The sequence below is a fragment of the Parabacteroides bouchesdurhonensis genome (assembly GCF_900186615.1).
In the GTDB taxonomy this organism is placed as follows: domain Bacteria; phylum Bacteroidota; class Bacteroidia; order Bacteroidales; family Tannerellaceae; genus Parabacteroides; species Parabacteroides bouchesdurhonensis.
Map to the genome: position 1 here is coordinate 2,327,109 of NZ_LT896588.1, position 57,671 is coordinate 2,384,779.

Annotated in this window: 50 protein-coding genes and 2 tRNA genes (2 of these 52 cut by a window edge); 23 read left to right on the plus strand and 29 right to left on the minus strand. The window is 37.9% G+C overall.

The genetic code is table 11. From position 1 onward, the window contains the following. From C1721_RS10065 to C1721_RS10095, 7 genes are all read left to right on the plus strand, one after another. On the plus strand, positions 1 to 127 hold the 3' end of the coding sequence (locus C1721_RS10065; RefSeq protein ID WP_102409398.1) for a CDP-alcohol phosphatidyltransferase family protein. It extends 758 nt beyond the left edge of the window; 127 of the gene's 885 nt are visible here — the last part of the coding sequence; its start codon lies off the left edge, out of view; the stop codon is at positions 125 to 127. Position 128: 1 nt separating this feature from the next. Next, the gene (locus tag C1721_RS10070; protein WP_102408221.1) at positions 129 to 956 is read left to right on the plus strand and encodes a lysophospholipid acyltransferase family protein; all 828 of its coding nucleotides are present in this window, start codon (positions 129 to 131) and stop codon (positions 954 to 956) included. A 100-nt stretch (positions 957 to 1,056) separates the two neighbouring features. Beyond that, positions 1,057 to 2,247, plus strand: a complete 1,191-nt coding sequence (locus tag C1721_RS10075) for a sigma-54 interaction domain-containing protein (RefSeq protein ID WP_102408222.1) — start codon at positions 1,057 to 1,059, stop codon at positions 2,245 to 2,247. A gap of 1 nt (position 2,248) precedes the next feature. Continuing rightward, positions 2,249 to 2,761 carry an LptE family protein gene (locus C1721_RS10080; protein ID WP_102408223.1) on the plus strand — a complete coding sequence of 171 codons (513 nt, stop codon included), beginning with the start codon at positions 2,249 to 2,251 and terminating at the stop codon, positions 2,759 to 2,761. Positions 2,762 to 2,790: 29 nt separating this feature from the next. After that, the gene (locus C1721_RS10085) at positions 2,791 to 3,531 is read left to right on the plus strand and encodes a hypothetical protein (RefSeq protein WP_234347410.1); all 741 of its coding nucleotides are present in this window, start codon (positions 2,791 to 2,793) and stop codon (positions 3,529 to 3,531) included. Positions 3,532 to 3,535: 4 nt separating this feature from the next. Further along, the gene (gene secG, locus C1721_RS10090; RefSeq protein WP_102408225.1) at positions 3,536 to 3,901 is read left to right on the plus strand and encodes a preprotein translocase subunit SecG; all 366 of its coding nucleotides are present in this window, start codon (positions 3,536 to 3,538) and stop codon (positions 3,899 to 3,901) included. A 189-nt stretch (positions 3,902 to 4,090) separates the two neighbouring features. Next, complete coding sequence (locus C1721_RS10095; protein ID WP_102409400.1) at positions 4,091 to 4,396, plus strand: DUF4491 family protein; 306 nt, start codon at positions 4,091 to 4,093, stop codon at positions 4,394 to 4,396. A 103-nt stretch (positions 4,397 to 4,499) separates the two neighbouring features. On the opposite strand, the gene C1721_RS10100 is transcribed toward C1721_RS10095, so the two are convergent. Continuing rightward, positions 4,500 to 5,423 carry a helix-turn-helix domain-containing protein gene (locus C1721_RS10100; protein ID WP_102409402.1) on the minus strand — a complete coding sequence of 308 codons (924 nt, stop codon included), beginning with the start codon at positions 5,421 to 5,423 and terminating at the stop codon, positions 4,500 to 4,502. Between the two features lie 204 nt (positions 5,424 to 5,627). On the opposite strand from C1721_RS10100, the gene C1721_RS10105 reads away from it, so the two are divergent. Continuing rightward, positions 5,628 to 8,096, plus strand: a complete 2,469-nt coding sequence (locus C1721_RS10105) for a TonB-dependent receptor (RefSeq protein ID WP_159063574.1) — start codon at positions 5,628 to 5,630, stop codon at positions 8,094 to 8,096. Between the two features lie 251 nt (positions 8,097 to 8,347). Here C1721_RS10105 and C1721_RS10110 read toward each other — a convergent pair whose 3' ends face one another. The 5 genes from C1721_RS10110 to C1721_RS10130 all read right to left on the minus strand — a co-directional run bounded on the left by C1721_RS10110 (position 8,348) and on the right by C1721_RS10130 (position 10,244). Beyond that, positions 8,348 to 8,668 carry a hypothetical protein gene (locus C1721_RS10110; RefSeq protein ID WP_102408227.1) on the minus strand — a complete coding sequence of 107 codons (321 nt, stop codon included), beginning with the start codon at positions 8,666 to 8,668 and terminating at the stop codon, positions 8,348 to 8,350. Positions 8,669 to 8,778: 110 nt separating this feature from the next. Next, positions 8,779 to 8,851, minus strand: a tRNA-Gly gene (locus tag C1721_RS10115). Between the two features lie 18 nt (positions 8,852 to 8,869). After that, positions 8,870 to 8,952, minus strand: a tRNA-Tyr gene (locus tag C1721_RS10120). 30 nt (positions 8,953 to 8,982) lie between these two features. After that, positions 8,983 to 9,477 carry a 6,7-dimethyl-8-ribityllumazine synthase gene (ribH, locus tag C1721_RS10125; RefSeq protein WP_102408228.1) on the minus strand — a complete coding sequence of 165 codons (495 nt, stop codon included), beginning with the start codon at positions 9,475 to 9,477 and terminating at the stop codon, positions 8,983 to 8,985. A 77-nt stretch (positions 9,478 to 9,554) separates the two neighbouring features. Then, positions 9,555 to 10,244, minus strand: a complete 690-nt coding sequence (locus C1721_RS10130; RefSeq protein WP_102408229.1) for a tetratricopeptide repeat protein — start codon at positions 10,242 to 10,244, stop codon at positions 9,555 to 9,557. A 148-nt stretch (positions 10,245 to 10,392) separates the two neighbouring features. On the opposite strand from C1721_RS10130, the gene recF reads away from it, so the two are divergent. Both recF and C1721_RS10140 read left to right on the plus strand, forming a co-directional pair. Next, entirely contained in the window at positions 10,393 to 11,490 is a 1,098-nt protein-coding gene (gene recF, locus C1721_RS10135) for a DNA replication/repair protein RecF (protein ID WP_102408230.1), read from the plus strand. A gap of 3 nt (positions 11,491 to 11,493) precedes the next feature. Further along, a complete protein-coding gene (locus tag C1721_RS10140; protein WP_102408231.1) occupies positions 11,494 to 11,787 on the plus strand; it encodes a DciA family protein in 294 nt (97 codons plus the stop codon). Positions 11,788 to 11,797: 10 nt separating this feature from the next. On the opposite strand, the gene C1721_RS10145 is transcribed toward C1721_RS10140, so the two are convergent. The 4 genes from C1721_RS10145 to C1721_RS10160 all read right to left on the minus strand — a co-directional run bounded on the left by C1721_RS10145 (position 11,798) and on the right by C1721_RS10160 (position 16,599). After that, entirely contained in the window at positions 11,798 to 12,313 is a 516-nt protein-coding gene (locus C1721_RS10145) for a 5-formyltetrahydrofolate cyclo-ligase (protein WP_234347632.1), read from the minus strand. After that, the gene (locus C1721_RS10150) at positions 12,270 to 13,985 is read right to left on the minus strand and encodes a S41 family peptidase (protein WP_102408233.1); all 1,716 of its coding nucleotides are present in this window, start codon (positions 13,983 to 13,985) and stop codon (positions 12,270 to 12,272) included. The genes C1721_RS10145 and C1721_RS10150 overlap by 44 nt, the downstream gene beginning before the upstream one ends. Before the next feature lie 11 nt (positions 13,986 to 13,996). Beyond that, positions 13,997 to 14,431, minus strand: coding sequence for a dCMP deaminase family protein (locus C1721_RS10155; RefSeq protein ID WP_102408234.1), 435 nt, complete (start codon positions 14,429 to 14,431; stop codon positions 13,997 to 13,999). 116 nt (positions 14,432 to 14,547) lie between these two features. Then, positions 14,548 to 16,599 carry a M3 family metallopeptidase gene (locus tag C1721_RS10160; protein WP_102408235.1) on the minus strand — a complete coding sequence of 684 codons (2,052 nt, stop codon included), beginning with the start codon at positions 16,597 to 16,599 and terminating at the stop codon, positions 14,548 to 14,550. Between the two features lie 509 nt (positions 16,600 to 17,108). Between C1721_RS10160 and C1721_RS10165 the strand changes: the two genes are divergently transcribed. Genes C1721_RS10165 through C1721_RS10175 form a run of 3 tightly spaced genes read left to right on the plus strand, consistent with a single transcriptional unit; the run spans position 17,109 to position 21,665 of the window. Beyond that, positions 17,109 to 19,043 (plus strand): glycogen debranching enzyme N-terminal domain-containing protein, encoded by a 1,935-nt coding sequence (locus tag C1721_RS10165; RefSeq protein WP_102408236.1) that lies wholly within the window; start codon positions 17,109 to 17,111, stop codon positions 19,041 to 19,043. A 15-nt stretch (positions 19,044 to 19,058) separates the two neighbouring features. Next, entirely contained in the window at positions 19,059 to 20,324 is a 1,266-nt protein-coding gene (locus tag C1721_RS10170) for a glycosyltransferase (protein ID WP_102408237.1), read from the plus strand. 36 nt (positions 20,325 to 20,360) lie between these two features. Further along, positions 20,361 to 21,665, plus strand: coding sequence for a glycoside hydrolase family 57 protein (locus C1721_RS10175; protein ID WP_102408238.1), 1,305 nt, complete (start codon positions 20,361 to 20,363; stop codon positions 21,663 to 21,665). 72 nt (positions 21,666 to 21,737) lie between these two features. Here C1721_RS10175 and C1721_RS10180 read toward each other — a convergent pair whose 3' ends face one another. Next, positions 21,738 to 23,114 (minus strand): DUF4270 domain-containing protein, encoded by a 1,377-nt coding sequence (locus tag C1721_RS10180; protein ID WP_102408239.1) that lies wholly within the window; start codon positions 23,112 to 23,114, stop codon positions 21,738 to 21,740. An 11-nt stretch (positions 23,115 to 23,125) separates the two neighbouring features. Next, complete coding sequence (locus C1721_RS10185) at positions 23,126 to 23,950, minus strand: glycogen/starch synthase (RefSeq protein WP_102408240.1); 825 nt, start codon at positions 23,948 to 23,950, stop codon at positions 23,126 to 23,128. A 99-nt stretch (positions 23,951 to 24,049) separates the two neighbouring features. On the opposite strand from C1721_RS10185, the gene panC reads away from it, so the two are divergent. The 6 genes from panC to gcvT all read left to right on the plus strand — a co-directional run bounded on the left by panC (position 24,050) and on the right by gcvT (position 30,900). Beyond that, a complete protein-coding gene (panC, locus tag C1721_RS10190) occupies positions 24,050 to 24,892 on the plus strand; it encodes a pantoate--beta-alanine ligase (RefSeq protein WP_102408241.1) in 843 nt (280 codons plus the stop codon). Between the two features lie 95 nt (positions 24,893 to 24,987). Then, positions 24,988 to 25,338 (plus strand): aspartate 1-decarboxylase, encoded by a 351-nt coding sequence (panD, locus tag C1721_RS10195; protein ID WP_102408242.1) that lies wholly within the window; start codon positions 24,988 to 24,990, stop codon positions 25,336 to 25,338. A 110-nt stretch (positions 25,339 to 25,448) separates the two neighbouring features. Further along, complete coding sequence (locus C1721_RS10200; RefSeq protein ID WP_102408243.1) at positions 25,449 to 26,771, plus strand: MATE family efflux transporter; 1,323 nt, start codon at positions 25,449 to 25,451, stop codon at positions 26,769 to 26,771. 342 nt (positions 26,772 to 27,113) lie between these two features. Beyond that, entirely contained in the window at positions 27,114 to 28,517 is a 1,404-nt protein-coding gene (locus C1721_RS10205) for an amidophosphoribosyltransferase (RefSeq protein ID WP_102408244.1), read from the plus strand. A 63-nt stretch (positions 28,518 to 28,580) separates the two neighbouring features. Further along, positions 28,581 to 29,801: a peptidase T gene (gene pepT / locus C1721_RS10210; protein WP_102408245.1), complete on the plus strand. Its 1,221-nt coding sequence runs from the start codon at positions 28,581 to 28,583 to the stop codon at positions 29,799 to 29,801. 13 nt (positions 29,802 to 29,814) lie between these two features. Then, positions 29,815 to 30,900, plus strand: a complete 1,086-nt coding sequence (gene gcvT / locus C1721_RS10215; protein WP_102408246.1) for a glycine cleavage system aminomethyltransferase GcvT — start codon at positions 29,815 to 29,817, stop codon at positions 30,898 to 30,900. Positions 30,901 to 30,992: 92 nt separating this feature from the next. On the opposite strand, the gene C1721_RS10220 is transcribed toward gcvT, so the two are convergent. Then, on the minus strand, positions 30,993 to 31,583 hold the full coding sequence (locus C1721_RS10220) for a DUF4251 domain-containing protein (RefSeq protein WP_102408247.1): 591 nt from the start codon (positions 31,581 to 31,583) through the stop codon (positions 30,993 to 30,995). A 102-nt stretch (positions 31,584 to 31,685) separates the two neighbouring features. On the opposite strand from C1721_RS10220, the gene C1721_RS10225 reads away from it, so the two are divergent. The 3 genes from C1721_RS10225 (at position 31,686) to C1721_RS10235 (ending at position 34,096) form a co-directional block, all read left to right on the plus strand. Beyond that, the gene (locus C1721_RS10225) at positions 31,686 to 32,399 is read left to right on the plus strand and encodes a 2-phosphosulfolactate phosphatase (RefSeq protein ID WP_102408248.1); all 714 of its coding nucleotides are present in this window, start codon (positions 31,686 to 31,688) and stop codon (positions 32,397 to 32,399) included. A gap of 6 nt (positions 32,400 to 32,405) precedes the next feature. Further along, a complete protein-coding gene (locus C1721_RS10230) occupies positions 32,406 to 33,434 on the plus strand; it encodes a Gfo/Idh/MocA family protein (RefSeq protein WP_102408249.1) in 1,029 nt (342 codons plus the stop codon). A gap of 83 nt (positions 33,435 to 33,517) precedes the next feature. Next, positions 33,518 to 34,096: an RNA polymerase sigma-70 factor gene (locus tag C1721_RS10235; RefSeq protein ID WP_102408250.1), complete on the plus strand. Its 579-nt coding sequence runs from the start codon at positions 33,518 to 33,520 to the stop codon at positions 34,094 to 34,096. 2 nt (positions 34,097 to 34,098) lie between these two features. Here C1721_RS10235 and C1721_RS10240 read toward each other — a convergent pair whose 3' ends face one another. From C1721_RS10240 to C1721_RS10270, 7 genes are all read right to left on the minus strand, one after another. Beyond that, on the minus strand, positions 34,099 to 35,358 hold the full coding sequence (locus C1721_RS10240; RefSeq protein ID WP_102409404.1) for a family 10 glycosylhydrolase: 1,260 nt from the start codon (positions 35,356 to 35,358) through the stop codon (positions 34,099 to 34,101). Between the two features lie 69 nt (positions 35,359 to 35,427). Further along, complete coding sequence (locus C1721_RS10245; protein WP_102408251.1) at positions 35,428 to 36,801, minus strand: BT_3987 domain-containing protein; 1,374 nt, start codon at positions 36,799 to 36,801, stop codon at positions 35,428 to 35,430. A gap of 37 nt (positions 36,802 to 36,838) precedes the next feature. Next, the gene (locus C1721_RS10250; protein ID WP_102408252.1) at positions 36,839 to 38,707 is read right to left on the minus strand and encodes a RagB/SusD family nutrient uptake outer membrane protein; all 1,869 of its coding nucleotides are present in this window, start codon (positions 38,705 to 38,707) and stop codon (positions 36,839 to 36,841) included. A 6-nt stretch (positions 38,708 to 38,713) separates the two neighbouring features. Further along, positions 38,714 to 41,941, minus strand: a complete 3,228-nt coding sequence (locus C1721_RS10255; protein ID WP_234347411.1) for a TonB-dependent receptor — start codon at positions 41,939 to 41,941, stop codon at positions 38,714 to 38,716. Between the two features lie 278 nt (positions 41,942 to 42,219). Further along, on the minus strand, positions 42,220 to 43,401 hold the full coding sequence (locus tag C1721_RS10260; RefSeq protein ID WP_102408254.1) for a FecR family protein: 1,182 nt from the start codon (positions 43,399 to 43,401) through the stop codon (positions 42,220 to 42,222). Between the two features lie 184 nt (positions 43,402 to 43,585). Beyond that, positions 43,586 to 45,121: a hypothetical protein gene (locus C1721_RS10265; protein WP_102408255.1), complete on the minus strand. Its 1,536-nt coding sequence runs from the start codon at positions 45,119 to 45,121 to the stop codon at positions 43,586 to 43,588. 47 nt (positions 45,122 to 45,168) lie between these two features. Further along, positions 45,169 to 47,997 carry a TonB-dependent receptor gene (locus tag C1721_RS10270; protein ID WP_102408256.1) on the minus strand — a complete coding sequence of 943 codons (2,829 nt, stop codon included), beginning with the start codon at positions 47,995 to 47,997 and terminating at the stop codon, positions 45,169 to 45,171. Positions 47,998 to 48,212: 215 nt separating this feature from the next. Here C1721_RS10270 and C1721_RS10275 point away from each other — a divergent pair, with 215 nt between their 5' ends. After that, positions 48,213 to 48,689, plus strand: a complete 477-nt coding sequence (locus C1721_RS10275) for a toxin-antitoxin system YwqK family antitoxin (RefSeq protein ID WP_102408257.1) — start codon at positions 48,213 to 48,215, stop codon at positions 48,687 to 48,689. A 26-nt stretch (positions 48,690 to 48,715) separates the two neighbouring features. Here C1721_RS10275 and C1721_RS10280 read toward each other — a convergent pair whose 3' ends face one another. The 9 genes from C1721_RS10280 to C1721_RS10320 all read right to left on the minus strand — a co-directional run. Continuing rightward, complete coding sequence (locus C1721_RS10280) at positions 48,716 to 49,147, minus strand: RNA-binding S4 domain-containing protein (RefSeq protein ID WP_102408258.1); 432 nt, start codon at positions 49,145 to 49,147, stop codon at positions 48,716 to 48,718. Positions 49,148 to 49,151: 4 nt separating this feature from the next. Beyond that, the gene (pth, locus tag C1721_RS10285; protein WP_102408259.1) at positions 49,152 to 49,715 is read right to left on the minus strand and encodes an aminoacyl-tRNA hydrolase; all 564 of its coding nucleotides are present in this window, start codon (positions 49,713 to 49,715) and stop codon (positions 49,152 to 49,154) included. A gap of 104 nt (positions 49,716 to 49,819) precedes the next feature. After that, positions 49,820 to 50,410: a 50S ribosomal protein L25/general stress protein Ctc gene (locus C1721_RS10290; protein WP_102408260.1), complete on the minus strand. Its 591-nt coding sequence runs from the start codon at positions 50,408 to 50,410 to the stop codon at positions 49,820 to 49,822. A 118-nt stretch (positions 50,411 to 50,528) separates the two neighbouring features. Further along, a complete protein-coding gene (locus C1721_RS10295; RefSeq protein WP_102408261.1) occupies positions 50,529 to 51,329 on the minus strand; it encodes an SDR family NAD(P)-dependent oxidoreductase in 801 nt (266 codons plus the stop codon). Then, entirely contained in the window at positions 51,329 to 52,552 is a 1,224-nt protein-coding gene (locus C1721_RS10300) for an NADH:flavin oxidoreductase (protein ID WP_102408262.1), read from the minus strand. The genes C1721_RS10295 and C1721_RS10300 overlap by 1 nt, the downstream gene beginning before the upstream one ends. A 17-nt stretch (positions 52,553 to 52,569) precedes the next feature. Continuing rightward, the gene (locus C1721_RS10305) at positions 52,570 to 53,298 is read right to left on the minus strand and encodes a response regulator transcription factor (protein WP_102409405.1); all 729 of its coding nucleotides are present in this window, start codon (positions 53,296 to 53,298) and stop codon (positions 52,570 to 52,572) included. Between the two features lie 11 nt (positions 53,299 to 53,309). Continuing rightward, the gene (locus tag C1721_RS10310) at positions 53,310 to 53,603 is read right to left on the minus strand and encodes a PG0541 family transporter-associated protein (RefSeq protein WP_102408263.1); all 294 of its coding nucleotides are present in this window, start codon (positions 53,601 to 53,603) and stop codon (positions 53,310 to 53,312) included. 87 nt (positions 53,604 to 53,690) lie between these two features. Beyond that, on the minus strand, positions 53,691 to 56,810 hold the full coding sequence (locus C1721_RS10315; protein WP_102408264.1) for an efflux RND transporter permease subunit: 3,120 nt from the start codon (positions 56,808 to 56,810) through the stop codon (positions 53,691 to 53,693). 11 nt (positions 56,811 to 56,821) lie between these two features. Continuing rightward, positions 56,822 to 57,671: the 3' portion of an efflux RND transporter periplasmic adaptor subunit gene (locus tag C1721_RS10320; protein ID WP_102408265.1), read on the minus strand. It continues 170 nt past the right edge of the window; the window shows 850 of its 1,020 coding nt (coding positions 171-1,020); its start codon lies off the right edge, out of view; it ends in the stop codon at positions 56,822 to 56,824.

Consider the following 57,671-nt stretch of genomic DNA (forward strand, 5'->3'; position numbering starts at 1 on the left):
TGTTATGTTTATTATTGTGCTGACAGGGCAGGTTTGGGCATATTATTTGTATGAAATTATAGTGTTGAATATTGTTTTAGCTATTGCAATGAAAAAACACGAAAAGATATGTGCACGTTATTTGTAATATGAAGAAAAGTGTAGTTGATATATATGATCTACAAGAAATGGCCCCTTTCTTTAAAGGACGTATCGGAACCTTTATAGGAAAGCTGGTTATTAAATTATTGTGTGTAGATAAAGTCAATCAAGTTCATGCAAATAACTATAAATACAGAGGGGCGGAGTTTACATCGGCTTTATTAAATGATCCCTTGATTGATCTTAAATATAATCTGCATAATGCGGATATTCTTGACACTCTCCCGGAAGGTGCGTTTTGTACGGTATCAAACCATCCCATTGGTTCTTTAGACGGTATTATTTTGATTGATATATTTGCCTCCCGCCGTCCGGATTTTAAAGTAATGGTGAATGGTATCCTTTCTAAAATAGGAGCGATGGAGGATAATTTCATTTCGGTCGTTCCAGATTCGAATAAGACGGGGACTAACCTTTCTAATATCAATGGAGTGCGTTTGTCTTTAATGCGCTTAAAAGATGGTCATCCCATGGGATTTTTCCCTGCAGGAGCTATTTCTTTTTATAATAATACGGCAAAACGTATTCAGGATCTGCCTTGGACGCATAGCGTTATACGTTTGATACGAAAATCAAAAGTTCCTGTATATCCTGTTTATTTTGATTTTCTGAATACAAAATTCTTCTATTGGTTAGGGAAAATTGATTGGAGAATCAGAACTCTCCGTATCCCTGCGGAAGCATTCAATAAAAGAGGTAGAACAGTGGATGTTTATATCGGCCAGCCTATATCTCCTGAAGAGATAAATGATATTGCAGATGATAAAGACTTGGCTGAATTTTTATATAATCGCACTTATGGTGCTAAAAAATGAGAAACGACTGTTAGATTCTGCTTCCAGTCATGGAAGTTTGAATTAAGATTTGTAATTTTGGCAGATAAACTGAAATAATTACAGATACTGGATCAATATGATGTTGAAAATAGATGTGCAACAGATAAAACAGCGTTTCGGGATTATTGGTAATAGTCCGGCTTTGAATCGGGCTATTGATGTCGCTTTACAAGTCGCTCCAACGGATTTGTCCGTTTTGATTACGGGAGAAAGTGGCGTTGGTAAAGAAACTTTTCCACAAATTATACATCAGAACAGTCCGCGTAAGCATGGACAATACATAGCTGTAAACTGCGGAGCTATTCCAGAGGGCACAATCGATTCCGAATTATTTGGGCATGAGAAAGGCTCTTTTACCGGAGCGCTGGCTGATCGTAAGGGGTATTTTGAAGTTGCTGACGAAGGAACTATTTTCCTGGATGAAGTTGGTGAATTACCTACTCCTACACAAGCTCGTTTACTACGTGTTTTGGAAACAGGAGAATTCATAAAGGTAGGTTCTTCTAAAGTCCAAAAGACGAATGTACGTATTGTTGCCGCTACAAATGTGAATTTGACACAAGCTGTAGCTGAGGGTAAATTCCGAGAAGATTTGTATTACCGCCTGAGTACTGTTCCTATCCAGATACCGCCACTTCGCGAACGGGCAGAAGATATTCTTTTGTTGTTCCGTAAGTTTGCCGGAGATTGTGCGGAGAAATATAGGATGCCTCCAATCCGTTTAAATGAAGATGCCCGCCAATTATTAATAACATATCGTTGGCCGGGAAATGTGCGTGAGTTGAAGAATGTAACAGAACGTATTTCTGTCATTGAAGAGAGCCGTGATATTACTGCAGATGTATTGCGTCTTTACCTCCCGAATCTTGATATAGAGAAATATCCTGTGCTGGTAAAGCAAGATAATGATCAAAAGTTTTTTAATAGCGAACGGGAAATTCTTTATCAGGTACTTTTTGACATGAAGAAAGATGTCAACGACTTAAAGAAGTTGGTACATGATATAATGGGTGGAAATATACAGATGCCGGTGTCTGAAGATTCCAGTTATGCTCATCCTTTACGTTCGGTTCATCAGGTACATCACCCATCTATCCAAGAAGCGGAGGATGTAGAGGAAGAGGAATCTCTTTCTTTGGAAGATGTTGAAAAGGAAATGATTCGTAAAGCATTGGAAAGACATAATGGTCGCCGTAAGAATGCCGCTGCCGATTTAAAAATATCAGAACGTACCCTGTATCGAAAAATAAAGGAATATAATCTTGAATAATATGTTGAATAAAAAAGTAATAGTGTTTTTTTGTATACTGTGCGTTGTGGTTACGGCATGCTCTATTTCGTATAAATTTAATGGAGCATCTATTGACTATACTAAAATAAAAACGATTTCAATTAAAGATTTCCCAAATCAGGCAGCTTTGGTATATCCCCCCTTGTCTCAAGTGTTTACGGAGGCCTTGAAAGATATATATATTCGTCAAACTCGTTTACAGTTGGTTCGAAGTAATGGAGATTTGGATTTAGAAGGTGAAATCACAGGCTACGAACTGACTCCGATGGCAGTAAAAGAAGATGCGTACGCTTCTCAAACTCGTTTGACTATTACAGTGCGCGTCCGTTATTCTAACCGCGTTACTCCGGATGAGGATTTTGAACAAACATTCTCTGCATACCGGGAATTTGACAGTAACGAGATGTTGCAGAATGTACAAGATTCTTTATGTAAGGAAATAGTGGAAGAATTAGTTGATCAGATTTATAATGCAACTGTAGCCAATTGGTAAATATGGATGCTGTCGAATTATACCGTTTCATGAACGATCCAACGTTGCTTTCAAATGAAACTTTACCTGTTTTGAAGCAGATTGTGGATGAATATCCTTATTTTCATACGGCAAGAACTCTTTATTTGAAAAATCTTGCTTTATTGGATGATATGTGCTTGGAATCGGAATTGAAAAAGATGGCAATTAATATTCCTGATCGCAAAAAACTGTTTATGTTGCTGGAAGGTGAACATTACAGATTACAGATTATGCAATCTACAGCAAAAAAAGCATTAGATCAGGAGGATTCATTTTCCTTAATAGATGCTTTTTTATTCTCGGATGTCAATAAAGATCGTCAGGATGCTGAATCATCCATACTATTTCAGCCGTCAGCGTCTTCCGACTATATTTACTGGTCTCTTTCGAAAGAGGAAGAAAAACAGGATGTGGCAGAGCCCGAAGTCCGGTTGCAACACCAAAATCTGATAGACTCTTTTATTGAAAGTGAAGAACAGCGTGTTTCTGTTCGTGGATTGAATATTGAACCTTCGGAGGAAATATTAACGTTTCCTACTCAAGTTGAAGAAACAGAAGATACACACCTTAAATCTCTGGAAGACTCTTATTTTACGGAAACTTTAGCTCATATTTATGTTAAACAGAAGCGATATGAAAAAGCGTTACAAATAATTAAAAACTTAAACTTGAAATATCCAGAAAAAAATGTTTACTTTGCAGACCAAATTAGATTTCTGGAAAAATTGATTATTAACACTAAAAAATAAAAAGATGTATGTATTTATTTCTATTTTAATCCTGATCGCCGCAATACTATTGATATTAATTGTATTGGTACAAAACTCTAAAGGAGGAGGTTTGGCTTCAGGGTTCTCTTCTTCTAACCAAATTATGGGGGTACGAAAAACCACCGATTTTCTTGAAAAAGCAACATGGAGTTTAGCCGGTGCAGTAATCGTTTTAAGTATTGTAATTACAGCATTTATTCCCAGAGCTGAACGTTCTAATCAATCGGAAATTAAACAGCAAATTGAGAACGCTGTAACTATTGACCCGAATACTGTCGCTCCTAACTTTGGAACGGCTCAACAACCTGCAACAACAGGTGAAGCTCCTGCTGAACAACCTGCAGAATAAGTATTCGTTAATAATATAAATTGAAAGCTGTCCTATAATTGGGACAGCTTTTTTTGTATTGACTCGTATCCATTGTGGACATAATGTGTTGTTTTTGATATACGGATAGAAAGAATCTATTATCTTATTCAATAATATCTTGTATCTTTGATTTTACAAATAGAATCTATATCCTAAAAACAGATGAATATGGAACATATTAACTTTGATGGTTTATTGATAGGTATTGCTACATTTCTGATTATCGGCTTATTTCATCCGATAGTTGTGAAAGCGGAATATTATTGGGGTACAAAATGCTGGTGGATATTCCTTGTATTAGGCGTTGCAGGAACTATTGCTTCTTTATTTATAGAGAGTGTATTCCTTTCCGCTATTTTTGGTGTTTTTGCATTTTCTTCTTTTTGGACTATAAAGGAAGTCTTTGAACAAGAAGAACGTGTTTTAAAAGGATGGTTTCCTAAAAACCCCAAGAGAAAGTATCCGAATAAATAAATCAGAGGTTATAACACCTTTCATCTATATTTTAAAGGATGAGTAAACCAATCCAGATGGTTTCTACAGACTCTGTAAAAGAGTTAACCGGAAATACTTGTAATTAGTTGGCAAAGTCTGTATCCTTTAACTCCAGGATATATGCTTTTCCACGGTCTGTTGTTATTTTTAAATTACTGTTGTCTTCTATGAGAGGGCGAAGCCTTCTCATTAAGGTATTCAGCGTCTCGTCGGCATTGACCTTGCCTGGCCATAAAGCTTCACAAATGTCTGTTCGGTTAAGTATATGAGTTGGAGATTGAAAAAACATTTCCATAACAGAATGTTGCATAGGAGTGAGTTTTAATTTCTCCATGCTTTCTTTATAAAAGGAAGAAGTCTCTTGGGAAAATGTAAGATTTCCATATACAATAGACTTCTCCGTACAAACTACTTGCATTAAATGGTTATATCTACGGAGGTAAATGGAAATTATTCCTGATATTAAAGCTAATGCTAGAAAAATACTTGGCAAAGTCTTATGGGTTAATGATAGTATTGTGCAGAATGAACAGCTTACGTAGCCTTGGAATGACAAGCCTATATCTTTATATACGGGATCCGGACTGCTAATATTGGCAGCTACCCACATAATAGTATCACTGGTAAGATAGTTGTCAAATTGTTTTTTGTCACTGAACGCTTGAGTAGAAACGGATTTTTTTTCATTCTTATTTGTGATTTGCATAATAATGCCCGCTTCTTTTTTTAATTTATCGAATCTCAATGCATAGGAAAGGTCTTTGTTCTGGCTTTCAATAGCAAGAGGGCTTCCCCAAAGTGCTGATAACTTAGAGTAGGTTTGCAGGCTGTCACGGCTCAACCATTGATCTGAGTTTTGCATGATTGTGTATTGAAGAGCCTGATTTAAATCAGAGATAATCGCCTTCTTCGTTTCTGCATAATTATGGAAACCAAAACTAAATGATAGCAGAACCAATATAAAAGTGGCAAAGATGGATATGTTTGCTGCGTTTTGTCTTTTCATCGTTTTGTAATTAGAGGAATTCAAAGGTAGAAAATTATTCAAATGTGTCATGTTTATTCCAAAGAAAATATCTCGAAAGCCTTTATATGACACTGTTGTCATGCAAATGTCACATAAATGACGGGTAGTTGTTGCGATATTATTTGTGATATCCTTTTTAATGCAGTTTACTTTTGTTGGCAAATGATAAAAGTAGACATGAATATGAAGAAGTTAATTTGTTGCTTATTGTTTGGCTGTCTATTGAGTAATATATCAATGAAAGCACAAAATATCTCCTATGAAGTGAAAGGGCAAGTGGTCGATTCCTTGACTTTTGAACCGGAAGTATATGTAACAATCCGTTTATTTAAATTGCCGGATAATCAAAAGGAGGTGACTGTCTTCGTATCGGATGATAAAGGCTTTTTTAATTCCAAATTAAAATCTTCCGGAGAATATAGGCTTACAATAACCAGTGTTGGCAAAGAAACGATTGTAAAAGATTTTGAATTGAATCAAAAAGACTGTACGAAAGACTTTGGCCGATTATTGATGAAAGACGATGTGAAACAATTGTCGGAAATAAACGTTTTTGCCGCTAAACCGTTAGTAAAAGCAGAGGTGGACAAGACGGTTTATAGTATAGAAGACGACCCTGATTCGGAAACAAATACAATCCTGGAAATGCTTCGGAAAGTCCCTTTCGTTACAGTAGATGGTGATGATAATATAAAAGTGAATAACAGTTCCAGCTTTAAAATATATATGAACGGAAAACCGTCCAGTATGATGACTAATGATCCTAAAGAGGTTTTACGGAGTATTCCTGCCAATACAATCCGTAAAATAGAAATAATAACCGAGCCGGGAGCACGCTATGATGCCGAAGGAGTTAGCGGTATCTTGAATATCATAACGAAAGGGGCCGAATTTGAGGGATACAGTGCGAATATAGGAGGTACTTATATGAATCGGTATTGGAATGGATCTGGTTTCTTTACCATGCAATATGGAAAATTATCCCTCTCGGCCAATTATTCATATGGGCAGTATGAGGTAGAATCGGAAGCAGACTATTACCGCCATCAGTTAAATAGGCCAGATGAGGAATATTTGCATAATCAATATAGTTATGATCAAAAAAATCCGATGCATTATGCTGCTTTGGAAAGCAGCTATGAATTAGATTCCTTGAATTTATTTACACTGTCCGGGTCCTTGAATTATGGATACAGCAATTCGGAGCAAAGCGGTTCAAATACGATGACGAATTCTGAAGGACAACTTGCTTATTCTTATAATCAAGATGCTACTACGAAATACAATTGGGGATCTAATTCTTTGAAAGCTGATTACCAACACATGTTCAAAAGGAATAAAGAGGAAATGCTTACCTTTTCATATCAGTTTGATTATCGTCCTGATGATAGAGATTATTTATCCCATATATTTGACAGGAACGGAAACTCTCCTTCATTACAATATTTATATAATTATAATTACCAATTCCGGAATGCCCATAAAGAGGAACATACTTTGCAACTGGATTATGTCAATCCTTTTTCGCCGGAACATTCAATTGAAGGAGGTTTGAAGTATATCCGCAGAAACAATAATAGCTATTCCACTTTTGAAATGAAAGAAAATGAAGAGGACGAATGGCAGCCTTCGGAACTTCAACCCGTATTAGATTACAGACATATTCAAAATATATTTGCAGCTTATTGTGGTTATACGTATAAAAAGAACCGGTTTGGCCTAAATACCGGCTTACGCATGGAGCAAACCTGGCAAAATGTTAAATATAGAAAGGGAGACGGTGAGAATTTTGATTACCAAGCTACGGATTGGGTCCCATCATTGTCTGCATCTTATAAATTGAATGATCGCGATCAATTGAAATTGTCTTATAATCTTCGTATCCGCAGACCGGATATTAGTTATCTGAATCCTTATGTGTCAGTAACCGGGTCAAGTATGAGTTATGGGAATCCGGAATTAACATCCGAGAAGCATAATAGGATTACATTATCTTTCAGCCATTTTTCTTCAAAGCTAAATGTACAGGCTACGGCTCTATACACTTTAGGGAGAAATGAAATAGGGCAGTACCAGTTTGTTGATGAACAAGGAATGTTTCATTCTACTTATGAAAATATGGTGAATGTACAGGGAGGGGGAATGAATGGATACATCGGCTATAATCCAGCTCCTAACACATCCGTATCTGTGAATGGGATGCTTTATTATTTGGATTTAAGAGTAAAAAAAGGAGTGCCGGATATTCTGAACGGACTTAAAAACTCGGGATTTAGCGGCTCTGTATATCTAAACTTTTCACAACGGTTTAAATATGGATGGCGTTTTGTGGCCCTTGGTGGCTATGGTAAACCGGAAGTCTCTATAGGCGTCGAATCTTTCAAGTTTCATTATTATGGAATGAGCCTTGTGAAAACATTCCTGAAAGATAAATTATCAATTTCTTTACGAGCTCAGGATTGTTTTACCCCCAGTGTAAAATATACATCTAAAGAAATGTACAATGATTATACTTCAATATTGAACTATCGTGCGTTTAACCGCATGTTCGGGTTGTCTGTTTCTTACCGGTTTGGTGATTTGAAGGCCAGTATAAAGAAAACCGCACGTAGTATTCATAACGACGACTTATTGAAAAAGGATGATAAATAGACCTTGAAAGAGGGAGTGTTTTTCAACTATTTGACGTCTTCGTACGGAGTTGTATATCAGTGCGTTAAAAAGAGCTATCTTTTGCAATCAAAAGACGGGACTTTTGACTTCAAAAGAGCTGACTTTTTAAGTGTTAAGACGGGACTTTTACATTCAAAAGATATATCCTTTTAATACGCTGTATATCAATGCGAAATGAGAGGCATAATTCCTTGTCTTTAGAGCTCCCGGACAGTCGCTGTTATTGCTTTTTAATGGTTGTGCGGGTGATTATGGTTATTATTAAACTTTTGTTCTTTAAACCATTCAACGAGTTTACCATCTTTAAAACTTAAAATATAATAACTGTCTTCATTTCCTAAATTGGTAGAAAGGTAACTGATACTTTCGATAGCTCCTTCCGGAGTTATGCGGGCTCCTACTATATTATAATTTTTTCCCAAAATAGATACAACTTTTTTCTTAGACATACCCAACTCTATTTGTTGCATTTTGCTTTCTATTTTGTACGCAGCACAGCCGGTAAGTATAAAGGCAGTCAACAGCACGCATATCCATCTTTTTGTTTTCATCTTTTATTTGTTTTTGGTTTGTATTTGTGCCGTAAGGTATATATTATTTTATGGATAGTATATGATGGATATAAAAAAAGAGGAAAATCTTTTGATTTTCCTCTTTTGAGAGCGGAAGACGGGGCTCAAACCCGCGACCCTCAGCTTGGAAGGCTAATGCTCTATCAACTGAGCTACTTCCGCATATTGCATTAAAAAGGGTGGGCAGTGATGGATTCGAACCACCGAAGGCGAAAGCCAGCTGAGTTACAGTCAGCCCCATTTGGCCACTCTGGTAACTGCCCCCTTGTTTTAATTGCAGTGCAAAGGTACGATTAATTTTGTAATTTGCAAGAATAATCCACCATTTTTATTGCTGTAATTGCAGCTTCATCACCTTTGTTGCCGTATTTTCCTCCGGCACGATCTTCGGATTGCTGCATGTTGTCTGTCGTTAAAAGACCGAAAATGAAGGGAATATCATACATTAAATTCAATTCGGTTATGCCTTGTGTAACGCCGGAACAAACATAATCAAAGTGAGGTGTATCGCCTTTTACAACGCATCCAAGTACGATTACAGCATCAAGATCTTTCGATTCTGCCAATCGTTTTGCTCCGAAAGTTAGTTCAAAACTTCCCGGAACACGTCTGATAACGATGTTTTCCGGTTTTACACCATGTTTCTCCAACGTGTTGCAGGCCCCTTCCAGAAGCTTTTCTGTGATACATTTGTTCCACTCTGCAACGACAATACCAATATTCATATCCGAAGCATCGGGAACACTGTTGAAGTCGTAGTCTGATAAATTCTGATAAGCTGTAGCCATAATCGTTTTCTTAAAATAAGAGGATGCCTGTTTGGTGTAGACATCCTCTTGTTTATGTTATACTATGTATTTCATTTTTATTTCTCAGCCGATGCCGAAGCACGTGTAATATACTTGTCAATATCGGCAGCCTCCATTGAAGTATAATACTTGTCTTTTATCGTTGAATATGCTTTAACCGCATCTTTATATTGCTTCATGCTTTCGTAGGCAATGCCGGCTTTTTTCAGATATACCGGGCTGATTACTTCATTGTCCGCTTGTTTGGCTGCTTTTTCAAAATAGCTAATGCCTTCTTTTACATTCCCCATGTTTACGTAGCAGTCACCAATCAGGCCGGTGATAGCCGGAGAAATCATTTTGTCGCTTGCGCTGAATGATTTTAACATATTCAGTGCTTTCTGGGCGTCACCCAGTTTATAGTAGCAGATACCTGCATATGCTTTTGCCAGATTTGCTGCGTCGGTAGTTCCGTATTGGTCAATGATTGCTTCAAAACCGTCATAGTCGGAACCGTTACCATTTAATGCCAAGGCGAAAGAATCTCTTGCAAAATATTGTTCACCTTTGAACATAGCAGCAGCGGCTTTCTTTTCCTGCGGGATTAAATAACCATGTTTGATTCCTAAAACAGCACCAACAATGAGTGCAACAGCTATAATACCGTAAATGATTTTTTTCGAATTGTTTTCAATGAATTGCTCCGATCTGGAAACAATTTCTTCTACTTCTAACTCTTTGTTGGTGTCCTTTCCTTTAGTAGCCATAATGTTGTTATCGTTATTTATTAATTTTATCGTTGATTTATATCCGGATATACTTCCGGTGATTCAAAGCGCAAAAGTAGTTTTTTTTACTGATATAATCTATACTTAGAAGTATATTTTTTATTTTTGTACGATTAATACGGTACAGATGATATTAAAAAAGCTCTCTATTCTCAACTATAAGAATATCCTTCAATCTGAAGTTTCTTTTTCTCCGAAGATGAATTGCTTCTTTGGCAATAACGGGATGGGTAAAACGAACTTGCTGGATGCCATTTATTATTTGTCTTTTTGTAAAAGTCATATAAATACTCCTGATAGCCAGATTATCAACAATGGCCAGGAAATGTGCGTGATACAAGGTAGTTACGACTATGAAGGGCGTGAAGAGGAAATCTTTTGTGCCATGCGTCTTAAGCAGCGGAAGCAGTTTAAAAGGAATAAAAAAGAATACGACAAACTGTCTGAACATATCGGTTTGCTACCTCTGGTAATGGTTACTCCGGCGGATTCTGAGCTGATTCAAGGGGGGAGTGACGAACGTCGTCGCTTTCTGGATGTTATTATATCGCAACAGGATAAACAATATCTGTATGCTTTGATACAATATAATAAGGCCTTGTTTCAACGCAATACTTTGTTGAAGAATCAGAATATGGATGCTCCTTTGTATGAGGTGCTGGAGATGCAGATGAATATGTATGGAAAGGTAGTGAGCGAGAAACGTCAACTACTGGTGGACGAGTTTACCCCCATATTCAATGAATATTATCAAACTATCTGTCAATCGTCTGAGCAGGTGGGATTGCATTATGTATCCCAATTGGCAAATGGTGAATTGAAGGATATGCTTCAAGCTAATCGTGAGCGCGACCGTATTTTGGGTTATACTTCTTGCGGTATCCATAAAGATGAATTGGAAATGACTTTGGAAAACTTTCTTATTCGTCGTGTAGGCTCGCAAGGCCAGAATAAAACGTATCTGATTGCCTTGAAACTGGCTCAATTTGTGTTCTTGGCAAAAAAAGGAAATACAACGCCTGTCTTGTTGTTGGATGATATTTTTGATAAGTTGGATGCCGCACGGGTTGAACAGATTATCAAGCTGGTGAGTGGAGATACTTTCGGGCAAATTTTCATAACTGATACCAACCGTAAATACCTGGATGAAATTTTAGCAACAATGAATCGTGATTATTCTTTGTTTCGGGTGGAACGGGGTGAGGTTCAACCAATGGAGGAATAATCTGTGAAGCGTAAAAATACACAGTCCATAGGTGAAATACTTCGGGATTTCTTTGAAGATAATACGGAAATGTATGAGAAAATTCTCGAGATTCGTGTAAAACGTGCGTGGGGTGACGTTCTTGGGCCAATGGTTATGAACTATACGCGTAATATATATGTACGCGATAGGGTGCTGTATGTTTCATTAACGTCTTCCGTATTACGGAGTGAGCTTACTCTTTGCAGGGAACGTCTTGTGAAAAGCTTGAATGAATATGCAAAAGCGAATGTGATTACTGATCTGGTAATCCGGTAGATTTTATGCGCTATATGATTTCGTTTTCAGTAATTATACAATCCATTTTTTTGTCGAACGGTTCGGTAGGGATTTTATTTTCAAGCTGGAACCCAAAGCATATTCCTATCTTCGGGGCTGTTAATGTTGACAATAAACGATCGTAATAGCCTTTTCCTCTTCCCAAACGGTTACGTTGCCGGTCGAATGCTACTCCGGGGATGATAATTAAATCTATATTTTTTTCGTCTGTAGTTTCATTGGCGGAGGTTGGTTCTAGGATACCGAAAGTTCCTATTTTTAACTCGTCCGTTCCTGTATAAGGCAACAACTTTAAGTCGTTGCCTTCAATAACAGGAAGAAGTATCTTCTTTTTTTTATACCATTTTTCAATGAAACCGGCAGTCTGGACTTCTCCGGATATCGCATGATATAAAGCGACGCATGAAGCATTGATGAATAATTCTGTTTGCTCCAGCTTTGCCATAATCTGGCCGGATAGCTCAGACAATATAATCTTCGAATACTCTTTCTTTCGCGAGGCCATAACCTCGCGTAATGCTTGCTTTGCCTTGTAATTTTCCATCACTTGATTCTTTTTCCGTAACCGGTACGGATTTGCCTTCTTTTAATATCTCTATAGCTCGTTTTAACGTAACATCATCGCTAAGGAAGATAGGATAGAAACCTGCCTCATCGAAGAAATTCCGTACGATATAAGCCTGTAGCTGCTTTTCAATTAAACTGCCGGATATATTGATTAAAGTAGGACGTTTTTTTATTCCTTTACTGGCCGCAAAGTTTGTAAAGCTATATAATAACGGTTGTTGTTTCAGATAACTGTACATCTCCTGCCAGGTTTTGAATGATGACAGCTTTTCACGATTGCGATCCGAGTATTCCAATGCATAAAGGTAGAGGACGCCACTGTTTATTACATTTGAGAAATATGAGGTAACTCCGCTTGTATCGCGAGGAATGAATATGTCCGGCATAATACCGCCTCCACCATAAACCGTACGTCCTTTTACGGTTTGATATTTTAATTCATTATTCATTTTGATACTGTCTGCGGAATCAAATTCTCCATGCATGTAACGATTATAAATATCCTGGTCATAATCCTCAGTATGTCCCATTTCATACTCCTTCTGGATACAACGTCCGGAAGGGGTGTAGTAGCGGGCTATTGTCAAGCGAAGCGCAGATCCGTCACTTAGGGCAATTTGAGATTGAACTAAGCCCTTTCCATAGGTACGTCGCCCGATGATTAAACCACGGTCGTTATCTTGAATAGCACCGGAGAAAATTTCACTTGCCGAAGCTGATATTTCGTCGGTCAATACTACGATTGGCGAATCTTTGCATGTGCCGGTTCCGTTGGCATATACGTCCGAGCGGGGGAAAGCTTTACCTTCGGTATAAACAATGAGGCGTCCTTCGGGCATAAATTCGTTGATCATGTTGATAGCCGCATCCATGTATCCTCCGGTATTTCCCCGAAGATCGATAATGAAAGAATTACAACCGGCCTCTTTTAACTGGGCAATGGCTGTGATAAATTCATTGTATGTTGTACGGCCAAATTTACTCACTTTGATATAACCGATACCTTTACTCGCTTCGTATGCAACATCTACCGACTTGACCGGAACATCCCCTCGTGTAACATCAAAATAGATGAGTTCCGGTGAGTTGCCCCGTTGTATGCCTAATTTAACGGTACTATTTTTAGCTCCGCGCAGGGTTTTCATTATCTTGGTTTGCGAGGTATTGTTTCCTGAATATACTGAGTCGTTAATTGTAATAATACGGTCAAAGGGGAGTAGTCCTGCTTTTTCAGAAGGTCCTCCCGGTATAACGCTTATTATCATGATTGTATCGGTTTGCATATTGAATGATACGCCTATTCCGCTGAAAGAACCTTCCAGTTCTTCGTTTACCATGGAAGCATCTTCGGCAGGAATATATACGGAGTGGGGGTCTAATTCGCTGAATATTTTCGGTATAGCTCCTTCTACCAAATCCGTCATGTTAACCGTGTCTACGTATTGCTCGTCAATAATGTCTAATACGGCATTAATTTTATTGCCACTCGAATAGGTGCGGTGTTTCCCTTGTCCTATCGAACGGTAATGATTTCCGATAAAGATTCCCAATGAAATACTTACAGCTATTATGACGGGAAGCCAGATGGCTAATCTTCTGTTTTTATTCATAAAATGTTTATTTATTCTTTGGTCTCGATATAATCAATAGTGATGCCTGCACGGTTCAATAGTTTACAGCCATCTTCTACCCGGTATTTTTCCGAATATACTACGCGCTTGATACCGGATTGTATAATCAGTTTCGCACATTCGATACAAGGAGCGGATGTTACATAGATTGTAGCTCCTTTACTGCTGTTGGAAGAAGCGGCAACTTTGGTTATGGCGTTGGCTTCGGCATGTAACACGTAAGGTTTAGTGACATTGTTTTCATCTTCACAAATGTTCTCAAATCCGGAAGGTGTTCCATTGTAGCCATCAGATATAATCATTTGGTCTTTTACAATGAGTGCTCCAACTTTGCGGCGTTTGCAATATGAATTTTCAGCCCATACTGCGGCCATCCTTAGATAACGCTTGTCAAGTTCGAGTTGTTTGTCTGTCTTTTCGCACATTATATCTCTGTTTTATCCTTGTAATTAACCGACAAATGTAATGATATTTGTTCAAAAGAAATGTTGTTTTAGATTTTTAGTTGTGAAGTATTTGGGGACAATATCTCTTGTTTGCTCTATTTCTTGATACCTGTACGAACTAATAAAGCGTCAATGGTGGGTTCTTGCTTGCGGAAACGTTTGTATAATACATCCGGATCTTCTGCTCCACCTTTGGAAAGGATGTTATCCCGGAATGATTTAGCTATATCCTTATTGAATATTCCGGCAGCTTTGAATGCGGCAAAAGCATCGGCATCCAGAACTTCGGCCCACTTATAACCGTAATATCCGGCTGCGTATCCACCTGAGAAAATGTGTCCGAAACTACTGCTCATTAATGTGCCGTCAACTTCCGGTACTATTTGTGCAGGTTGCCATGCTTTTTTTTCAAAAGCAATGACATCTCCGTCAAACGGTTCTGTAAGTGTGTGCCAAGCCATATCTAGCAATCCGAAACTTACTTGCCTGCAACATGCATATCCGGTATTGAAGTTGGCTGCATCTACTAGTTTTTGAATCATATCCTGCGGAATCTTTTCTCCGGTTGAGTAATGGATGGCTATCTGGTCAAGATATTCTTTTTCAGTCAACCAGTTTTCCATAATCTGAGAAGGTAACTCTACAAAATCTCTGTAGACATTTGTCCCGGAAAGACTGGCATATGTCCCTTTGGCGAGCATACCATGCAGAGCATGCCCGAACTCGTGCAATAATGTGTTTACTTCATCAAATGTGAGCAGGGATGGTCTGGTCTTGGTAGGACGTGTAAAGTTCATTACAATGATGATTTGAGGACGGCTGTCATGCCCGTTTTCGTCTTTGTATTGTGGTTTGACGCTATTCATCCATGCGCCACTCTGTTTACCGGAACGAGGGAAGAAGTCTGTGTATAAAACAGACAGGAATGTGCCGTCAACGTCATATACTTCATATGCTTGCACCTCCGGATGATATACGGGGATTTCCTTGTTCTCTTTAAACGTGATGCCATATAGTTGGGTGGCTAATTTAAATACCCCTTCCTTTACATTGCCGAGTTCAAAATACGGACGTGTCATCTCATCATTTACGTTAAAACGGATGTCTTTTAATTTTTCGGAATAATAACTCCAATCCCAGGGCATTACAGTAATGTTTTCATTTTCACATCCCATCGCAAAACCTTGAATAGTGTTGTATTCATTGATAGCAACCGGTTTGTAAGCATCTAATAGCTGATTCAATAGTTTGTAAACATTCGCAGGCTTTTTAGCCATTGTATGTTTTAAATTGTAGTCTGCAAAATCTTTGAATCCCATTAATTTTGCAATTTCAAGACGAGTGTTTACTATTTGCTTGATGATTTCTTTATTGTCATATTCGTCTCCTTTATTGCCTATGCTCATGAATTCACGATACATCTTTTCACGAAGATCCCGACGATCAGCATAACGCATAAATGGTATGTAACTGGGGGCGGATAAAGTGAATAACCAGCCTTCTTTCTCTTTGTTCTTTGCTTCCATAGAGGCGGCTTCACGGATACTTTCAGGAAGGCCCGCCAAATCCTTTTCATTTGTAATCAGAAGTTCGAAGCGGTTTTTGTCTTTTAAGGCGTTCTGATCGAATTTGAGGGTAAGGATACTTAAATCTGTGCTTAACTTACGGTATTTCTCTTTATCATTACTATTTAATGTGGCACCTTGTATTTTAAATGCTTCGTAAGTCTCATCCAAAAGTTTGGAGTCTTCGATAGAAAGATTTAATTTGTCTTTTTGGTCATATACAGCTTTTACACGGATGAATAGCTTCTCATTTAAATAAATATTGTTTGAGCTTTCTGAGAGTTTGGGAGATATACGCTGTGATATTTCCATCATTTCATCATTGGCCTCAGCACTTAATACATTGAAAAAAGCGTTACTTACATTATTTAATAACTTACCGCTACGTTCCAGTGCTATGATTGTGTTAGCAAAAGTGGCTGGCTGGGCGTTGTTTGCAATTTCTTCAATCTCCTTATTTAGTTCTTCAATACCCTTTTCAAAAGCAGGTTCATAATGTTCTGTCTGTATTTTGTCGAAAGGAGGTGTCTTAAACGGAGTTTCGTATGTTCTGAAAAAAGGATTATTTATTGCTTTTGTCATATTTATAGTTTATAAAAGATTACTGCATAAATTAAACGAGTTCTTATTCTATTAAACAGGATTGTCCTTTTAATGGTTGTATTTACAGATACAGTCATTATCTATCTATAGATATAAGTTCTTTCATTTTGTTATTTTACAGGTTTTTATATTAGGAATGTAAAGGTAGAAAGTTTTTATCCAAAATGGAAAAAACGAGGGGAAAATGTATAATTCTGCAACAAATTGCCAATTTGTTATTTGTTGGTTGAATGAAACGAATTGATAATTTGTTTAACTAAAACGGACTTGCCATTAACAAACGTTTGTATGTTTGATAACACACCTTTTTAGCATATTGTTGTATAATGGATTGATTTTCAATGTTGCTATTGCTTTTCTTTTATCGTTCTTTCAAGTGGGCATAAAAGATTGTTTGCATTTTTAGTTTATAAGTGATACATTTGATTCTCAATAAAGCTAATTACATTTTGATATTAAAAACAATAACTTAAAACCCAAATATCCGTATGAGTTATCTAAAATTTGACAAGACCGTAATGATAAACCTGGAAGAGTCGTTGACTCGTGAGGTGCTCCGTACAAATAGGTTAGGGGCATATCATAGCACTACTGTTGTTGATTGTAATACCAGGAAATATCACGGATTACTCGTAATGCCTGTTCCTGCAATTGATAATGATAACCATGTCATTTTATCTTCTTTTGATGAAACGGTAATACAACATGGTGCCGAGTTTAATCTTGGCTTGCATAAATATCAAGGGGATAACTTTAGCCCCAAAGGACATAAGTATATTCGTGAATTTACTTCAAAAACGGTACCACGTACTCTCTATAGGGTAGGAGGCGTAATTTTCTCAAAAGAGAAAGTTTTTTCTATGTTTGAGAATCGTATAATGATAAAATATACTTTAGAAGATGCTCATTCGGCCACCACTCTTCGATTCCGCCCTTTCCTTGCATTCCGCAGCGTGAAGAGTTTAACCCAAGCTAATGGAAATGTGAATCAATCATATACAGAAATAACCAATGGTATTAAAACGTGTATGTATCCGGGATATCCTGAGCTATATATGCAATTTAGTAAAAAGGCTAAATTCGTATATGAACCTTACTGGTATAATGGCATTGAATATCCAAAAGAACAGGAAAGAGGATATCCTTTTAAAGAAGACCTCTATGTACCCGGTTATTTTGAAGTTCCTATAAAGAAAGGGGAATCTATTATTTTCAGTGCCGGTGATAGCCAGATCGCAACGACGCATTTGAAAACGCTTTATGAAAATGAAGTAAATGCCCGTACACCGCGTACCAGTTTCTTTAACTGTTTAAAGAATTCAGCACAGCAATTTTATTTTCGTCCAAAAGAAAATGATGCATATTTGTTAGCAGGTTATCATTGGTTTAAAGTACGTGCAAGAGATTTGTTTATTGCTCTTCCCGGATGCACTTTATCCATAGAAGATCCTGTGCGTTTTGAAAAGATTATGCATACGGCAATACCTGCTATGCGTAATTTTATGAAAGATGGTAGACCTGATGCTGTTATCAAAGAATTGGAAGATCCTGATGTTTTATTATGGGCAATTCTGGCCATTCAACATTATGCAAAAGATCAGGGTGTAGAGAAAGCCAAAGAGTTGTATGCTGACTTTGTAGGTGAAATTATAGACTATATTTCTTCTCAGAAACATCCGGATATGAAATTGATGGATAATGGTCTATTGTTTGCGAATGGCCGTGACAAGGCTATTACCTGGATGAATTCGACTGTGAATGGCAAACCGGTTGTTCCGCGTTCCGGGTACATTGTAGAATTTAACGCACTTTGGTATAATTCGCTATGTTTCTATAAAGAGTTGCAAGGTGGATTACCTATAGAAAAAATAGATACGATTATTTCCGCAATAGATAAGTCTTTTGCAGAGACTTTTGTAAATGGCTATAATTATTTGTTTGATTCGGTAAACGGATCAAGTGTAGATTGGAGTGTGCGTCCTAATATGATTTTTGCAGTATCTCTTACTTATTCACCGTTGACGCGGATGCAGAAACGGGCTGTTGTGGATATTGTGACAAAGGAATTGCTTACTCCCAAAGGCTTACGTTCATTAAGCCCAAAGAGTGAAGGATATAAACCTTATTATGTTGGTGCACAGTATGAACGCGACTTGGCATATCATCAAGGTACGGCATGGCCGTGGTTGTTGGGGGCTTACTTGGAAGCTTATTTGCGTGTATTTGGTAAAAGTGGTGTTGCTTTTGCGGAACGTATGCTGATAAGCATGGAGGAAGAAATGTCGTTGCATTGTATCGGTACGATTCCGGAATTGTTTGATGGCAATCCTCCGTTTACAGGACGGGGAGCTGTCTCATTTGCAATGAATGTGGCTGCAATTCTCCGAGTTGTGGATTTGTTGAAGAAGTATAACGCCGATTAAAACTAAGTACCATATATGAAAGCATTGATGTTTGGATGGGAATTTCCTCCTCATATTTTAGGAGGATTAGGCACTGCCAGTTATGGCCTTACTCGTGGTATGGCTATGCAACCTGACATGGATATAACCTTTTGTATTCCGAAACCTTGGGGAGATGAAGATCAAAGTTTCCTGAAAATAGTAGGAGTTAATAATGTTCCTATTGTCTGGAAGGATGTTGACAGAGAATATGTGCAGCAACGAATGGCAAAAGTGGGTATGAATGCCGACCAGTATTTCGCATATAGGGATCATATTTATGCCGATTTCAGTTATCGTTATGTAAATGATTTGGGCTGTATGGAATTTTCGGGCCGTTATCCGGATAACCTGTTGGAAGAAATTAATAACTATTCCATTGTTGCCGGCGTAATTGCCCGTACGGAACAGTTTGATATAATTCATGCGCACGACTGGCTTACTTATCCGGCTGGTATTCATGCAAAACAGGTGAGTGGTAAGCCTTTGGTTATACATGTGCATGCAACCGATTATGATCGTAGCCGTGGTAATGTAAATCCGGATGTATATGCAATAGAAAAGAACGGTATGGATAATGCCGATCATATTATTACAGTAAGTAATCTGACACGTCAGACAGTTATTGATAAATATCATCAGGACCCGGCAAAGGTGACGACTGTTCATAATGCCGTTGAACCGATGAGCCAGGAAATATTATCTATTCAGGATAAAAAAGGAGTGAAAGATAAAGTTATCACATTCCTGGGACGTATTACTATGCAAAAAGGTCCGGAATATTTTGTTGAAGCTGCTGCTAAAGTATTGGCGAAAGCTCCGTATGCCCGGTTTATTATGGCTGGAAGCGGAGATATGATGGACCAGATGATTCGTTTGGCTGCTGCCCGTAATATCTCGGATCGTTTCCATTTTACCGGGTTTATGAAAGGGAAACAAGTATATGAAGTTTTGAAGGCTAGCGATGTATATGTAATGCCTTCGGTTTCTGAACCGTTCGGTATTTCTCCTTTGGAAGCGATGCAATGTGGAGTTCCTTCTATTATTTCAAAACAATCTGGTTGTGCTGAAATATTGGATTATGCAATTAAGGTGGATTACTGGGATATCGAAGCCTTGGCGGATGCGATGTATTCTATTATTACATATCCTGCTATGCATGAATTCTTGAAAGTAGAAGGAAAGAAAGAGGTGGATAATATCAAATGGGAATATGCCGGACAAAAAGTTCGTCGTATTTATGATATGGTAACAGGTAATTAATTATTAACGACAAGACAAAGTAAAACAAATAATATTATGAAAACGATCTGCTTTTATTTTCAGATACATCAGCCATTCCGTTTAAAAAGGTATCGTTTCTTTGATATTGGGAATGATCATTATTACTACGATGATTTTCAGAATGAAGAAATTATTCGTCGTATAGCGGAGCAATGTTATTTGCCGGCTAATCGTACGATCATGGAAATGATTAAAACCAGTGGCGGTAAGTTTAAAGTGGCATTTTCTATCTCCGGTATTGCATTGGAGCAAATGGAGATTTACACTCCTGAGGTAATTGACAGTTTTAAGGAATTGGCTGCTACAGGGAATGTTGAGTTCTTATCGGAAACCTATGCACATTCTTTATCATCTTTGGGAGATCCGGAAGAGTTTAAACATCAGGTGAAGAAACAGGAAGATAAAATTAAAACATTGTTTGGTGTAAAACCGAAAGTCTTCCGTAATACAGAACTTATCTATTCCGACGAAATATCCACTATGGTATATGAAATGGGATATAAGGGTATGTTAACGGAGGGTGCTAAACATATATTAGGATGGAAGAGTCCGAATTATATGTATTCATCTTGTGAAGCTCCGAAATTAAGCTTGTTATTGAAGAATGACCGTTTTAGCGAAGATTTGTCCGATCGTTTCAGTGATTACAGTTGGAATGAATATCCGCTTACCGCTGACAAATATATGTCATGGATTGCTGCTACACCGGAATCAGAGCAGATTATCAATCTGTTTATGAATTATGAAGTTCTTGGTTCTTTGCATCCGGCAGCAACCGGTATTTTTGATTTCTTTAAGGCTTTACCTCGCTTTGCTGAGGAAAAAGGCATACGATTCTCTACTCCGTCGGAAATCTTTACATTAATGAAACCTGTAGATTCAATTTCTGTTCCATACCCAATGTCATGGGTGGACGAAGAAAGAGATTGTAGTTCCTGGTTGGGAAATGTTTTGCAGCAAGAAGCTTTCAGGAAGATTAATGAAATTGGAGAACGTGTACGTTTATGTGAGCCACGCCGTATCCGTCAGGATTGGTATTACCTGCAGAGCAGTGATCATTTCTATTATATGAGTACAAAACATATGGGACGTGGCAGTTTCAGCCCGTATGATAATCCATATGATGCATTCAACAATTATATGAATGTATTGTCTGACTTTATTGTCCGCGTGAATGCCGAGTTCCCGGAAAATATAGAAAATGAAGAATTGAACTCTTTGCTTACTACTATTAAGAATCAGGGTGAAGAAATTGAAACCTTACAGAAAGAGCTTGATAAGTATAAAAAGAAAGCAGCAAAGAAACCTGTAGAAAAATAAAATGATTGATAATACTAAAAAGGCGGATCAAAAGAGATCCGCCTTTTTTTATGAAGTTATATTTGTCTTTTGTCAGTTATTAAATACACATGATGTAACAATAATTTCAGTTACTTCTTCGTCTTTTCTCAATTGAACACCGGCAGGAGCCAGGTAATTGCTCAGAGAAATTGTGTAAGGGTCTTGATAATATGTACCTTGAGAGGTTTCCCGATTGACAGGTATTGCTACCAAGACAAGGTCTTTATCCGGAGCATTATCAATTTGATATTGCAGAATATTGGAAATATTCCCAAACGTGTATGAACGTGTTGAAGAACTATATTGTGTGGATAAAAATGATGTTTTATTATTTTCGACTTGATTCTTCTCAAAGAAACCCTTTACAGAATCCTGAGGCAGTAATAACAGGTATGGCGGCGGATTTAAAGCATATTGCCAATCAGGTTGAGGCATAGCCTTCATTGTAAGAGGCAAGTTTGTCAAAATCCGGTTCTTTACAACCGATACGATTTCTTTAGCCGGAAGTACAATTTGAGTACAAACGCCTGCCGGGCTTTTTATATATGTATAGCTATCATTCGGCTTTAACAACTCTGTCATATCCGTGTTTTTAAAACGGTTGAGCTGAATAACCTCTTTAGTAACATTAAAACGCTCATACCCTTTTACAATAGAATCCTGCCCTGCGCTACCTGTTACTATATAACGGTAGTAGATTGTGAAAGACGAACGGTCTACAAATAAAATATTACCTGTTCCGTATGTGTTGGTGACATACAGGCCGGGGAAGAATTTATTAAACGAATCCTGATTCTTGAAAGTCTCCGGATTATTGATTGTTTCTTCGTAAAACTTCTGTCCTAATTCTTTCGGCATGCGAATAACAACGCTTGGATAAGCTTTTGCATTGTCTACATCCAATGCATTTTCTCGTAGAGAATCCGAAATACTCGGGTCGAATGCCGTATACGTTTGTGCACCTAATGATATTTGCATATTGCAGTAATCTTTAGGGTCTATATTCGTGTAGTAGTTATCCTTCAAGGGCGAAGTTACCTGATATATTTCAGCACGCATAGGTGCTAATGAGTCACCAATCCATGAACTTGCGCTGTATTTAATTCTGAAGTCTACAGAATCTATCATCCCATCAAGCGGTTTGTGTTTAAACTGATAATCATCCGGGCAATAGAACTGGCAAATATAATCGCTTTTTAAATTTCCATAAAGCGGATCGTATATTTCTCCCAACAAACCGTATTCTGTCTTTGCATAAATGGAATCCATTTGTATGGTCGATGCCTTTAGTTGAAAAGTATCATTATATACTATCGGTCTGTCTCCTTCTGGTTGGATGGTTGATCCTACCAAGCTCAAATCATCATTACACCCGCCCAGAATACTAGCTCCCAAGCAAAGTCCGAGTATAAACAGGTTGAATTTCATTTTGTTGTTATTTATTTCTTATTGGAATCCAATACCACATCATAGAACTCATTGAATTTGTCAATATATGTTTCTGGTGATTGGTAAGGTAGGAATGGTATTTCTTTTTTTGTTGCAATGTAATCCATCACATCCTGATTAATCGTTTCACTGCCTTGTATCACCCCGTCGGCAAAATCTATAGCCAGTTTTGTTAAACCGGTGAAGCTTGTATCTGTCTTTAATAACTTCACATCGCTTTCTTTGGCACCGTCCATTTTTAACTTATTGGCAAACTCTTTTCTAAACGGAGTTTTAAAGTCATCATTGTATATGGAGTACACAATTTTTGCATTACGTAAACAAGGATCATCGGCATACATTCGTTTGATGTATAATGCAGTTAAAGCAGACATCCACCCGTGGCAATGGATAATATTCGGTATCCATCGAAGTTTCTTCACCGTTTCCAATACTCCACGTACATAGAAAATGGATCGATCGTCGTTATCCTCAAATTCTTTGCCGTTATCGTCGACAACTGTCGCTTTCCGTTGGAAGAAATCCTCATTGTCAATAAAATATACCTGCATTCGAGCCGATTGAATGGAAGCAACCTTGATAATCAGAGGATGATCGGTGTCATCAATGATAAGATTCATGCCCGATAAACGGATAACTTCATGTAATTGATTGCGTCGTTCGTTAATGTTTCCAAATTTAGGCATGAATGTCCTGATTTCGCGACCATGTTCCTGAATGCCTTGCGGTAGATTTCTGCATATTGTAGCAATCTCTGATTCGGGAAGGTAAGGCGTGATTTCTTGGGCTATAAACAAGATTTTTTTTGCATCCATTCTGTAAGTTAGTTTTATAAAGACGCTACAAAGATAATAAAATTCTTTCATTTACGGTAATTATTTACTTGCTTTGCACCGTCATTAAGCATCTATAAGATGAAAATAGTAAACAGTATTAAAGAATTGAAACAGAATCTTGCCCTTGAAAAGCAAGAAAACAAGCTGATTGGCTTTGTTCCTACAATGGGAGCATTGCATGAAGGTCACCTTAGTTTGGTGAAACATTGTGTAAAAGAAAATGATGTTTGTGTGGTGAGTATTTTTGTAAATCCCACGCAATTCAACGATAAACACGATTTGGAGACTTATCCTCGCACGCTTGAAAAAGACTGTGCCTTATTGGAGCCTACAGGGTGTAAATACGTATTTGCTCCAACTGCGGAAGAGATGTATCCTGAACCTGATACACGCACTTTCGATTTCGGAACCGTATCGCAGGTAATGGAAGGGGCAAAGCGTCCGGGACATTTTAACGGCGTGGCCCAAATCGTAAGTAAATTGTTTTATGCCGTAGAGCCGGACAACGCTTATTTCGGGGAAAAAGATTTCCAACAGATTGCTGTTATCCGTGCTATGGTGAAACAGTTGAATATACCTGTGAAGATTAATGCCTGTCCTATCGTTCGTGAGGCAGATGGATTGGCGTTGAGTAGCCGTAATACTCGTTTAACTCCCGAACTGCGTCAAAAGGCACCGCTTATTGCACGTACGTTAAAAGAAAGTACTACCTTTGCACCGGATAAGAATGTGAGAGAAGTTATCGATTATGTTGTTAATACGATAAATAAGGACTCTGATATGGAGGTCGAATATTACGAAATAGTAGATGGCAACACATTGGAATCTATTAATGACTGGTCGGATGCGGATTACATAGTTGGTTGTATTACCGTTTACTGTGGAGAAGTTCGCCTTATTGATAACATCAGGTATAAATAAGAAATACAAATTTTAATATGGGCTATATGAAGCCTGTTCGTTCTATAATCTCTCTGATTCATACATTTATAACTTATAACTCATAATTCAGTACAATGTTTATAGAGGTAGTTAAATCAAAGATTCACCGCGTAACGGTTACGGAAGCCAATCTGAACTATATCGGGAGTATTACGGTAGATGAAGATCTTCTGGATGCTGCTAACCTGATACCGAATGAAAAGGTTTCTATCGTTAATAACAACAACGGTGAACGTTTTGAAACGTACATTATCAAAGGGGAACGTGGCTCTGGCGTAATCTGTCTGAATGGTGCGGCAGCTCGCAAGGTACAACCCGGAGATGTTATTATTATCATGTCATATGCCATGATGGATTTTGAGGAAGCTAAAACGTTTAAACCGGCGGTTGTATTTCCTGATACGGCGACAAATAAACTGGTGTAGCATCGCAAGCAATATAAAGCTGTATATATTGAATAAGAAAAGAGCTCGCCGGTATCCGGCGGGCTCTTTTTATTTTTTTCTAAAGCTATTTATTACTAAAAAGATCATTTATGTATTCAAACAAGCAAATATGGAATGTTAGCTATCCGATATTTCTCGGACTTCTGGCACAAAATATCATCAATGTAACAGACACTGCTTTTCTTGGACGAGTAGGCGAGATGGAGTTAGGTGCTTCCGCTATGGGTGGATTATATTACATCTGCATCTTTACGATTGCATTCGGGTTCAGTACTGGGTCGCAAATCATGATTGCCCGCCGAAATGGAGAACAAAACTACGCAGCGGTAGGTCCGGTGATGATACAAGGCGTGTTCTTTTTACTGATGCTGGCTGCTGTTTTGTTCACCTTCTCACGTCTTTTTGCCGGAGATATTATGCGCTTGCTTATTTCATCGGATGATATTTGGCAAGCTACAATGGAGTTTCTTGACTGGCGCGTGTTTGGCTTCTTCTTTACGTTTGTAGGTGTGATGTTTCGTGCTTTGTTTATTGGTATAACCCGTACAAAGGTGTTAACGTTAAATGCCTTTGTGATGGCAGTTACAAATATATTGTTGGATTATCTCCTGATATTCGGTCATGCCGGTTTCCCGGAGATGGGTATTCAGGGAGCTGCATTGGCATCGGTAATTGCTGAAGGAGTATCAATCCTGTTTTATGTTATTTATACGCGTATTACGGTAGATAAGGAAAAATATGCGCTGAATCATTTTCGCACCTTCGATATTAATCTATTGAAGCGCGTATTAAGTATCTCGATTTTTACAATGTTGCAGTATTTTGTTTCATTGACTACTTACTTTATGCTTTTTATTGCTGTTGAACATTTGGGACAGCGCCAATTAGCCGTTGCTAATATCGTACGAAGTATCTATGTTGTCATGCTGATCCCTGTCAACTCATTGTCAATGGCGACAAATACATTTGTCAGCAATAGTATTGGAGCGGGGCATGTTGATCAGGTACTGTCTATTATTCGCCGTATTACTTATTGGTCTGTGGGCATAATGGCAGTGTTTGTTTTGGTTCTTTGTTTGTTTCCCTCCGAAGTCATTTCCGTTTATACGAATGACAGACTATTGGTGGAAGCTTCAATACCCTCCGTATATGTAATAGCAGGCGCATTATTGATATCGGCGGTTGCCAATATCGCATTTAGCGGAGTGACAGGTACGGGCAATACAAAAGCGGCCTTATACATGGAACTTGTTACCTTGTTTTTCTATGCCCTTTTTATATATATCGCAGGAATGCGTTTGCACTTGCCGGTAGCCATTTGTTTCCTTACAGAGGTAATCTATTATGTAGGCCTGTTGCTATCAAGTACTATTTATTTGAGAAAGGCGGCCTGGCAGAATAAGAAAATCTGATAATTTCATTTTAAGAATTAAACGAATAGAGATAGACCTTTGCTAGTATAAGCCCTTTTTTCCTGATAAACTAATCGGATCACGGCTGTGATTCATATAGATCACACGGGTGATCCAATCAGATCACAGAAGTGATTTATATGAATCACAGCCGTGATCCGATTAGAATGTCGGGAGAAAACAACTAAAATGTATCGTAAAGCGGAGGAAATGGATTCTATAGTTTTCCTTGCAGAAAGTATCTTTAAATAGTTACGTACTTTTACCTGTTCTCATTTGGACTATTCCTAAATAATCTCGTACATTTGTGTTCTCAAACAAAAATCAATAACAGAACAGACGATGGGAGGTTTTTTTGGCACTATTTCTAAATCGGCTTGTGCTACAGACTTATTTTATGGCACGGACTATAATTCTCATTTAGGAACCCGCAGGGGCGGTATGGCTACGCTTCACGAAGGTGTTTTTCAACGTTCAATTCATAACCTGGAAAATTCATATTTCCGTACACGGTTTGAAAGTGAATTAGATAAATTTAAAGGAAACTCTGGTATCGGTATAATCAGTGATACAGACCCGCAGCCAATTTTCATAAACTCTCATTTGGGCAAATATGCTGTTGTGACAGTTGCAAAAGTGAATAACTTGGATGAGCTGGAGCAGGAGTTGCTGGAAAAAGGACGTCATTTTTCCGAATTAAGTTCAGGTAAAATTAATCAAACGGAATTAATATCATTGCTTATTTCGGAGGGGAGAACTTTTGTAGAAGGTGTTGAAATTGTACATGAGAAGATAAAAGGATCATGCTCCATGCTGATTCTTACCGAAAATGGTATTATTGCTGCTCGTGACAAGTACGGCCGAACTCCTCTATTAATAGGTAAGAAAGACGGAGCTATTGCTGCTTCCAGTGAACCTAGCAGTTTCCCGAACCTTGGATTTGAACTGGAGTATAATGTAGGACCGGGCGAAGTTGTAATGCTTACGGCAGATAAGATAGAACAGCTTCGTAAACCTAATAAAAAGATGCAGGTTTGCTCTTTCCTTTGGGTTTATTATGGTTATCCTGTTTCTGAATATGAAGGTGTAAATGTAGATGCCGCCCGTTATGCAAGTGGTATGGCAATGGCTAAGAAAGACAAGGTTGATGCCGATTATGTATCCGGTATCCCCGATTCGGGTATCGGTATGGCTCTGGGCTATTCCGAAGGCAAAGGCATTCCTTATCGTCGTGCAATAGTGAAATATACGCCTACCTGGCCTCGTAGCTTTACACCGTCCAATCAGGCTGTTCGTGATCTGGTAGCCAAAATGAAATTGATACCAAACAGGACTTTATTACGTGATAAACGCGTTATTTTTTGTGATGATTCAATTGTTCGCGGTACTCAACTACGAGATAACGTTAATATCTTATATGGATATGGAGCAAAAGAAGTGCACATGCGTATCGGATGTCCTCCTATCTTATTTTCGTGTCCGTTTTTAGGTTTTTCGGCCTCTAAATCTGATCTTGAATTAATAGCCCGCCGTATTATAAAAGAATTGGAAGGCGATGATAGTAAGAACCTGGAGAAGTATGCTGCAACAGGATCCGAAGAATATAACAAGCTGGTTGAATGTATTCGTAAGAAATTAAATATTACTACCCTTCGGTTTAATACGGTAGAAGATCTTATTGAAGCGATCGGTCTGCCGAAAGAATGTGTTTGTACACATTGCTATAACGGATCTGGCTGTTTTTGATGGTTGAAGATATTTTCCTATCTTTATAGCATTAAAGAACAAAAAAACTAAAAGATATAGGTTATGAATTTGGTAGACAGATTTCTAAAGTACGTTACCTTCGATACACAATCAAGCGAGGAAACGGGTACAACGCCAAGTACATCCGGGCAACGCGTATTTGCACAAGCATTAGTAAAAGAATTGGAAGAAATAGGGCTGGAAGATATTACCCTGGATAACAACAGTTATCTGATGGCCACGCTTCCGGCGAACACTACTGCACATATTCCGACAATCGGTTTTATCGCTCATCTGGATACTAGCCCGGATATGTCCGGCAAGGATGTGCAACCTCGTATTGTAAATTATAAAGGAGGCGATATTGTATTATCTGAAGAGGATAATATAGTACTTTCTACGTCGATGTTTCCTGAACTTAATGATTATAAGGGGCAAGATATTATTGTAACCAACGGCAAGACTTTATTGGGTGCAGATGATAAAGCCGGTGTTGCAGCAATTATCTCTGCTGTGAAATACCTAAAAGATCATCCCGAAATAAAGCACGGAAAAATACGTATAGCGTTTACTCCTGATGAAGAAATAGGGCAGGGAGCAGATCATTTTGACGTAGATAAGTTCGGCTGTGAATGGGCTTATACGATTGACGGCGGACAGATTGGAGAACTGGAATATGAGAATTTCAATGCAGCAGGTGCTAAAGTATTGTTTAAAGGACTGAATGTTCATCCGGGATATGCTAAGAATAAGATGTTGAATGCTTGCTTGCTGGCTGCCGAGTTCGCTTCCTGGTTGCCTGCGTCACAGCGTCCTGAACAGACGGAAGGCTATGAAGGTTTTTTCCATCTTACCGGAATGAGTGGTTCTGTTGAAAACGCTTCCTTATCCTACATCATCCGAGATCATACCCGCTCTCTATTTGAACAGAAGAAAAGAGATTTGCATGCTTTGGTTGAACGTATGAACGAGATGCACCCGGGTAGTACTACTTTGGAATTACGGGATCAGTATTATAATATGCGTGAGGTGGTTGAACCGAAAAGGTTCATCGTGGACATTGCTTTTGAAGCTATGACAGCCATAGGCGTTATTCCGTTAGTTAAACCTATACGGGGAGGTACGGATGGAGCACGTCTTTCTTTTATGGGATTGCCTTGCCCTAATATTTTTGCCGGCGGGTTGAACTTCCATGGACGTTATGAATTCTTACCTGTCCATTCGTTGGAAAAGAGTATGGAAACGATAGTAAAAATAGCAGAGCTGACAGCTCAGAAATCTTAAATAAAGAAATAGTATGAAAACAACTCCGTTTACCGACGTGCATATTGCACTCGGTGCTAAGATGCATGAATTTGCCGGTTACAACATGCCTATAGAGTATTCCGGTATTATTGATGAACATATGACTGTTGTGAACAGTGTTGGTGTGTTTGATGTTTCTCATATGGGCGAATTTTGGGTAAAAGGCCCGAATGCTTTGGCTTTTATTCAAAGTGTAACATCTAATGACGCATCTACGTTACCACTGGGTAAAGCTCAATATACTTGTTTCCCTAATGATAAAGGTGGTATTGTTGATGACCTGTTGGTCTATCATTATGAACCCGAAAAATATCTGCTAGTTGTAAATGCAGGGAATATAGCGAAAGATTGGGATTGGTGTGTTAGTCATAATACAGTTGGTGCTGAACTGGAAAACTCATCAGATCGTACGGGTCAGTTGGCTATTCAAGGGCCTAAAGCTACCGAAGTATTACAACGCCTTACTCCGGTGGATTTATCTTCCATTCCTTATTATTCATTTGTTGTAGGGGAATTTGCAGGTTGTAAGAATGTGATTATTTCCAATACCGGCTATACCGGTGCCGGAGGTTTTGAGTTATATTTCTATCTGAGTGATGCCATGACCATTTGGAATGCAATTTTTGAAGCAGGCAAACCGGAAGGAATTAAACCGATAGGCTTAGGTGCGCGTGATACTTTACGTTTGGAAATGGGCTTCTGCTTGTATGGCAATGATCTGGATGATACAACTTCTCCTATTGAAGCCGGTTTAGGATGGATTACCAAGTTCGCCGACGGAAAGAACTTTACGAACCGTGCTGAATTGGAACGGCAGAAAAAAGAAGGCGTAACTCGTAAACTTTGTGCTTTTGAACTGATAGATAAAGGTATTCCCCGCCATGGATATGAAATAGTAGATGCTGACGATAATGTGATAGGTGCAGTAACTTCGGGAACTATGTCTCCGGTTTTAAAGAAAGGCATTGGTATGGGGTATGTGAAACCTGAATTTGCTAAGGCCGGTACGGAAATCTTTATTAAAGTGCGTAACAGGAACTTGAAAGCTCAGGTTGTAAAAGCGCCTTTCCGTAAATAAATCCACATGAATTAATGATCTGTTTTTATAAGAGCAGAAGGCGATGTTCCTCACGGAGCACCGCCTTCCTTATTATAGAAAAGTTGGACATGTTAATAGGTCGTACCTTGAAAAATGTTTGAATCTGAATAAGGAACCAATGTTCCTGTCATTGTCAGATTTCTACCGGAGAAGTTAGGGTCTATAGTAACCGAAGCTCTGTTGGAATCATTGTAAAGAACCAAGTTTACGGTTGCTGAAATAAATGTACCCATAACACTCATGCTTAAATACATATTACCTTCTTTATCTTGTTTCGTTTGTATATTGGATGCCATACCTTGTACGGTGATACCTCCTAATCCGTTAGGGCCGGGATTGGGATTAAAGGTTGAGGCAATTTGAACCATAGCTTGTCCATTGTTCAATGAAACGAAATTTGTGCCGGAGTTTACATAGAATACCTGGCCGTTCATCGGCTGTATGCTATTTGCTTCCAATACAAAAGACTGATTATTGAGTGCTTGTACTGCTTGATTAAACTGTTCTGCATCTTGGATGGCATCTTGGGCCAACCTTTCTTGTTTCTTTACTTCTCTTTCTACTTTCTTGGCTTCTTTGGTTACTGCTTTCTGAGCCTTCATTTGAGTCATTCCGCACATAGATACGGCTAGAACGACAATGTAACTTACAATTCTCTTCATAAGATTTAGTTTTAAAACGGTTTTAAATTGTATAGATTAAACACGAATAGTCGGAAAAAGTTCAAATAATCTGCTATTTTTGTCGTAAATAAATACGTAAATATGAAGATAGATGTATGTTTTTCTCCTGCATTATATCCAGTCTATCATGATCCGGACTCTATAGTAGTTGTTGTGGATGTTTTTAGGGCAACTACAACGATGGCTGCTGCTTTTCAGAATGGCGTGCGAACCATTCGTCCGGTAGCGACAATAGAGGAAGCCCAAGATTATAAGGCACAAGGCTGGCTGGTAGGAGCAGAGCGTAATGTGAAACGTTGTGACTTTGCTGATTTTGGAAATTCACCTTTTGATTATACTTCTGAAAAGGTATCGGGACAGGATATCATCTTTACAACGACCAATGGTACAAAGTCTATTACTATAGCCAGGAATGCATACAGAGTGGTGACCGGAGCTTTTGTGAATTTGCAGGCTGTTGTTGATTATTGTTTGATTCATAACCGGAATGTTGTGGTACTTTGTTCCGGTTGGCAAGATAAAATCAATATAGAAGATACTACTTTTGGTGGAGCTTTGGTTGATTTACTGATAAGAACGAATTTATATCAGACAGGGAGTGATGCGGCAGCTATAGCGTTGGATATGTGGAAGCGGCATCAAAACGATCTTCTTTCGTATATGGAGCAAACGGACCATATGCAACGTTTGAAAGTGAATCATTTGGAAGATGCTGTTCCGTATTGCCTTACTTTAAACAGCGTGTCATACGTCCCAGAGCTGGAAATAAAAGATAATATTCTAATTTTACATTAATACATTATGAATCAACAATACATTCAGAAAATACGCTTTGGCGTAGTTGGAACTAATTTTATCACGGATTGGGTGCTTGCCGGTGCATGCCAAGACGAACGTTTTGAATTAGTTGCTGTTTATTCTCGTACTCAAGAAACGGCAGACGCGTTTGCTGCCAAGTATCAGATCCCTTATACATTTACTTCTTTGGAGGAAATGGCTAAAAGCTCTTTGATAGACGCGGTTTACATTGCTTCTCCGAATTTTTTGCACGCTTCCCAAAGTATTCTTTGCATGCAACATGGAAAGCATGTTTTATGTGAAAAGCCGATAGCTTCTAATGCCAGGGAAGCGAGAATGATGATAGAGGCTTCCCGTAAATATAATGTGGTTCTAATGGAAGCCATGAAGCCGACACTTACGCCAAACTTTCTTTCTGTACGAAAGAATTTGGAAAGGATAGGAGTAATACGCCGTTATTTTTCATGTTATTGCCAGTATTCGTCTCGTTATGATAAGTTTAAAGAAGGTATAGTATTGAATGCTTTCAATCCTGAACTTTCCAATGGGGCAATTATGGATATTGGTGTATATACTATTTACCCGATGGTAGTTTTGTTTGGCCGTCCGAAGAAAATAGATGCTACCGGTATTGTATTGTCGTCAGGAGCAGATGGGCAAGGTGCCATTAATTTTTTATATGACGGTATGAATGCAACAGTGCTGTATTCTAAGATCGCAAATTCTTCTTTACCAACAGAGATACAAGGTGAGGATGGCAATATAACTCTTGACCGTGTTAATATTATCGGCAATGTAACCTATACTCCACGTTTGGCAGCTTCTTCGGGTCGTGGTCCAGTGCCAGAACCGGAAGATATCAGTGTGAAAGCTGAAAAGGATGAATATTATTATGAGGTGGCTGAATTTATAGATGTTATATTATCCGGTCGTCATGAATCGGAAATTAACAGTCTTGATAATTCATTGACCACAATGGAAATAATAGATGAAGTGCGTCATCAGTTGGGAATAGTATATCCGGCGGATTAAAATAGGATGTGTTAAATGGAAAAAGTAAAGGTTGATTTAACTAGTTCTTTTTTATATTTGTGTAGTAAAACCGTACTACTATTATGAATATTATTTTCAAAGATGGTTCTATTGATAATGACGAGCGTCTATTTTGTGAATTATATACTACATATAAAAGCCGACTGATCTATTTTGCTATTCGCTTTATTAAATCTGAAGTTTTGGCCGAAGATATAGTACAGGAGGCCTTTATCTCTATTTGGCTTAATCGGAAATCTTTGGATGCAGATCAATCAATAGAATCATATCTTTTTACAACTGTACGTAACAAAATATTTAACCAGTTAAAAAACATAGATAATGAAATCCGTTTGAAAGAGGCGTTATTACAAAATGCAATGGATTATTCTTACGAAGAGGTTAATCCGGTAATAGAACTGGATTTTGAAAATCTTTTCAGACGGATGCTTGGTACACTGACTCCACAACAACAGCGTATCTTTATTATGAGTAGAGAAGAGAAGCTATCTCATAAAGAGATAGCTTCCCAATTAGGTATTTCGTTGTATACGGTTAATCAACATATAACCGAAGCGTTACAAACGCTTCGTGGACAATTGTCCACGAATTCTGATCTATACACAGATTGTATTTTTTTATTTTTATTGTTTCAATTGTAATTCTATCTGTTGTTTTCAGATTCTGCTCTATCGATGCCATTCTTTAGATCTTCCCATGTTCCACGTTCGATAATGTGAGTAATATCAAATACCATTACTCCGTCGGATTGTGTTAAACATACGTATACTGCATCAGATAAATCTTTATTATTCATTGTTCCTTGAATTGTGCCGAATAGGTTACAATCATTTTTTGTTACTCTTTTACCACGGGCAATACCGTATTCAATTGATTCGGGTTCATCTATGCCATATACTATATTTAGATAAGTTCCCAGTAAGAAAACATCCAACAGATCTGCAAAACCTGTTTTATAATAATCAGTACTTGCCCAGTTATATTCTGTTGACGGATCATATTGAGGGCTTGCCCAATTTTGTCCGTTTTGATATAATGCTCCATACCATGAGGGAGACCATAATTCTACTAATACGTTTGGTTTAATACTTTTAATTTCATCGCGAGTTCTTTTAATGAAGTCGTGAATGGTTTTGGAACGGAATTCAAACCATTTCTTTGCCAACGGACCATCTATCCGTTCTCCATTTTCCCAGTGAAATATATCTTCGGGAAAGCTTTCTATTTGTTGACCAATGTAGTCTTCAAATTGCTTTCTTGTGATTTTGGAAAAGTCGGACTGTACATCCGGATAACGGCAATAATCCAGCGCATAGCCGTCTATATCGTAATTGGATACGATTTCCCGAACGAAAGTCAAAACATAATCTTGTACTTCCGGTAATGATGGATTTAAGAATGCTGCAACTTTTGTTTTATCATCTTTGATGTCTTTGAACCCATCAGGTGTCCATTGCCGGGTCGTTTTTGACGACCAATTGCTATCTTGATACACCAATCCTTCTCTGGTAACAGGATTTCCGGCAGGAAAGAAAGTCGTGGATACGATCACTTTCAGGTCCCGTTTTTTTGCTTCATCAATAAAGAACTGTAAATAGTCCCAATCCCGGACAATTGTTTTCCCGTTGATTTGGGTTAAAGGTTGCATAGTCGTTGTTTTCTTATAAAGTACTTGACCATAGATAGGGCGTACATCTACAACTATGTGGTTAAAACCTGTTTCTTTCGTTTTATCTAAATAATAACAAATGGAATCTTTGCTGGAGAAACGTTCGAAATTAGCTTCTGCATCGAACCAGAGGTATTTCGGTTTTACATCTTTCTCAGCCTTTTTCTCTTCTTTCATCTGACATCCGCCAGCCAGACAAGCAAAACATAATAATAAAGAAATTGTTAGTTTCATTTGAACTTTCATAATGATATATTTGCATGAGGAATATTCCTCATGCAAATATAATTGAACAAAATAAAATTAGTATCCCCAAACTTTGAATTCTGCTATATCCATTAAAGCACCATCTTGTGGACCTTTTCCTGCTCCACCTCCATATTCGAATGCTTCAGTGATTACCAGACGAATATAGCGGGCTTTTACAGAAGGAATATCATAGAAATGAGTACGTGGTTCATTGGATTCCATTACCCAGTCGGATAACTTTTTCCAAGTAGTATTATCTAGACTGTATTCAAAATAACCGGCTTTTTCCAAACCTCTCCATTCGTTACCGGAACCTCCAGGCTTCACTATCGCTAAGCGGGAAATCTGATGTTCTGCTCCCATGTCAAAGATGAAGAAATAAGGCATTGGCACATATGGAGGAAACCATTTTGCTGCCCAGAAGGTGGTTTCATCTCCGTCGAGCATCTTATCTGGTGTTCGTCCGTACTCTTTACCTTCTTCATCCATATCAATACACGAATTCCAGTCTATTACTTTCCATCCTGTTCTGGATAATTCATCCGGGAGAATTGTGAATTTGTAGAACTGGATACTTTCTTCATCATCAAGATAATATTGGGACACGCTTTTAATACGTAAAGGAATGACAAATGTACCGCACATTTTACTTTCTTGGAAAATGCTTTTCTTTAATTCAATAGAAATTTCTTTCTCATTACTTCCGGCAGGAATTGTAAAATCGGAAGATTCTAAAGAGTAACTTTCACTAGGTGCTATTTGTGCAAAACCCGTATAGTTTTCCATCATGGACGGATCTACTTCAACAGAGAACGTGAGTTCTTCATTGTTCTCATAGTTCGTAATCACTTTTGTTGTGAAGGTTTCGTTTCCTCCCTTAGCAGAAACTTCTACAGATTCCATATTTAAACCGGATGTTTCAAAAACCAGACAAGGTTGGTTTATAATAGGAGCTAAAATAATCATGTTTTTTTCCGGCTCTATTTCTATCCCGTTATTAGATATCATTTTAATTGGAATGATATAGCTGGACTGTTTTTTACCTTGCAAATCCATGATCTTCTGTGTGTCGAAATTAACCTCCACATAAATACGTTCTTCTTCCTTCGCAATCGTACAATTGGTGGGCATGGAATACATATCAGACGGTAATAACTTATAATCGGTATTATTTGCTTGATTGTATTCTGCTAAAGTTTCTTCATCTGCCTTAAAGGTCAGATGTGCTTCACTTGAACCTATACCACTTTTATAAATTGCAAATTTATAAGTGACTGAACCGAAGTTATATATTTTTAATTCTTGGAAACCGGATGTCAATAGATATGTTTTATCATCTACCATACCATCCAAACGAGTATCTTCACAACTTGTCAGTATGTTTACCAATAATCCAAGGCAAAATATGTATTTTATAATATGTTTCATAATTAACTCTATTTATTTGTCTTCATTTGAAAACGGATTACCAACCCTTGTTTTGTGTCATATTCTTCATTTCATTCAGTTGATCCTGACTGATAGGGAATAAATAGTATTTTTTCGGGAATGCTTGTGGGCGACAAATTTCACCTGTACGTTTCCAGGAATCTTCAAAATTCGTTGCAGCAACATTACGTCCGTAAATGATTGGCTGATCAAATTCTTTTTCGGCAATCATCCAGCGATGTACATCCCAAAAACGAAATCCTCCTCCTTCAAAAGCTAATTCTACCATCCGTTCTTTACGTATTAATTCACGGAGAAGTTCTTGATTACCTTTTACTTCAGGATAAGCTTCTTCCAGTTTATTTAATCCGCTACGCTCACGAATAAGATTGATATACTTTAATGCTTCTGCTTCTTCACGATTTGGTTTCTCATTGCAAGCTTCTGCGTAGTTTAAATAGACTTCTCCCAAGCGGAAATAAGGCCAAGTATAATACGGCCATTTGCCGGACTGAGTATCATAAGTTGGATCTGTTTGTCTTCTCCATAGGTATCCTACTTTAGTATAGTAACCAGTAGAGTTTTGATACCCACAAGTTCCACCTATATGGAATGTAATTTTCTGAATATTTTCTTTATCGAATTGATATATCCAATTCATACCACTCCAAACTACCGAAGCATAAAAGCGAGCATCACGTCCGACAACGCTATTATGTGCTTTAATTGGGAGACCGTCGCATGGATGAATGAAGTTTTCAACAAAACCTTCATCTGAATACCCGGATTTAGAATCAATGATCGGCGTGCCATCACTTTGATATCCTGTAATCGGGAAACGTCCTGATTCTTCCATAGGATAGGTATCTACTAATTTTAAAGATGGGCAATAACCTGTTTGACCTTCCTTTGTTAAAATTGCCGGATTTGCATTGTGGATCCAATCCCAAGAACCAACATAACGTCCGAAGATGATTTCTTCGTTCCAATGGGAGAAGAAAATACCTTGGTATGATTTGATTGCTTTGTCTAATGTGCTGGAACCTTCATTGCTCTTGTATAAATTATAAAGACCTAAATCAATGATTTCTTTAGAAGCTTTTGCTGCAACTTCCCATTTATTGGGATCATACGACTGAGGAAATAAATATTCTCCATCTTTATTAACTACGTCTTTATAGTAATCACAACCATTGAAAAGTGGACTTGCAGCATATAATAATAAACGAGCTTTTAAGGCCATAGCTGCCCCTTTAGTTGCCCGACCATACCATGACGCATCTGTGATTGTTAAAGGAAGTACTTCTATACATTTGTCTAACTCTTCAACAATAAAGTTGATGCACTTATCCAATGGATGACGATCTACTTCTTCCGGTCGGATAGACATGTCTGCATCCTGATCTCCCCAAATATATACCGGACCAAACCATTTAACCAGATTGAAATAGCAATATGCCCGTACAAAGCGAGCTTCTTCTTTCATGATTTTTTTGTTGGCAGCTGAAATTTCAGAATCCGGACATTCATTAATATGATTCATGAATGTTGTACATTGGTTGATACCTTGGTAACTGTATGGCCAAATGTTGTATGAATTTGTTGATGGGTTGTAAGAACCTTGATTGTAAGTTAAATAATTAACCCATGCTGTCCATGAACAATATGCTTCATCCGATAATGGAATCATACTACCCATCGCACTGAATTCAGATACTTGTCGGTCTTCAAAATTAGGTAAATAGCTATAGACATTGGCAAAATAGCGTTCTACCGTTCCTCTTTTACTAAAAGCTTCATCAATAGTTAGCTGATCTCCAAAGTTATATGTCAGATAATCATTACATGAAGTAAAAACTGACAATAGACTACACAATATAGATATTTTTAATATATTCTTTTTCATATGCTTTTAGAAATTAACGTTTAAACCTAGACTTACAGTTCGCATATTTGGATAGGTTGCACCTTGGCTATTTGTTATTTCAGGATCCCATAATTTAAATGGAGCAAATGTTAATAAATTAACTCCCTGTAAATAAAAACGGCAATTTTTCATGTGCATCTTTTTTAAGATTGATTTGGGTAAGGTATAACCAATTTCTGCATTTTTTAAACGTAGAAAACTTGCATTATATAGTTTACCCGTACAAAGCTGTTTATTGTTTTCGTTACGACTTGATGATAGACGTGGATATTTTGCATCAGGGTCTGGGTTTGCCAACGACCAGTGGTTCAATGCCAAGTCTTCATATAAGTTGGATGTTAAAAAAAGATCACTTTCAAAACCATTTATAGGATTACCATCCATCACTCCTGTCGTATTGCCAACTCCCTGGAAAAATACAGAGATGTCGAAACTTTTCCATACGGCACTTAAACCGAAACCGTAGTTTATTTCGGGAAGATCTGTATATCCCATAGCTACTCTATCATAGTCATTGACTATGCCATCTCCATTGATATCTTTGAATTTGCGGTCACCGGGACGAACTTCGCCATATTGTTGTACTGGGCTGTTGGCTATATCTTCTTCATCTTTAAAATACCCTGCACTCACGAGCACAAAACGATTATTATTGCGCAAAGGTTTGCCTATAGGATTCATATAATCATATTTAGGTGCAGGAGCGTCATCATATAATTTGATATTCCGGCTGAATGTAAAGTTTGCTCTACCGGATAAATCGACTTCTCCTATACGTTTATGATATTCTACTGAAAATTCTACTCCCTGGTTTTTCATCTGTCCGAGATTAAGGTATGGATTTACCATAACACCCACGATAGAAGGAACACTGGCTCGTTCTACAAATATGCCGTTTCGTCTTTCATTGAAATAGTCTGCTTGTATTTTTAAAGAATTAAAAAACTCTATTTCCGCTCCTATATTTAGTTTTTTTGCTTCTTCCCAGCCTACATTATTATTTCCCGGATAGCCTACAGATAAACCAGTGTAAGAAGTTCCGCCGCTTTCACCCCAATTAAATGATCCATGATTTTGCATAGTTGCATTAAAGGCAAATCGTTTCGTTTCTGAAATTTGGTCATTACCTGCTAAACCATAAGATGCTTTAAATTTTAACATGGAAACTACAGGAAGTATTGGTTTGAAAAATTTCTCATTACTGATTAAGTAACCAATAGCTGCAGAGGGGAATAAACCGAAACGATGACCTGGTGCAAAGTTTTCAGACCCATTATATCCTATATTGCTTTCGAAGAAATAGGTATCTTTAAAACCATAAGTTACACGAGCTGCAATTCCTTGATTCCTGTAAGGCAATGCGTTTTCATAACTTCCTGGAAATTCATCAAGTTTTTCACGCTGATAGAATAAGAATAATCCACCTACACGATGTATATCATTGAATACACGGCTATAGGTTGCAGATGCTTCTAGATAGGTGGTTCTTGAACCTGAATTTACGTTGCTCAATGACAGATAATCTGATCCTTCGGAAACGGTTGTGTATTCTAAGTTCCCCTCAGAGTCACGTCCTGTTGCAAAATAGGTATTAGGACTCTTTGTTCGTTTAATTGTACTGGAATGTACCGCATCCCATGAAAACTTGATATTTGCACTTAATCCTTCTAATGGAGACCATAGTTTACCTATATCTTGGGTTATTCCGATTAAAGCCTGTGCATTATTATGGAATATCTGTTGATATCCCGTTTTATTTAGTAGATTGTACGGGTTTACTACAGATTTTGCCGCCGCCAGAGTTCCATCCGAATACATTTGAGGGAATGCTATTGGTATTAAGGTAAATGAGCTCGACCAGATTTTGCTTGTGCCATCATTATCATCAGCATGTGGCTGATTTTTGTTATCATATTGTGTAGACAAATTAATATTAACAACTGTACTTGATGTCAGGTCTATATCAATGTTAGAGCGGAAATTATATTTTGTATAATACATGGAAGGGTTATATTCTTCATTACTATTGGCATTGAAAATACCATTTTCCCGATAAATAGAACCTCCTACATAGTAACGAACCATTTTACCTCCGCCGGATATATTTAAATTTATACGTTGATTGGTGGTTATATCTTTATACATTTCCTCCAACCAATTTACATTCGGGTATAAATCGGGGTCTTCTCCTGATAAGTATTTCTGGATTGTTTCGGGAGTATAATATATGTTACCGTGGTTATCATCAGCATATACTTCATTATACACATTCATAAATTGTTCGGCATTTGCCATTTTGGGCATTTTGGTAGGAGCCAGTATTCCATATTCAACTCGGGCACTGACATTGGGCTTACCCTCTTTACCACGACGCGTTGTTACTAAAATGACACCGTTTGCTCCGCGTACACCATACAAAGCTGTTGCTGTTGCATCCTTTAGAATAGAAAATGTTTCTATATCCTCAGTGTCAACCAAGTCTAGAGAACGTTCAATACCATCAACTAATACTAAAGGCTTGGTATTTGGACCAAATGTACTGATACCACGAATCCAAAAATCGGAGCCGGCTCCTGGTTCTCCGGAACGCTGTACTGCAACAATCCCTGCCATTTGTCCGGCTAAACTATTGCTTATTTGTCCAACCGGCACTCTTAAGTCACTTAGGGATACGGTACTGATTGCACCAACTACACTTTCCTTTTTTTGTTTACCAAATGCGACAACAGTTATTTCGTCCAATTCATTGGATTTTGGTTTAAGTTTGATAACCAAATTAGTATTATTGCCTACAGCTACTATCTGAGTTTCCAGACCAAGAAAAGAAACTTCCAGTTTATCGCTTGGCTTCACTCTAATGGTAAATGTTCCGTCCAAATCAGTGATAACACCACGGGAAGAGCCAGATACCAATACATTCACTCCGGGTAGAGGAGAATCCATATCGTCCAATACCTTACCTATTATCTCTTTCTCCGGGCCAGATTGTTGCCGTCCTGGCATCATTGTATTTTTACGAGAAATGTAAATTTGTTTATCATCTACAGTATAGGTATTATTTGTTCCTTCAAATAATTTGTCAAGTATTTTATCTACTGTCTGATTCTCAAAATCTGCATTTACTTTTTTATTGGGATCTAGTACGCCTTCGTAAAAAAAGATCATGAATTCACTGTTTTTTTCTATTTCTTTGAAAACGTCTTTTACTGCCATGTTTTTTGCCTTTATTGTAAGTAGAGTTGATTGCGAATAGCTTTTGTTTGCCATACAGAAACTTATTCCAATCATTAAAAAAAGACAAGTTAACTTCATTATTCTATTAAATTTTGAATAAAGAGCGCATAATGAACTCTTACGAATGAAATTTATCATACATTTGTATAGATTTTAGGTTTTACAATTATGGATTTGTTGGATTTAAAATCTCAGGACCGGATGATATTTGCGGTATTGTCCGGTCATTTTTGTCATTATCTTATTTCAATTATAATTTACTCATAGGCATTGTGATTTAAGGTTACTACGAATTGATTATCTCTTTGCTCTACAAGAATTGGAGCTGTCTGTTTTAGTCCATTTAAAACACGAGATAGATTGTCTTTTAGATCTAACTTTCCATAGCATATAAGTTTAGCAGCTTCCGGTTCTACCTGAATAGTTATTCCATAATAGCGAGACAATCGTTTTAATATTTCTCCCATATTTTCACTCTTAAATTGGTAGAATCCATCTTTCCAGGAAATATAATCAGTTACATCTACTTCATGAATATTTATAGATCTTGTTTCCTCCGTATAAGTCAAACAGTTTTTAGGAGTAAGGTCTGACTGTTTATTATCAGCATGTACTTGTACAGAACCAGAAACTAGAACAACTGTGGCTATTTTGTCACTCTCATAAGCCATAACATTAAATTCTGTACCCGTCACGCGGACATCCATATTTTTTGTTCTTACAAAGAAGGGGGATCGTTTATCGGAATGTACATTTAGGAATATCTCTCCATCTACATAAATTTCCCGTATGTTTTTTTTAAAAGTTACCGGATATATTACACTTGTTCCGGAATTAACCCAAAGAATTGTACCGTCTGAAAGTTCCAATGTTGAGCGTTTGCCTGTTGGAACAATCAATTGATTATATTTTTCTTCTTTTTCTTTAACTGGTGTTTCTTCATGAACTATTTTATCATTAACTTTTACATCTCCCCCTGTATTATATTTTACGTTAGCGGCTTCTCCTTCTAATGCAATCCTTTTATCATCGGTGAGTACAAGTTGGATTTCATTGTCATTGGATTTCTTTTTTAGTTTATCAGCAATTTTTCGGATTTCAGGATTTATCTTATATTTTGTTTCTTCTGAGAAGTGGTATCCAATAGCTAAAAAGATTAAAATACTAGCTGCAATACTAGACGCATAGATAAAAATGAGTTTTTTATTTTTTGATTGCCTTTGTTTTTGTATTAACCGTTTAGCCTCTTCTTTCCTTAATTCGGGATTTTCTTTCATGCCTTGAGTTTCTTTCCAGATAGCAAGGGACAGCATTTCAAACTCGTTCTCTCCTTCTTGAGTGTTCATATAAGACTTCAGTTTGTCTATATCCTTACGCTGATATATACCAGATACTAACTTGGACAAAGGAGATTTGTTATCTATATGTTTATTTTTCATATCTGCTTTTTGACTATTCTATAAATTATACAATGCAAAATAGAAGAGTAGGGAGATGAATTTGAACTTTAACATTTATTTTAATATCTATACCTGTTTATAGTGTCGATAGACTATTAATAATAAAAAGCTACCCGTCTCACGACGAATAGCTTTTTATACCTTGTGAGTTTTATATAAAGAGTTAATAATCTGTATTTTGAGGATCAAAATTGGTCCAGCCTTTCATCCAGTTGTCTGCCTCGGAATCACTTTTGAAAGCTCCGATATAATCAACTTTATCAAAGAAAGGATCGCTCAACATGGCATCAGTAAACAAATCGGCATGTTCTACTAATGGGCTACCTGATTTAGGTCCATAATTCGGGGATGTTGCCAGACTGTTCGGTTGATTAAGACCAAGCTCTGCTATTGTATCGAAGTACTTATTTCCCGTTTGATTCAAGAAGAAATCGTGTGAGAAGGAGATTTTGCCTGCTTCTTCATTCGTTCCGTCGGTTGAATACAAGTCTTTCCATGATTTATTTACGTCTGAGCCTAAAACAGTCATTTGGGCAAAGTACAGGTTGTTGAGTTTCAGGTCGCCGTTAGTAGCCCATGTTTGGGTAGTACCTTTCTGATTATCTAATAATATACCTACCGGATAGCCAATTGCTACAGAATTGAAACAATTCAGTTTGCTGTTACGGCGGATTTGCATGGCAGCTTGGAATGTTCCAGTTTTGGAACCGTTGTTCGGGTTCAGGGTTCCGCCATTGATATAATCGGAAGTATTAGCAAAATCGGCTGCTTGTCCGATTGGACCTACAAAGGTAACATTGCTGAATGTACAAGTAGTGAAAGGGTCTTTGGTTGAACCGTCGGCATCGTTATCCGATTCGAAGCCGTTGGACAAAGACGTATCGGCAATTTTAGGATGGCGTACACCTAATAGGAATTGTAATTTACCGGAGAAGCCGTTGTCTGTATCAAATTCATCATCCCAACCGTGATAAGCTACCAAATATTTACAGTTTACAGTACCACCGAACCATTCGTAAGAGTCGTCGTTGGAGTATGATACCTGCAAATGGTCAACCTGTGTGCCGCTACCAACAGAACCAAAAGTAATTCCGTTTATTTCCTGGTCTGCCTTGAATGGATAACCGGCAAATTCAACACGTACATAGCTGATGATACCGGAATTGTCCGTGTCATCCTGACCACCGTACATTGTTCTCGGACCTCCTTCGATTTGTTTCTCTACGCCATTGTTCTTTGCCTTACCGCAGATGATTAATCCACCCCAATCACCTGGACGGCGAGAGCCTGGGACTTGTTCTGATGTCATGACAATAGGAGCATCCGCCGTACCTTTAGCGAATAGTTTACCTCCACGTTCTACAATCAATGCAGCTTTTGTTTCTTTGTCACCTTTGATGATGGTTCCCGGTTCGATAGTCAGTTCCACTCCGTCTGCGACATAACACCATCCCTTCATGTGGTAAGTGCCTTTTTTCAACGTATATTTTCCTTTAGGCATTTCGAATTCCTGTTCGCCATTACCCAGTTGGCTGATACTTCCATCTTCTGCTTTGAAAAGGATAACATCTTCCAGTTCGTTTTTCTCACCCGGATCTGTACCGGGGGCAGTACTGTTGCTGTCGTCACTACATGCTGTCATGGAGATAACGGTTGCTACCATTGTAAAGAATACATTTGCTAAACTAATCTTTTTCATATTCTCTCTGTTTAATTAAATAATAAATATGTTTTTATTTTGTGGTATTACAAGTTGTAACTTAGAGTAAGGAAGAAGTTCCTGCCTGGTTTGTATTGTTTTGTAATTTGTTCACGCTCCTGAAGTGTATTGTTGGAATCGTAGAACTTAGGATACTGGATGAATGTCACTTTTTCTCCCAGCAGATTACGAACACTGGCTTTCACTTCCCATCGTTTGGCAAACTTCTTGCTGAAGTTCAGGTCGATGGTGTTGCGTGCCAGCTCGTAAGTATCAGGAAAATCGTTGTTCACAGAACCACCTTCCGTCATGTCGGCGTTTCCCACTTCCATGATACGTTTTCCAATACGGTTGTACAAGGCGCTGGCGTTGATTCCGTAGCGATCATTTTGGTAGAAGAAACCTGTATTAATAAGGTAAGGCGACTGTCCTTGCATGGGACGGTTTTTATCCTGGCTTCCTTTTTCAAAATGAACTTTACTATTGATATATGCCCCGTTGAAGTTCCAACTGAAATCTTTCAGGCCAATGAAGTCCAGATTTTTCTTTATCTCAACTTCTACACCATAATTGTCGGCACTTTTGGCATTGACATAGGTATAAGTATAGCTTCCTCCGTTATCGATATAAGTCCATTCGATAGGGTTATCGAAACGTTTATAGAACAGAGCTACCGATACCACTTCATTAGGTGTGGGATAATACTCGTATCTTAGGTCTACGTTCTGGATATAAGCCGGTTTCAGGTTTGAGTTACCCATTACGCTACTGAACAGATCGAAGTCGTAATAAACAGAACTGGACATTTCGCGAAATTCCGGACGATTTGCCGACAAACCGTAAGCCAGACGTAACTGATTCTGTTCGTTGAATTTGTAGCTGGTGTTCAATGATGGAAACAAATGGTTAGTCGGATAATTATACTTTTTGCTTTTCCAGTCTTTAATAGTTGTGTAACTGGTTAATTGCATCCGGTTATATTCATAACGTATGCCGGCATAGATATCTAACTTCTCCACAGGAATATTTATTCCGAGGTAACCGGCTGCCAGAATATTATTTCCTTTGTAACTGTCACGATTATCGGTATCTTCATAGACATATAGCTTGTCGGCTCCGAAATATTGAGGGGTCAGGATTTCATTTACAATATCCATATACTCGAAACCGGAAGGTACATTTTGTATATTCCAGCGGTAAAAGAAAGCCCGGTTGTTATATGTACGATTACGATATTCGGCATAAGCACCAACTTTCAGAGCAGGGTGGAGGTTGCCAATGTTAAAATCATACTGGTAATTGAGCGCTGCCGAACCGATGTTTTCGTCTAAACGATAAAAGAAACGTTTCATTTCGTTTTGATCAATGTGCATTTCTCCTTCGTGTGAATCTCCGACGAAACCGTTTTCTTCACGGTTGATGATACGTCGGTCCGGCTGGTTCTTGTTGGCATAGGCATAACCAATGCTCCAGTCTAATTTGGAATTATCCCGATTGTGCGTACCGGTGAACTGTCCATTGTATGTAGTACGGCTACTATAGAAATATTCCTGTTGCTCCTGGATATATTCTCCGCTATTGAAGAGGATACCGTTACGGGTGGTATAGCGGCTTTGCCCAAGTTGGTTTACTATGTTTTTAAGTTCATATTTATCTTGGTCGTTTGGCATGAAAGTCAGATTGACCATCCCTCCCAGACGAATATCGTTACTATATACATTATCTGTATATTTGTTTTTGTAATCCGATTGATCCTTCACTACATCATACAGGCTGTAACGGGCATTCAGCATATCCAATTGGCTTTTGTAAGCATTTGTATAATTTACAGCAGCGATAACGGCAAGACGTTTCCCATTATCCAGATCGAATTTGTGGCTAAGTGAAGCATTCAGGCGCAGGTCGGCAACCGGAGTCTTGGTTTTGATAGCCCAATTGTTGTTGAATCCGTTATGAGTAATTTGATCGACGGCTGTTTTGTCGCTATTGTCTAAGCGGCTGGTATAAGAGCCTTCCATTTTACGCATGCCATTGTCGAAACCTAAAAAGTCTGTTCCACTACCCGGACTGTACATGAAATCACGGAAATGAGCCTGGTCATTTATACTTCCTCCTACTGAGAAAGAGAAACTGTTGTGATCCGGAACATCCTTTGTTTTTATTTTGATGAAACCACCGGAGAAATCGGCCGGAAGTTCTGGTGCAGGACTTTTTACTACAATTATATTATCCATTTGAGAGCTTGGTATAATATCGAAGGAGAACGCACGTGAATCCGCTTCGGAACTCGGTACGGCACCGTTGTTAATCCATACATTATTATACCGTTGTGCTAATCCGCGAACCATAACGAACTTGCCGTCAATGATAGAGATACCCGGAATGCGGCGGATTACTTCGGAGGCATCCCTGTCCTGTGTTCGTATGATTTGCTGGGCGGAGATACCGGATTGTACCAACAGACTGGCTTTGTTTGCTTTCAGTATTGCAAGGTCTGTATTTTGTCTCATTTGAGCTACCACAACAACACCTTCAAGAGCAAGGCTTGCCTCTGTCATTTCTGCGTTCACTACTGTTTTTTGCCCTTTGCTTACAGTAACATTGTTTAATTCGATAGGAGTATAGGATATATATTTGATGTTAATTTTATATAGGCCGGGTTTTATATTGGGAATAGTAAAATTTCCGTCTAAATCGGTTACGGCCCCTATTGTAGTTCCTTCTAATTGTATGGTTGCACCCATTAAAGGTTCTTTGCTTGTTTTGTCGGTTATGTTACCTGTAATAGAACCTTCATTGTTATCAGCTAATCCTGGAAGTGTGGAGAGTAGTAATAAGAATAAAAAGAAACAAGTCTTTTTGTAGATATTTTTCATACGCTTTCTTTATATAAATTCTGCCGCAAAGATGAAGTGGAAATATTACGAGGTCGCGACAGTGGTCAGACGAATTTTTTACAATTTTATTTCAAAAGAATGACAACTGTTTTTGTATGGTTAAATTGAAGAATGACATATGTTTGTCATTAGTTTACAATCGTTTTGAAATGTCAGGAAGGTATTTTTGCACAAATCAATTCAGCAATATAATTATGATAAAAAGAAAACTTCTTGTTGCATTGTTTTTAATAATGTCTGCTACGTACTGCTTTGCTCAAGATTTAGTATTAAGTGAAGGCCAGTATTATACGGACGAGTCATTAACGAGTCTTTATACAGGTCGCTATACCGAGTTTTATGATGACGGCATGTTAAAGATGGAGCTGTATTTACAGGATGGACGTCCGGAAGGAACTTATGTTATATACTATCCGGATGGAAAAACCGCAGAAGTGCGAGCTTATTATAAAGGACAGTTTCATGGAGAATGGCGTACTTATAATGAACAAGGTGATCTGGTAGCGTTGGCTACGTACCATGACGGACAAAAAGATGGGGCATGGCGTATCTGGAATGATAAGGGTGTCTTAAGATTTGAAATGTTCTATACCAAGGGTAAGAAGAGCGGTATTTGGAGAACCTGGGATGATGAGGGTAATTTATTATCGGAAGAAAAACAAGGGAATTAAGATTGGATATATTACAATTGAATTCCCTAATCTTTATCTTCGTTTCCAAAATCAAATTCAAAATCAAAGCCGTCATCAAGAAAGTCAGGATCAGTGAATTGTTCTAATTCTCGCCGATCTTTTTTGGTTGGACGTCCTAATCCTTTTGCGCGATTAACAAAACCGGAGATTCGGTTCATTTCTAATATCTCATATTGATCCGGGGTAGTTACATTTTCCATAAAACCTGGAACTAATTTAGCTCCCATACGATTTTCCGTTAAAGCCAGTACTTTGAATGAATAAGTGACAGGAGGCTTACGAACTTGAATAATATCTCCTACTTTAATCATACGAGATGGCTTTACATTAACACCACTAACCATTATTCTGTTTTTCTTACAGGCTTCGGCAGCTATTGTGCGAGTTTTAAAAATGCGGGTAGCCCACATCCATTTGTCTATGCGAACTTCGTCCATGTTTTTATTTATTATTGAATTGGTTCATTGTGTTTTGTATACCTGCCAGACAGAAACTCTTTATTATTTCAGATGCTTGTTCCAACTTCTTTGGCATGATTTCTAATTCTTCCGGAGGAAATTTTCCAAGAACATAGTCTATTTGTTTACCACGTGGAAAATCATTACCTATACCGAAACGAAGTCTGCAATATTCTTGTGTATTTAATATTTGGGCTATGTTTTTTAATCCATTATGTCCGGCATCACTTCCTTTAGGTTTTAGACGCAGAGTTCCAAATGGTAGTGCAATATCATCTACTATGATTAATAGGTTTTCTACAGGAATGTTTTCTTTTTGCAACCAATAACGTACTGCATTTCCGCTAAGGTTCATAAATGTATTAGGTTTCAATACAATCAATTCACAGTTCTTTATCCGTATACGGGCTATAGCTCCATAACGTTCTTCCGTAAAGTATGCACCTGCATCTTCTGCAAGTTTGTTTACTACGCGAAAGCCTATGTTATGACGCGTTCCCCAATATTCGGGACCTATATTTCCCAATCCGGTTATTAGATATTTCATTGTATTTTTTATAAAAACAGGGGAGACTATTCTCGCGAATAAAGCTCCCCCTTAATTAACCAAAACCTTAACTATGAAAATATTTTTTCTAATATATAGAAATCTTATTTACCAGCAGTTGCCTGAGCACCACGAGCGGCACGAGTCAACTGAACAGCGCAAACAACTGCATTTTTAGCATTCATCAGTTCAAGACCTTCAAAGTGTAAAGAACCAACTTGCATTGTTTTACCAAGACCTAAGTGGTCTACGTTGATTGTTAGTTTTTCAGGGATTTGAGAGTAAAGAGCTTTTACTTTCAATTTTCTCATCTGAAGAGTCAATTTACCACCGGCTTTAACACCTTCTGCATGACCTTCCAAAGCAACAGGTACTTCTATTACTACTGGTTTGTTTTCATTAACTTCCAAAAAGTCAATATGCATAATTGCGTCAGTTACCGGTTGGAATTGTAAATCTTTTACGATGACTTTTGTAACTTTGCCATCTATAGTCAAATCTACAACGAAAATTTCCGGGGTATATATTAAACCACGTACGGCATCTTTGCTTACACTTAAATGTGTTACTTTTTCACCACCATATAATACAGCAGGAATCTCGTTATTTTTACGAAGAGCTTTTAACGCTCTTTTCTGGTCTGCAGATGTAACTGCAATTTCTCTAGTTTTTCCTTCTAATTGAAATGTTTTCATTTTCTTTTTAATTTGTGTTACTCAAAATTAGATGTTTATGCTTTCTAATTTCCCATCACACGTACGGGGGTTAAAAGCGGGGCAAAGATACTGTTTTAATTTTATTTGGCAAATGTTTCTAGTCGCTTTTTTTTATTATTGGCAATAGTCCGCTTTTTCTCATGATCCATCTAATAAATCCTGCCGGCAATAATAATATGAGAGGTAAAAATAATTTATTTAATAGTCCGGGCATAAGTGTGGCACGACGATGAAATAAAGCGTTAATGCCTTTATGCGCAAGCTTCTCCGGCCTCATCATAATGCCAAGATTTATAGCTAACTTTTTTAGATGGTCACTTAGATTGTAAAGATTCGTGCAGACAGCTCCCGGACAAAGAACAGTTATAGATACATTGTAATCATATAATTCAGATCTGAGGGCACGTGAAAAGTTTTTCAAATACCTTTTGGTAGAAGCATAAAGTGCAATTCCCGGAAAAGGAAGCCAGGCAGACATTGATGACATATTCAATATGTATCCGTATTGGCGTTTCTTCATTTCTTTCCCGAAATAATAGCAAAGTTGGGTAGGGGTGATGATGTGTAAATAAAGCATTTTTTCTGTTATGCTTTCTTTTTCTTCTACAACCTCTTTAAAATAAAACATACCAGCATTGTTGATAAGTACATCTATTTGTATAGATTTTTTACAACAGATATTATATAGTTTTTCAGCGGCTCTGGGAATCGCTAAATCCTGATATAATGGTACGACTTTTATATGGTATTTTTCTTCAAGAAGAGTTCCTTTTTCCTGAATGGCAATATTCTCGTTACTAACGATAACTAAGTTATAATTACGCAAAGCCAGTTCTTCTGCATAAGCATATCCTATTCCAGAACTGGCCCCGGTTATTAATGCCCATTTATTATCCATTACTTGTTTTCTAGTTGTTCTATTTCTTTAATAAGCTTTTCAGGAAGATTTTGTACATGTTTATGACAAGCCATTTCTATTGAATACATACGGCCAATACAGTAATTGCTGTGTCCGCAATCACAACGGGCGTGTTTGTCTTCTTTCATATGGTTGACAAATGCCGGATCGTTGATCAAAGCACGAGCCATACTGACAAATTCAAAACCATAGTCTAAGACTTCATCTATTTTTTTTCTGGAGATTAATCCTCCTACATACACTAACGGTAAATTTAATGCTTTTCTGAATTTTAAGGCATCTTCTAAGAAATAAGCTTCCTTGAATGGAACGGAAGGTATCATAAAATGTCCACCTATTTTTACGCCAAGAGGCAACCAACCTGTCGGCATGTAATAGGTGAGTGTTTTAAGAGGCATAGCTCCACGCATTACATACATAGGAGCTTTGCTAACAAAGCCACCACTTAGAATTAAAGCATGCGCTCCACATTCATTTTGTAATGTACGGGCTACATCTAGAGATTCTTCTATTTCCATACCTCCGTTAAATCCATCTCGCATATTTATTTTTACGAGAACTGCTGTGTCGGAACCGGCAGCTTTCATAACCTCGTCCATGCACATTTTCATAAAACGCATACGGTTCTCAAGACTTCCTCCATATTCATCTTTACGATGGTTTGTATATGGCGACAAAAATTGGCTGATAAGATAACCATGTCCTGCATGAATTTCTACTGCGTCCATTCCTGCTTCTTTTGCAAGGCGAACAGCCTCTCCGTAAGCTTTTGCAATAGCGGCGATTTCGGATTGCTTCATTCCTCTGACAATCGTAGGAGAATATATATTAAATCCACTGGAAGCAGAAATCGGAGTACATCCGCAAATACTTTTATGAGACATGTTCCCGCAATGTCCCATTTGTATGGATGCAGCCGCCCCTTCTTTGTGGATTGCGTCTGTTATGCGACGTAATCCCGGAATAATTTCCGGTCTTAACCATAATTGCCGTTCAAATGACAGTCCGCTTTGTGTTACGGCGGCATAAGCTAATGTTGTCATGCCAATACCTCCGGCTGCTACTGATTTATGGTAGTTATACAAAAGCTCTGAAGGGGCGTTTCCGGGTGCCATGCTTTCAAAAGCGGCAGCACGGATGGTACGGTTTCTCAATGTGAGAGGTCCTATTTTGCCTGATGTAAATAATATAGATTCTTCCATCTTTATAAAATAAACGATTATCCTTCCGGCTGGGTGATTAATTTGTATCCTTTACCATGTATGTTTACAATACTGATAGTTGGATCGTCTGCTAACAAACGACGTATTTTAGTGATATATACATCCATGCTTCGAGCATTAAAATAGCTGTCGTTTTTCCATATAATTTTTAAAATATGATTACGGTCTATTAGTCTGTTCGCGTTTTGACAGAAAAACAGAAGCATTTCGAATTCTTTTGTAGTAAGCTTTGTCTGCTTTTTTCCAATAGATAAAATCTGCTTTTGTGTATCAAAAAGGAACTGACCGAATTTATAGTAGCGAATTTTTTTTACTTTTAGGTCTTGTGTTCGCCTTAATATGGCATATAATCTGGCTTTTAGTTCATCAAGACTAAAAGGTTTGCGAACAAAATCATCGGCGCCGGAATGATAGGCTTCTACAATTTCTTCTTTTGTAGAATATTTTCCTATAAAAATAATGGAAATTTCAGAATTAAGAGTTTTTAATCCTATAGCTAATTTAAATCCGTCATTATTAGTTGTTTGTAGATCAATAATACAAGCTGTGTAATCTGTTATACGACATAATTTATAGGCTTGATCAATATTGTGACATATATTGGACTCGTAATTATCATGTTCTAAATTTTCTTTCAACATGCGTCCTAAATTACTGTCTTGATTAAAGATAAGCAACTTGCATGGATTATTTGCTGTAGAAAAAGTATCAGCTGAAGTTTCCATAATACTGTTATCTAAATTGTTTTCTCTATATTCCAAACAAAGGCACGCAATCCCTGTGCTTCTGTTTGTTTATCTATTTGATGTAACAAATCAAGGAAATGTTCTACTTTATTATCTTCAACCATAGTTAAAATTGCAGAATTGAGAGTTGGCCACGCATGATTACCATAGTGAGGATCTCCGGTCTTACTGCCTCTCCCTTGCACAGTATCCCAATATGTGAACCCTCTGATGTTATTTCTGTCCATTACGTTGATAATCATTTCGTAATATGCTTGATTGAATGATATAAATATTGCTTTCATCTATTATCTGTTTATTTTAATGTATAGCAATAAACAACCATAAAGATATTAAAAATATATTATATAGGTTGTTTATTGCGATTTTAACTAAATGTGTTGAAACATTCGGGCTAATTTTTTATGTCTGCGACGTACTCCGTTTGCTGCGAAAACACAATAAACTACCGGTACAATAACCAGGGTAATTAATGTGGAAACGGATAGTCCCCAAGCAACGGTCATACCCATTGAACGCCACATCTCAGAACCTTCACCGGTGCCGATAGCCATTGGAACCATACCTAATACAGTAGTTAACGTTGTCATCAATACAGGTCGAAGACGGGATTTCCCGGCAGTGACGACCGATGTAATAATACTCATTCCGCGTTCTCGACATAATATGGTATAATCGATCAAAACAATACCGTTTTTTACAACAATACCCATTAACATAATGACTCCGATTAAAGCCATAACTCCTAATGGTGTTTGTGTAATGGACAGCCCAAGTATGATACCTGTAAATGCAAATGGAATTGAAAACATGATTACAAATGGATCAGTCAACGATTCAAATTGTGCAGCCATTACAATAAATACCAGAATGATAATAAGTACCATTAAAATGCCTAAATCGGTGAATGTATCTTGTTGATCTTCAAAAGTACCGCCTAATTGCCAGCTGATATCAGACGGAATATCCATTTTAGACAATTCATTTTTGGCAGCGGCTACAAGATCACTTAACGCAGCACCTTTTCCTACTACGGCAGAAACGGTAATGACGCGTTCCCGGTTTTTACGCTCAATTGTAGGAGGTGTCAGACGTTCTACGATATTTCCTAAATCCCGGATACGTATTCCTTTGCCTTCGTTGTTGTAAATTATGATGTTTCCCAGATCTTCTATGGATTCCCGGAATTCAGGAGCATAACGTATTTTTATATCGTATTCGTCTCCGTCTTCACGATATTTGGATGCGGTAGAACCATTAATCCGGTTTCGCAAATACATAGATGCCGTGGTTACGTTTAACCCGTTGATCGCTAATTTCTCCCGGTCAAAATCAATTTGATATTCAGGAATGTAGTCTTTACGGCTAATGTTTACCTGAGAACATCCTTTTATGTTCTTCATGCGATTGGCTATCTCTGCTGCTACAGCGTCCGTTTGATCGAAATTATATCCATAAATTTCGATATCCACGGCATTTTGCCCTCCCATAGAGCCTTGCTGCCCTCCGGCAATTACTTCGAATTCTTTAATTTCGCTGTATTGCGCTAAATCTTTACGCATTAGTTCGCATATTTCAGTCAAGCCTCTTTCACGGTCACCTACACTTTTTAGATTGATATTAAATGCTATAATGTGAGTACCGTTGTCGCTTAACTGGGCGAATGTATTATCCGTATCAGCTTGTCCTTCCGTAAAATTGCAGACTAAAATTTCAGGATATTTTTTCCGGAATTCTTTGTCTAATTTCAATGCCAACTCACGCGAAATATTTTGTCGTGTGCCGATAGGTAATTCAACGGTGATGCCAATTCTCGCATTATCCTGAGTCGGAAAAAATTCCGTTTTGATCGTTGGGACAAGAAGCATACTTCCTGCAAAGATTAATATCGCTCCGGTAATAACCGTTTTACGATGTCTTACAGCCCAACTTAAAAAACGTGCGTAATTAATGTCTAAAATATTTAGCGCTTTTTCAATGGGAGTAAAGAACATTCTGTACAATTTCCCTTTTTGTGCATTTAAACGCAATAACTGAGAACATAACATCGGAGTTAATGTTAATGCTCCAACGGTAGATACAATCATAATAATACTTACAATCCACCCTAATTGCTTAAATAAAATACCAGCCATTCCTGTAACCATTGTTAATGGCAGGAATACGGCTAACATTGTTAATGTGGAAGCAACTACGGAAATTGCTACTTCATTGGTTGCATGTACTGCTGCTTGCTTGGGCTGGCTGCCTCGCTCAATATGAGTGGTGATATTTTCCAATACTACAATTGCATCATCTACTACCATACCAATCGCAATGGATAATGAGCTTAGGGAAATAATATTTAATGTATTACCGGAAGCTAATAAATATGCGAATGAAGCAATCAGGGAAATCGGAATAGTTAGTATAATAATGAATGTAGCTCTCCAGCGACCTAAAAAGATAAACACGACCAGCATTACGATAATAAAAGTGATCATGATAGTTTCTTTTAAACTATCTATCGTGTTTAAGATGTTTGTAGAAGTATCCATGATAACTCCTAACTTTACATCAGAAGGAAGACTTTCCTGTATTTCCTGTAATTTTTGATGTACCTTTTTGGCAATATTTACAGAATTGGCACCGGATTGCTTTTGTATGACAATCATTCCGCCCTTTGTCCCGTTATTGAAAGTTTCTTGTGCACGTTCTTCTACGCTATCTTCTACGCGGGCTACATCTTTTAAATAGACGTTCTTACCATTTTTACTGCCAATTACCAAATCTAGCATTTGCTTGGCATCCGTAAATTCTCCTTGTACACGTAAAGAATAGGTGTTTGAACCAATATCTATACTTCCTCCGGGTGTATTTCTGTTTTCTTGCGCAATAATGGAAGATATACCTTCGATGGTTTGTCCATATGCCTCTAATTTATAGGGGTCGCAGTACACTTGTAATTCCCGTATGGGAGCTCCGGAAATGGATACGGCACCTACTCCGCTGATTCGAGCGAGCGGATTGGAAACCTTGTCATCCAATATCTTATAGAGGGCATTTGTGCTCTCGTTTGCTGTTACCGAAAGGATGATGATAGGAATATCTTCTGTCCCGAATTTAAAAATAATCGGATTTTCCACATCATCTGGAAGACTGGATTCTACGATGTCCAATTTATCTCGTACATCATTTGTTGCCACATCTATATCTGTCCCGTAATTAAATTCCAATGTAACTATTGAGATGTTTTCTCTGGATTGTGAAGTGATATGTTTTAAGTCACTTACGCTGTTTAGTACATTTTCCAAGGGTTTTGTTACATTCATTTCTATATCAGAAGCACTGGCTCCCGGATAGGCCGTCATAACCATGATGGTATTAGTCTCTATTTCCGGCAACAAGTCTACGGATAATCTACTTAAAGAAAAAAGTCCCAGAATTACGACTGCCACGAAAATAAGGGCCGTCGTAATTGGCTTTTTTACTGCTGTTCCATATAAGCTCATATTCTGTACTCTTACTTATCTATTTTAACTTCCATTCCGTTGGTTAATCTGCTCTGACCTGTTATAACTACCAGGTCACCATCCGTAACACCCGAAATGATTTCATATTTATCTCCCATGCGACGGCCAAGTTCTACTTTTTGATAAGAAACCTTTCCGTCTTTATAAACATATATGTAGCGGTCTCCTGCTCCTGATTGCTTCACGATTGCAAGGTCTGGGGCTACAACATGTTCCATTGTCCCGAAATTAATTGTTACGCGTGCAAACATCCCCGGACGTACCCGTTCATCATTATTCGCAATCTTTATTTCAACAGGAAATGTCCGGGTGGATGGATCAATCGTCGGATACACTAAACTGATTTTCCCTTTAAATATTTCATCCCCGTAAACGTCCAGTTTAATATCTACATCATTCCCTTTTTTTACTTTGGTAAAAAAGCTTTCTGAAACATTTACCAGTAATTTTACAGGACGGATTTCTTCTACGATATATATGGGCTCCGTTGCATTATACATATCTCCGGAATCATAATTCCGGGCTGTTATAACTCCGGTGATAGGACTGAGTAGCCGGGTGTTTTCTTGTAAATTCTTGTATGTTTCACGTGCTACTTCTAATGATGTTTTTTGTGCATCCCATGCCGATTTGGAAGCACCCCCAACTTTGTATAGTTCATCAATACGATTGAATTCCAGTTCCTGATTATCCAATTGGATTTTTGTTTGTTTTAAATTGGTGGCATCCATAGTTACAAGTAGTTGCCCGGCCTTTACATGATCACCTACTTCTGCGTATAGTTTTTCTATGCGGAATGGCGTTTGTGGGGCAATACGGTTTATCGTATTAGCCTCTACT

What these genes read in the sequence shown, in the direction of transcription:
- C1721_RS10270 (WP_102408256.1), bottom strand. Translation starts at nt 47,997, where the DNA reads ATGAAAAATATCTACAAAAAGACTTGTTTCTTTTTATTCTTATTACTA.
- C1721_RS10175 (WP_102408238.1), top strand. Translation starts at nt 20,361, where the DNA reads ATGAAAACGATCTGCTTTTATTTTCAGATACATCAGCCATTCCGTTTA.
- gcvT (WP_102408246.1), top strand. Translation starts at nt 29,815, where the DNA reads ATGAAAACAACTCCGTTTACCGACGTGCATATTGCACTCGGTGCTAAG.
- C1721_RS10250 (WP_102408252.1), bottom strand. Translation starts at nt 38,707, where the DNA reads ATGAAAAAGAATATATTAAAAATATCTATATTGTGTAGTCTATTGTCA.
- C1721_RS10220 (WP_102408247.1), bottom strand. Translation starts at nt 31,583, where the DNA reads ATGAAGAGAATTGTAAGTTACATTGTCGTTCTAGCCGTATCTATGTGC.
- C1721_RS10075 (WP_102408222.1), top strand. Translation starts at nt 1,057, where the DNA reads ATGTTGAAAATAGATGTGCAACAGATAAAACAGCGTTTCGGGATTATT.
- C1721_RS10225 (WP_102408248.1), top strand. Translation starts at nt 31,686, where the DNA reads ATGAAGATAGATGTATGTTTTTCTCCTGCATTATATCCAGTCTATCAT.
- C1721_RS10290 (WP_102408260.1), bottom strand. Translation starts at nt 50,410, where the DNA reads ATGAAAACATTTCAATTAGAAGGAAAAACTAGAGAAATTGCAGTTACA.
- ribH (WP_102408228.1), bottom strand. Translation starts at nt 9,477, where the DNA reads ATGGCTACAGCTTATCAGAATTTATCAGACTACGACTTCAACAGTGTT.
- C1721_RS10170 (WP_102408237.1), top strand. Translation starts at nt 19,059, where the DNA reads ATGAAAGCATTGATGTTTGGATGGGAATTTCCTCCTCATATTTTAGGA.
- C1721_RS10160 (WP_102408235.1), bottom strand. Translation starts at nt 16,599, where the DNA reads ATGACAAAAGCAATAAATAATCCTTTTTTCAGAACATACGAAACTCCG.
- pepT (WP_102408245.1), top strand. Translation starts at nt 28,581, where the DNA reads ATGAATTTGGTAGACAGATTTCTAAAGTACGTTACCTTCGATACACAA.
- C1721_RS10310 (WP_102408263.1), bottom strand. Translation starts at nt 53,603, where the DNA reads ATGAAAGCAATATTTATATCATTCAATCAAGCATATTACGAAATGATT.
- pth (WP_102408259.1), bottom strand. Translation starts at nt 49,715, where the DNA reads ATGAAATATCTAATAACCGGATTGGGAAATATAGGTCCCGAATATTGG.
- C1721_RS10200 (WP_102408243.1), top strand. Translation starts at nt 25,449, where the DNA reads ATGTATTCAAACAAGCAAATATGGAATGTTAGCTATCCGATATTTCTC.
- C1721_RS10150 (WP_102408233.1), bottom strand. Translation starts at nt 13,985, where the DNA reads ATGAATAAAAACAGAAGATTAGCCATCTGGCTTCCCGTCATAATAGCT.
- C1721_RS10145 (WP_234347632.1), bottom strand. Translation starts at nt 12,313, where the DNA reads ATGGCCTCGCGAAAGAAAGAGTATTCGAAGATTATATTGTCTGAGCTA.
- panC (WP_102408241.1), top strand. Translation starts at nt 24,050, where the DNA reads ATGAAAATAGTAAACAGTATTAAAGAATTGAAACAGAATCTTGCCCTT.
- C1721_RS10230 (WP_102408249.1), top strand. Translation starts at nt 32,406, where the DNA reads ATGAATCAACAATACATTCAGAAAATACGCTTTGGCGTAGTTGGAACT.
- recF (WP_102408230.1), top strand. Translation starts at nt 10,393, where the DNA reads ATGATATTAAAAAAGCTCTCTATTCTCAACTATAAGAATATCCTTCAA.
- C1721_RS10100 (WP_102409402.1), bottom strand. Translation starts at nt 5,423, where the DNA reads ATGAAAAGACAAAACGCAGCAAACATATCCATCTTTGCCACTTTTATA.
- C1721_RS10085 (WP_234347410.1), top strand. Translation starts at nt 2,791, where the DNA reads ATGAACGATCCAACGTTGCTTTCAAATGAAACTTTACCTGTTTTGAAG.
- C1721_RS10095 (WP_102409400.1), top strand. Translation starts at nt 4,091, where the DNA reads ATGGAACATATTAACTTTGATGGTTTATTGATAGGTATTGCTACATTT.
- C1721_RS10205 (WP_102408244.1), top strand. Translation starts at nt 27,114, where the DNA reads ATGGGAGGTTTTTTTGGCACTATTTCTAAATCGGCTTGTGCTACAGAC.
- C1721_RS10105 (WP_159063574.1), top strand. Translation starts at nt 5,628, where the DNA reads ATGAAGAAGTTAATTTGTTGCTTATTGTTTGGCTGTCTATTGAGTAAT.
- C1721_RS10265 (WP_102408255.1), bottom strand. Translation starts at nt 45,121, where the DNA reads ATGAAAAAGATTAGTTTAGCAAATGTATTCTTTACAATGGTAGCAACC.
- panD (WP_102408242.1), top strand. Translation starts at nt 24,988, where the DNA reads ATGTTTATAGAGGTAGTTAAATCAAAGATTCACCGCGTAACGGTTACG.
- C1721_RS10255 (WP_234347411.1), bottom strand. Translation starts at nt 41,941, where the DNA reads ATGGCAGTAAAAGACGTTTTCAAAGAAATAGAAAAAAACAGTGAATTC.
- C1721_RS10130 (WP_102408229.1), bottom strand. Translation starts at nt 10,244, where the DNA reads ATGGCTACTAAAGGAAAGGACACCAACAAAGAGTTAGAAGTAGAAGAA.
- C1721_RS10305 (WP_102409405.1), bottom strand. Translation starts at nt 53,298, where the DNA reads ATGGAAACTTCAGCTGATACTTTTTCTACAGCAAATAATCCATGCAAG.
- C1721_RS10245 (WP_102408251.1), bottom strand. Translation starts at nt 36,801, where the DNA reads ATGAAACATATTATAAAATACATATTTTGCCTTGGATTATTGGTAAAC.
- C1721_RS10235 (WP_102408250.1), top strand. Translation starts at nt 33,518, where the DNA reads ATGAATATTATTTTCAAAGATGGTTCTATTGATAATGACGAGCGTCTA.
- C1721_RS10300 (WP_102408262.1), bottom strand. Translation starts at nt 52,552, where the DNA reads ATGGAAGAATCTATATTATTTACATCAGGCAAAATAGGACCTCTCACA.
- C1721_RS10280 (WP_102408258.1), bottom strand. Translation starts at nt 49,147, where the DNA reads ATGGACGAAGTTCGCATAGACAAATGGATGTGGGCTACCCGCATTTTT.
- secG (WP_102408225.1), top strand. Translation starts at nt 3,536, where the DNA reads ATGTATGTATTTATTTCTATTTTAATCCTGATCGCCGCAATACTATTG.
- C1721_RS10185 (WP_102408240.1), bottom strand. Translation starts at nt 23,950, where the DNA reads ATGGATGCAAAAAAAATCTTGTTTATAGCCCAAGAAATCACGCCTTAC.
- C1721_RS10080 (WP_102408223.1), top strand. Translation starts at nt 2,249, where the DNA reads ATGTTGAATAAAAAAGTAATAGTGTTTTTTTGTATACTGTGCGTTGTG.
- C1721_RS10240 (WP_102409404.1), bottom strand. Translation starts at nt 35,358, where the DNA reads ATGAAACTAACAATTTCTTTATTATTATGTTTTGCTTGTCTGGCTGGC.
- C1721_RS10295 (WP_102408261.1), bottom strand. Translation starts at nt 51,329, where the DNA reads ATGGATAATAAATGGGCATTAATAACCGGGGCCAGTTCTGGAATAGGA.
- C1721_RS10260 (WP_102408254.1), bottom strand. Translation starts at nt 43,401, where the DNA reads ATGAAAAATAAACATATAGATAACAAATCTCCTTTGTCCAAGTTAGTA.
- C1721_RS10165 (WP_102408236.1), top strand. Translation starts at nt 17,109, where the DNA reads ATGAGTTATCTAAAATTTGACAAGACCGTAATGATAAACCTGGAAGAG.
- C1721_RS10315 (WP_102408264.1), bottom strand. Translation starts at nt 56,810, where the DNA reads ATGAGCTTATATGGAACAGCAGTAAAAAAGCCAATTACGACGGCCCTT.
- C1721_RS10110 (WP_102408227.1), bottom strand. Translation starts at nt 8,668, where the DNA reads ATGAAAACAAAAAGATGGATATGCGTGCTGTTGACTGCCTTTATACTT.
- C1721_RS10275 (WP_102408257.1), top strand. Translation starts at nt 48,213, where the DNA reads ATGATAAAAAGAAAACTTCTTGTTGCATTGTTTTTAATAATGTCTGCT.
- C1721_RS10070 (WP_102408221.1), top strand. Translation starts at nt 129, where the DNA reads ATGAAGAAAAGTGTAGTTGATATATATGATCTACAAGAAATGGCCCCT.
- C1721_RS10155 (WP_102408234.1), bottom strand. Translation starts at nt 14,431, where the DNA reads ATGTGCGAAAAGACAGACAAACAACTCGAACTTGACAAGCGTTATCTA.
- C1721_RS10180 (WP_102408239.1), bottom strand. Translation starts at nt 23,114, where the DNA reads ATGAAATTCAACCTGTTTATACTCGGACTTTGCTTGGGAGCTAGTATT.